We start from the raw sequence: 57,353 nt of genomic DNA on the forward strand, positions 1-57,353 counted from the left end.
TCGACCACGACGATGGCATCGTCGACCAGGATGCCGACGGCGAGCACCATGCCGAACATCGAGAGCATGTTGATGGAATAGCCGGCGAGCAGCAGCGTGGTACAGGCGCCCAGCAGCGCCACCGGCACCACGATGGTCGGAATGATGGTGTAGCGGATGTTCTGCAGGAACAGGAACATCACCACGAACACCAGCACGATGGCCTCGACCAGCGTCGACAGCACCTTCTTGATCGAGGCCTCGACCACCGGCGTGATGTTGTAGGGAATCTCGTAGCCGATATTGGCCGGGAAGAAGCGAGACAGCTCCTTCATCTTCTCTTCGACGGCGCTCGCGGTCGCCAGCGCATTGCCGGTCGGCGACATCAGCACGGACAGACCGGCAGTCGGCTTGCCGTCGAGACGGGTGTTGAACTGGTAGCTGAGGCCGCCGACCTCGATGCGCGCGACGTCGCGCAGCCGCACGGTCGAGCCGTCGGCATTGGCGCGCAGGATGATGGTGCCGAATTCATCCGGGGACGAGAGCTGGCCCTTGACCAGCACAAGCGCGGAGGTGCGCTGGGTCGAGGTCGACGGCTCGGCGCCGATGCTGCCCGAGGCGACCTGCGCGTTCTGCGCGGCAATGGCCTTGTTGACGTCGTCGGCGGTCAGGCCATAGCCGACCAGCTTTGCCGGATCGACCCAGACGCGCAGGCTGCGTTCGGTCGAATACAGCGTGGCGCGGCCGACACCGGGGATGCGGCGGATCTCGCCGAGCACGTTACGGATCATGAAGTCGCCGAGGCCAACCTCGTCCAGGCTGCCATCGGTCGAGTTCAGCGTGATGATCTGGAGCACCGCGCTGGAGGCTTCCTCGATCAGAATGCCCTGCTGGATCACCGCGCGCGGCAGCCGCGCCTCGACGCGCTTGATGCGGTTCTGCACCTCGACCGAGGCGGCGCTGGTGTCGGTGCCCGGCACGAAATTGGCGATGATCTCGACCTGGCCGAGCGAGTCGCTAGTCGATTCGAAATTGAGGATGCCGGAGGCGCCGTTGAGCTCCTCCTCGATCAGCCGCGTGACGCTGTTGTAGAGGTTCTCGGGCGAGGCGCCGGGATAGCTGGTCGAGATCGAGATCGAGGGCGGCGCGATGATCGGGTACTGCGCGATCGGCAACAGCGGAATCGAAATTGCGCCGACCAGACAGATGAACAGCGCGACGACCCAGGCGAAGATCGGCCTGTCGATGAAGAAGCTCGCCATGCTGCGTTACCCGCCGGCCTCCGCAGTCCGCCTGGCGGCGGAGGCCCCAGGTTCGGTAGTCCAGTCCTGCGGCCTGACTTCGTCACCAGGCGCGAACTTCTGGAACCCTTCGACCACGACTTTGTCGCCGGCCTTCAGGCCGTCGGTGACGAACCAGATTCCGTCCTGGGCCGAGCCGGTGCGCACCGGCTGCACCGCGATGTGGTTGTCGTCCTTGACGATGAATACCTCGCTGCCGCCGCCGCCATTGCGCTGGATAGCCTGCTGCGGCACCGCGATCGCGTCGCTATCGACGCCTTGCTCGATGCGCACGCGGACATACATGCCGGGCAGCAGTTCGTGTTTGGGATTGCGGAACTCGCCCCGCAACGTTACCTGCCCGGTATGGGCGTCAACCTTGGCGTCCGAGAACAGCAGCTTGCCGTCAAGCGAGTAGAGGGTCTTGTCGTCAAGCACCAGGTGCACTTTGGCGGCACCGGAGGCGATACGCTCGAGGTCGCCAGTCTCGAACGCTCGGCGAAGTTGATGGAGTTCGCTCACCGACTGGGTGAAGTCGGCATACACGGCATCGAGCTGCTGGACGGTGGCGAGATTGGTCTCGTTTTGCACGACGAGCGCGCCTTCTGTGACTAGCGCTGCGCCAACCACACCATCGATCGGTGCACGAACTGTAGCGTATTCCAAATTGAGGCGAGCGCGTTCCAGTTCTGCTGCCCGCTTTTGGACTTCCGCCTTTGCCTGGCGCTCCGACGCAATCGCCTTCTCATTCTGAGCCTCCGACGTCACGCGCTCACTTGTAAGGAGAGCGACCCTCCGCGCCTGCTGGCTGACTTGCATCAATGCAGCTTGCGCCTTGGTGAGCGCAGCCTCGTTGGCCATCACCTCGACCTCGAACGGACGCGGATCGATGCGGTACAGCGGATCGCCGGCCTTCACCTCGCTGCCCTGTCGGAATAGGCGCGCGACCACGATTCCGGAGACGCGGGGGCGGACCTCCGCCACTCGGAGGGGAGCAATTCGGCCGGGCAACTCTCGGACAACGGGTCGAGCCTGAGGCTTCACCACAAGAGTGCTAACCTCACCGGGGAGCGGTTGTTGCAGAGACGCGGCCTTCGGCTGGTCGCATCCGCCAAGCAACAGGCCAGCTGCCGCAAGCAAACAACCGACGTGAGCCGCTCGCGTAATAGTCGATTTCATCAGTTCTCTACCCCATTCACACAACGTTTTCGCTCTGCCAAGGTCGTCTGGCGCAATCAAGTTCAGCCCGTTGAACATACGCCTTAATGACGTCGACTCTTCCAGCGGAAGCATTCGATGCGAGTACCGCCGATAAATAGCGCTGGTACGCCGCCCCGATTACAAGGTGGCGATGACAGGATAGCTTTATCGAACTTAATCAATCCCACTCCCTCCTCTCTCTTGGAATACCCTCAATCAAAGCCGCTTGATCATCGGCACACTCGCGTACTCAGCCGCCAAGCTTGCGAAATGCCACTCCATAGGTGAAGGGTAAGTCATTCAGAACGTAGTGTGTTGCTTTAACTCAGACCAAGCGACGATTGGCCGGCTGAGCGTCAGGAAGCACGGATTGCGCGTATCCCTGAAGCATCTCCAACGTCAGGGTATCGGATCTGAGGGTAACAGGCCCTGCCGTTTCGATTAGCAACGCCCTGCCCAGAATCTCAAAGGCACGCCCGGCGGCGCGACGCGCATTCCGGGAATACAGGCCACGCCGACAACCCATTCTGCCCAGCGAACGCGCAGTGATTGAGCTACGCTGGCACCTATGAAGTACATGTCGCATCATGCTGTAGGAACTGCCCAAGACCTGGCGTTTGGCGGCCGGAATTCTCCCACAATTCGTGAGCAACGAATTGGCGGGCGAGCTCTGCCACTCCTGCGACAGATCGCTAAGGTAGCTACACCGGTGCGGGAGCCGTCGCGATGATAGTCGATGGAGAGCCAGAGCAGCGTCCCCCAAATGTGCCATTCTCCGTCCCCCAAAACAGCAGCTTGTAAACCGCGAAGCCAAATCACTCGTACTTAAGCAGGAAGTGGCTGATTTGGCAGTCAGGCTGACCCTGCCTCCGTCAGGAAAACCCTCACAGCGCGTTCAAATGAGCGATAGACTGCTGTCTCTTCTGGCCCCGCTGGCGCTTTTTACTCGGATCAGCACGCGTTCGAGCCGCCGCTTGGCTCGACTGCCGCAGCGGAGAACCTGCGTCGCGCGGGATATCGGAGCAGTAGCGTCCTTGCCACCAAAGGCCTGGAGCGGCTCGGGCGCAGCGCGGCGGGTCACCGCTAACCCGAGCACTGCCCGTTCCTTGGACATATGCCAGGGGATGCGTTCGATCAGCCCCTGAGAAACGATTTCTAGATCAGGCACTGCCTCCGCAGCCGCTTGGTGCCTTCAATCCGCACTACAAGCAGGAGCGCCCTGCCGGTAGTTCCTCTTGGGCGACGACGCGCTTGGAACACCACTATCAGTGTGCAACCAGCGGACACGCCGAGTCGGACAACTTTCCGAATGCTTCTTCGCCCGACATAGTGTGAACCAGTTTGTAATAGTCCCAAGGTTGTTTGGACTCATCGGGTTTCTTGACCTGCATGATATACATCTCATGCTCCATCAGGCCGTCGGCACGGATCTTGCCGTTGCTGGTGAACATGTCGTCGATCTTCATCTTCTTGAGCTCCGCCATGACCTTCTCTGAATTGGTGGAGCCGGCAGCCTTGATCGCGTTGAGGTAGCTCATGGTCGCCGAATAGTAGCCCGCCTGATTCATGGTGGGCTCGCGCTTCGTCTTCTCATAGTAGCGTTTGGCGAAAGCGCGGGTCTTCTCGTTGAGATCCCAATACCAGCCGGTGGTGAGATACAGGCCCTGTGCGGTCTTGAGGCCGAGGCTGTGAATGTCGCTGATGAAGGCGAGCAATGCGGCCGGCTTCATTGTCCTCGCGATGCCGAACTCGTCGGCAGCCTTGATCGAGTTAGTGAAGTCGTTGCCGGCATTGGCCAGTCCAAGCACCTGCGCACCTGCGTTTTGCGCCTGGAGCAGATAGCTCGAGAAGTCCGACGTGGAGAGCGGAACGCGCACGGCGCCGATCACCTTGCCGCCATTGGCCTCGACCACCTTCGAGGCGGATTCCTGCAACTGGGTGCCGAAGGCGTAGTCGGCGGTGAGGAAGAACCAGCTTTCACCGCCCTGCTTCACCATGGTCTTGGCGGTACCGTTGCCGAGAGCCGTCGTGTCGTAGACGTAGTGCACCGTATAGGGTGTGCAGTCCTTGCCGGTCAGCGATGCGCCGGCTGCGCCGATAGCGATGAACGGAATTTTCTTCTCCTTGGCGACATTGTTCATCGCCAGGCTGACTCCCGTGTTCGATCCGCCGAGAATCATCGTAACGCCGTCGCGATCGGCCCATTCGCGGAACTTTTGCGCTCCAACGTCGGGCTTGTTCTGGTGATCGGACACCATGAACTCGATCTTGTTCCCGAGCACGCTGCCGCCAAAATCCTCGATCGCCATCTTGGCCGCCTCGACGCCGCCGGGACCGATCACGTCGGCATACAGGCCGGACATGTCGTCGATATCGCCGATCACGACCTTGTTTTCGGCCGCGTGTGCAGTCGTCACCGCCATTGACGCCGCCAGCAACAGTTGAACCGTTCTTACCGCAATGTATTTCATTTGACGTGTTCCTCCTTTTCGATTTCAGCGCGAAGTCGTCAAGACTTCGCGTCGTCACGTCGCGCTCGGTGAAATCAACTAGACGCCGAGATAGCGCTGGAGCAGCTCCGGTTGTGCCTTGAGCTCCCGAGCTGGCCCGTCGTGCACGATGTGTCCGTTGTTGATGATGTAGATCCGGCTCGCCAGCGCCAGCGTCGCCGCCAAATTCTGCTCGACCAGCACGATGGTCTGGCCGGCGGCGGCGAGCTCGCGGCAGGCCTTGACGAGATCGTGGACGATGACGGGCGCGAGCCCCTCGAACGGCTCGTCCAGCAGCACGATCTTGGGATCGCGCACCAGCGCCCGCGCGATAGCGAGCATCTGCTGTTCGCCGCCCGACAGCTCGGTGCCGCGGTTGCTACGCCGCTCCTTCAGTCGCGGAAACATCTCGTAGATACGGTCGAGAGGCCAGCGTTTGGGCGCCGTGATCCCGGCGAGCAGAATATTCTCTTCCACCGACAGGCTGCCGAAAATGCGGCGCTCCTCGTGCACGAGCTGCATGCCGGCCTGCGCGATTCTGTGGCTCTTTCGGCCGGCGATATCGATGCCGTCGAACTTCACGCTGCCGCTACGCGGCGTCACGACACCCATCAGGCTCTTCAGCGTCGTGCTCTTGCCGGCGCCGTTGCGGCCGAGCAGCGCCACCACCTCGTGACGCTCGACGTGCATGGCGACGTCGAACAGGATGTGGGAGTCCCCGTAATAGCTGTTCAGGCCGTTGACCTCGATCAGGCTCATGCCGCGATTTCTCCGTGCACCCCGCCGAGATAGGCTTCCTGGACGGCGGCGTTCGCCTTGATTTCCTCCGGCGTGCCGGAGACCAGCACCCGGCCTTCCTGAAGCACGGTGACGCGCTCGACCAGCTCGAACAGCGAATCCATGTCGTGGTCGATGATGATCATGGTACGGCCGCGCGCGATCGACTTGAGCAGCTTGACGGTCTCGACACGCTCTCGCGGGCTCATGCCGGCGAGCGGCTCGTCAAGCAGCAGCAGGCGCGGCGACGTGGCGAGCGCAAGCCCGATTTCCAGCCTGCGCTTCTCGCCATACGCAAGCTCGGACACCGGCGTGTCGGCACGACGGGTCAGGTTCACCAAAGCGAGCGTGTGCGCCACCTGCTCCGTCAGGCCCTTGACGCCGGCGAGCGTGCGGAACAGGTCGAGCCGGAATTTTCCCCGCAGCTCTGCGAGTGCGGCGATCGTCAGGTTCTCCCGCACCGTCAGCCCGGTGAAGAGCTGGTTGACCTGATAGCTTTTGGTCAGTCCGAGCTGGCAAACCTCGGTGACCTTCAATCCCGTGATGTCGCGCCCCTCGAACACGATCTGACCAGAGCTCGGCGCGATCTCGCAGGTCAGCATCTTGAAGAAGGTCGACTTGCCGGCACCATTGGGGCCGATGATGCCGCGCAATTCGCCCTGGTTGACGCTGAAATCGATGTCGCTGTTGGCGATGAGCCCGCCATAGCGCTTGGTGAGGCCGGTGGCTTTGAGGATCGGCCCGGAATAGACGGGGTGCGCGACCTCCTTCGCCTGCATCGGCGCGGGCGGGAGATGCTGCGCGGCCTCGCCGTCAGCGGCCTCTTGCCCCTCTTCCGCTTCCCTCCGCTTCCGCCCGTCCGAGACAAGGCGATATAGATCGGCAAGACCGCCGATGATGCCGCCGCGCAGGAAGCAGACCAGCAGCACGAACACGACGCCGAGCACGAGCTTCCAGGCCGCTCCCAGGCCGAGCGCAGACTGCAGGAAATCCTGCAGGAACAGCCACACGGTTGCGCCGACCAGCGGTCCGAACAACGTGCCCCTGCCGCCGATGGCCGTCTGCATCACGAGCTGGCCCGAGGTGTCGAAGGTGAAGGCGTCGGGCGGCATGAAGGCCTGGAGCACGCCGAGCAGGCCGCCGGCGAAACCGGCGTAAGCCGCCGCGATCACGAAGGCCGTCAGCTTGTAGCCGTGAATGTTGTGCCCGACCGCGGTGGCGCGTAGCGGATTGTCCCGGATCGCGCTGAAAATAGCGCCGACCGGCGAGCGCACGATCCTGAGCGCGATGATGACGCCGACGAAGTAGCAAAGCGCGATGAACTGGTAGAGCGACCAGCCATTGGTGAAGTGGAGCGTGGTGAAGCCGAGATTGAAGCTCGGCGTCGGCACCCCCGGCAGCCCGTTCTCGCCGCCGGTGAAATCCGACAAAGGATTGAACTCGACGAAGAAGAAGACCTGCGCGATCGCCACGGTGATCATGGCGAAATAGATGCCAGTCCGGCGCAGCGCAATCAGGCCGACGAGGTATCCGGTCGCCGCGGCCGCGATCATGCCGATGATCAGCGCACCCAGCACGTTGCCGAAGCCGGCGCGCGTCAGGAGGTAGGCGGCGACGAAGCCGCCGGTGCCGTAGAAGGCGGATTGGCCGAACGACAATAGCCCGGTGAAGCCGAACAGGATGTCGAAGCCGAGGCCGAACAGGCCCCAGACCAGGATCCGGTTGACGGTGTTGGGCGCGAAGCCGAGATGGGGCAGCACGAAGGGAGCCACGATCAGGCCGACGGCCGTCAGTGTCTCGATCAGGAACGGGCGTTGCTTGAACATGGGAAAATCGCTTACTCGCGGCCCTGTACGCCGAGCAAGCCATGCGGTCGCACCACGAGCACGAGCGTCATGACCGCAAACAGCATCACATAGGCGTAGCCGGGGTTGAACATGGAGGTGACGCTGATGATCTCGCCGGCGATCAGACCGCCGAGGATCGCGCCCGGAAACGAGCCGACGCCGCCGATCACCACCACCACGAAGGTCTGGACCAGGATGTCGTCTCCGATGCCCGGCGTCAGCGACACCACCGGCGCGTTGACGATGCCGGCAAAGCCGGCGGCCATCGCGCCGATGCCGAACACCACCATGAAGACGCGATAGACGTTGATGCCGAGCGAATCCACCATCACCGAATCCTCGATGCCGGCCCGCACGATCAGGCCGAGCCGGGTCCGGTAAAGGATGATGAACAGCGCGCCGAGGGCGATCGCGACGATGCCGACCACGGCGAGGCGGTAGGTCGGATAGAACATGAAGCCGAGGTTGGTGATGCCCTGGAATAGCGCCGGCGGCGGCACCAGCTGCGACTGGCTCGAGAAGATCAGGCGCACGAGCTCGACGAAGCAGATGCCGAGCCCGAAGGTCACGAGCAGTTGATCCTCGTGCGGGCGATCATAGAAGTGGCGGATAATGACGCGTTCCATGACAACGCCGAGCAGCATCACGAACAGCGAGCCTGCGATCACGGCGAGGATGAACGATTCTGTGTACTGGTAAGCCACGAAACCGGCATAGCCGCCGATCATGAACATCGCGCCGTGCGCGAGGTTCAGCACGCCGAGCGTGCCGTAGATGATGGTCAGGCCGGAGCTGATCAGCGCGAGCAAGGCACCCAATGCGAGCCCGTTGAAAAGCTGTGAAACGAGGTTAGGCCAACTTATCATGCGACAATCGCTGTTGTGGCGCGCGAGGGTGCGCGTCAGAAAAAGGTGACGCCGCGGGACCGGAGTGCAGTCCGCGGCGTCACAGGGGTTTGCGAGATCTCAGCTGTAGTCGCCGAGATGGCAGCCGAAGGCGTCGGGCTTCTGCATCAGGCCTTCGCCCGGGACGATCTCGACGACGTCGTACCAGTCTTCCTTGTTCTTCATGTCCTTCTGCTGCTTGCCCTTGACGATGATCACCGGGCGAACGCACTGATGATCCTCGGGGCGGTAATGCACGTCGCCGACCAGCGACGGGATTGTTTCGCCCTTCTCGTAGGCCTTGATCACGTCGGGCGGACTGAAGCTGCCGGCCTGCTCGCACATGTGCGCCCAATGCGCGAAGCTGACATAGGCGTTCTCGGCGCCCCATTCGGGCTTGTAACCGTACTTCTTCTCGAAGGCTTCGTTGAACATCTTGGCCAGCGGGAACTTGTCCTCGATCGTCCACCAATAGTCGGTGGCGGCATAGACGCCCTGCATCAGGCCGCCGGTCTCGCGCGCGATGAAAGGCACCTGGTAGGGGACGACCAGCTTCATCTTGTCGAGCACGCCGAACTGCTTTGCCTGCTGGGTCGACAGCACCGCATCATGGCCCCAGTTCACGTTGATGAGCACGTCGGCGCCAGAGTTCGCGACGTTCAGCAGGTAAGAGGAATAGTCCGGCGCGCCGAGCGGGGCGACCTGGTTGGTCACGGTGGTCCAGCCGGCCGTCGCGAGGAAATCCTGCATCGATTTGGTAACGGTGTGGCCGTAGGTGTAGTCGGGCGTCAGATACGCCGCCTTCTTGCCCTTGCCGAACTCACGTACCATCACCGGGCCGATCGCCGCAGCCGCAGTCTGGCCGTAGAAGTTTTGGCGAAAGCCGTAGCGGACGCAATCCTTGCCAGTGGTATCGTTCGATCCGGAAATGCCGCACACAAAAATTACGTGTTCGCGCTGGGCGAGTTTGTTCAGCGCCACCGCAACGGCGCTGGACGTGCCGCCGGTGATCATGATCGCCTTGTTCTCGCTGATGAAGCGCTGCTGCGCCTGGACCGCCTCGTTCGGCTTGGCCGCCGAGTCGGCGACGCCGAACTTCAGCTCCTTGCCGAGCACGCCCTTGCTGGTCTTAGGCGAGATCTTCTTGATCAGCTGGTGGCCTTCATTGATGTGCTCGATCGCGAGCTGGTAGCCCTTGAGTTCGTCTTCACCTTGCACGGCATAGGTGCCGGTGCGCGGCACCGAGATGCCGATGAAGGCGGTGGAACCCGAGACTCCCGCGGGGTAGGAGCCGATCGCTGGCTTGTCCTCGGCAAACGCGGGCATCGCCGGCAGCATCGAGCCGCCGATGAGGCCCGCGGTGGTCTGAAGCAGGCCACGGCGCGAGAGGCCGCGGCGGATGAGATTGTCAGTCATGATCGTTTCCTCCGAACATCGTTGTTGTTTGCAGGCAAAGCACGACCTGTCCGGCGGCGGCCGGCCTCGAGGGCCTGCCCGCGCCGGGCACGTCACATCCGCGTGTAGCTCTTGGGCCCAAGCATTGCTTGTGAACGCCTTCTGTCAATTTCGTCTTTGGTCGAACGCTGAAAATTATCTCGTGAAAACATATCGCATCACGATATATATTAGCCTTTGTGAGTACGAGGCTGGCGAGCTTGGCGAGAGAAATGGCGCGGCGAACGACAGTGGCGGGTACCCGGAAGCGACGGTCGTGGCCGCAAGGTGCGAAGCGGCAGGAGACGGCGTGGTCGGTGGAAGAGGTGAACGGACAGGGGGCGACACCACAGTCCAGCGATGCCCCGCGCATGCCCGACCCTCGCAATCGAACGACCGGTGAGCGGGGACCGGCAGTCGGCTCTGTTCAGGCGAAGCGTGTGCCCGGGCCGATGAAGCGGCTGAGCGTGCGTGCCCAGAACGTCCTGAAGGAGCTCGCAGTCGAGCTCAACGGCGAGCAACCGCCGAAAGGGAATTGGTCGCCGACGCGCGAATTGCTGCGGGCGCTCACGGCCGAACGTCTCGCGACGGCGCGCAATTGCGGGCCGCATACGATGCGGGAGATCGTGGACTGGGCGCAGGGCTGCGGCGTGACCATCAAGCCGGTAATCCCGCCCGGCGGTTCGCTGTCGCAGATGTGGAGCGAGCTGATCGCCAATGCCTCGGCAGGCAGCCTGACCAGCGCCGAGATCGCCGGTGCGCTGCAGCGCTCGATCAAGCGGAAGAGCGCCCGGATCCCGATCGCCTTTCAGGTCATCTTGGTGAAGATCCTACTCTCGAGCTTCGAGTAGAGCACCGGATAGCTGTGTATCCGGAGTTCCCGCTGCTTGGTGCGGGCGCTCCTGCTTGCTACTTTTGGCTAACGGCCCGCGTCGCCGGGTGGGAAGCACGGAGACGGCATGGCATGGTTCAGGTGAAGAAGGCGCAACGGGCGACTGCGGTCAGGTCTGCGCCATCCGCAGCCACCCACACGATGCATGACTCCGACTATGCTGCGCTGGCGCAGTTCCGGTACCAAATCCGGAGCTTTCTGGCCTTCAGCGAGGCAGCCGCAGCAAAGCAGGGATTGACGCCTACGCAGCATCAAGCGCTGCTTGGCATCAAGGGCTTCGTGCGCCCGGGTCCTGCGACAGTCGGTGATGTTGCGCGCTTTCTGCTGATCCGACCTCACTCGGCGGTTGAATTGATCAATCGTTTGGCCAAGCTTGGGCTAGTAAGCCGGGTTGCCGACCCGCAGGATGCCAGACGTGTGCGCCTCAAGCTGACCGGGAGAGGTGAACAGAAACTGCGGGCACTATCGCAGAGAAATCTTCAGGAGCTCCGCCGTGCCGCGAGCCCGGCGCTGGATCGCCTGCTGAGGTCGTTTCGGGAATCTGGCGGGCCGAAACCAGCGCGCTAAGCCCCAAGGAGGCCACGTCTACTCAGGCTTGCGCTATCGGCACCGGCTACGCATCAGCCTCCTGGACGATTGGTTTCCACCTCCGCGGCTGACGGATCGCATTTTCCGGCGGATTTTGAGAGCCGTCTCATGGCTCGAAAGGCGACTATCTGGTGAGCAGGCCTGAAATCAGCGCCGCGGCGCCAAGGCCCAGAAACGACAGAATGACTGGAGGGTACAGAACCAGAGCGGCTTCGAAGCGCAGGAATTTTGGATGATCGCCAGCGCGACTCGGGAGCCCAATGAAAATCAGGACGCCTGCAGCTGCGATCATGACAGCTCCGATCAGTATGTCCATTTCCGCCTTCCTTTCCACATGCCCAAGTCCACATGCCCAACGCAACAGCTCGCGGACGACAAGAGTGCCAGCGAGCTATTCGCCGTGGAAAGAGGGAACGGTACGCTTCAGTACGGTGTTTGTTGAAAAATCGGCATTTGGAGAGTTCGTTCAGATCTGCTTCACGCCATGACCGGCCTTGGTGGCCAGGCCGAGAACCCGCTCGCGGGTGCGACTTCTCGCTACGTCCACCAGCATCCCGCCTGCCCAGCGATAGACGTTATGCTCCTTGACCTGCTGTCGCATGAGCTTCATGCGCTCGGCCTGCTCCTCGATTGGCATTGTAAGTGCAAGCTCGATAGCCGATGCCATTTCGTCGGTGTCATAGGGATTGACGATGAGAGCCTCGGGTAATTCTCGTGACGCCCCGGTGAAGCTCGACAAGATAAGGACCCCAGCGTTGTCTTCTCGCGAGCTAACGAACTCCTTTGCGACGAGATTCATTCCGTCATGCAGGCTGCTGACGACGCAGGCATCGGCCGCTCTGAACAGCCGGAACACGTCTGACGGCTCGTAGTGCCGCGCGACCAAATGCATCAAGGGTTGGCGACCGCGGTGCCGCTCGTTTATTTCGGCAGCGAGCGCCTCCGCTTCAGCCTGGAGCTTCGAGTAGGCGTTGAGTTTGCTGCGCGTCGGTGCTGCGACCTGGATGAATGCAAGCCGATCTTTCCAGGCCGGATTTCGCGACAAAAGCGCGTCTACGGCCCGCATGCGATCAAGAATGCCTTTGGTGTAATCGAATCGCTCAACGCCTACGATCAGCCTCGTATCCTCCGCCAAACCGAACTGGGCGAGGATGCCAGATCGGCATTCCGTGGGAGGTGGTAGCTTTTCCAGTTCCCTTGGCGGCCATTCGATCGAGATCGGATAAGCACGTATTCTGGTCTCATGTCCTCCAAGGCTGACTGCCTGCACTTCGCGATCGATCCTGCTCTCCAGGAAGCGATCCACTCCCTCAATGAAGTTGTTGCAGTGAAATTGGGTATGAAATCCAACAATGGTGCTGCCGAGCAATCCTTCGATAATCTCCGCCTTCCATGGGCAGATGCTGAAGGTTTCCGCATTCGGCCACGGAATGTGCCAGAAGGTTATGATCGTCGCCCTGGGCAGGCGCTCACGGATCATTCTTGGAGCAAGCGCGAAGTGATAGTCCTGGACCAGCACAATGGGGTCCTCGGCGCGCGCCTCGGCAACGACTGCATCGGCAAAGCGTTGGTTGATCTGCCGATACATTTGCCAGTCGCTGGACCTGAACGTAGGGCGCACGAAAGCGATATGGCACAATGGCCAGAGCCCTTCATTGGCAAAACCGTAGTAATATCCGTCCTGTTCTTTCTCAGAGATCCAGATGCGCCGAAGCGTGTAGGCCGGGGCTGCCTCGGGGACGCGGAGCCTATCGTGGTCGTCGACGGTCTCCCGATCGGCGCTGCCGCTGCCGTGTGCGATCCAAGTGCCACCGCAGGCACGCATGATCGGCTCCAGGGCCGAGACCAATCCACTCGCCGGCCGCTGCACCACAGTCCCCGCTTCCGAAGTGTTGTGAATGTAGGGCTCCCGATTGGAAAGGACGAGAACTTCGGCCCCCGGGAGGACGCTTTGCAGCACCTCCTGAAGCGATTTCGGCGTCCAATCGATCTGGCTTGTAAACGTAACTTGTTCGGCGCTACGCAAGAGCTTGTGAATTTCTCGATCAATAGGCGAGCCACCGAGTTGGAGTGGCACTCCCTGAGCACCTCGACGGACCTCCTCGACCGCGCGTCGCAATGCCTTCATCCAGCCGCGCATCATGAGGACGGCGAAAATGATCGTGCCAACGGTCAGGACCAGAACGACGCCGGCAAGCGCGGCAAGCAGATACGCCAGCACCTGGCTGGACCTGGCCGCCGCGAAGCTGAGGTCGGTTAGAATGACGAGGTAGGAACGACCTCGGCTACTCGAGATCGGAAACGCAGCTACGAGAATTCGTCGCCCGCCGCTGGCGATGCTTGCGAAACTCTCGTTCTCGGATTTGGCCGACTTTTCGCAGGAGAAGCTCGCCGGCATCTCCGGTGTTGGCGCGAGCAACGAGCCTTCCGGATCACAAAATCCAACCGCGAGAATCTTCTTGTCGAGCGCCACTCTCTTGAAAAGGTCCGAGAGCCGGTCCCAGGCCTGGTCTTCCACATCACGACTAAGCAACGGCTGGATGGCGTTGAAGACCAGCTTGGATCTGGCTTCAACATCGCTTCGCGACCACTGCTGTACGATTCCTCCGGTAAATGGCGAGATACCGAACGCCACGACTGCGGCTACCGCCAGGCCGAAAATGCCATAGCGGAAGAACTCCTTGTACGATATCGGGGTCACTCCGGAGCTACCCCGACCGTCCGCAGGCATTTGCTCGAGCCGTCTAGCAGGCGCAGCTCTCGCGGCGCATTGGCCACTGCCGATTGCGCTAAGCGGTAGTGAGCGAACATATACCAGACCAAAGGACGGCTGCTGTTAGCTCGGATTGGCGAGCCGCTTCCCCTCCTCAAAGCCCGTACGCTCGTTGTTGCAGGTGAGACAAGTCGCACGTGCCATTTGCGTACCGTGGATTGCCAGCCGTTCATGCCGATGCGGCGTCTTTTCCTCGCAAGACAGGCAGTACGCTTGCGGAAAGACATTGAGTGCCGTTTGATTCGATTTGCTGATCATGAAAGCCCCCTGCGCAATATCCTTCGGAGGTCGCCCGCGAGCAAGCGGCTGCGGGGCAGATCGGCTGCTATTGTACAGAACTGTACCGTGTTTCGTCACGCAGCAAGCTGTGCGCGCTCTGCCGAAGATCACTCCTGTCCCACACAGCAGCCCGCCAACGTGCGGGTGAATTAGCGCGCGGCGGGAGTTGGAATCCCAGCGTTCCTCGGCTGGGGTCCGCCTCTCCTGACGGCATGACCTGTCCATCCGTCCCGGGCAAGGTCGGTGGTCGATTCCCCTGCCAGTCGTTCAAAGCGCGAAACCGGTTGTACGGTTGCACCCCGAGTAACCTTGCAAGTCAGCGCCTCTTGAATTCGCGCTTCACTTGCGCTTCTTCGGCAGTGCGTTCTTCCCGACGATCGAAAGCGCAATCAGACCGAATGTGATCAGGCGCGGGATGAAGTACACCGGCTCGCTCGCATTCGTCACTTGCACCACAGCCAGGACAAATCTTGCGACGGCGTCGATCACAAACGCAGCCGCAAAGAGCAGGAAAAAGGTGTCGCCCGTCTTACGCCAAAACTTCAGGAAATATATGCTCGCCAGGAGCGATGCGAATGCCGTCGCACCTGAAAGAACGGGATTCAAATGGTCCATCAGTCGGCCTCCCAGATCATGCCGATAAGCAGGACCGTCATGGCGAACAGGCCGATCGACAGACGCACGGCGGAAAGATCAACTTGAGGAAATACGATCTTATCGATCCAGAGAGCAGCATTTTCGAAAGTCAGACCCGCGAAGCAGACGGCGCTCCATAGGAGCAACTTCGACCTGTTACCGATATATGCCCGAATGAGCAGCCATGCACAAAAGCCGCTCGTGATCGCGCAAAGTGTGTAAATCACCGCAGCCATGACTAATCCTTTCGAATCCTGAAGGCATCTGAAAATGCCTGGATGCGGTGTGGGCTGTTGTGGATGATGTGTGTGATTGGGATCAAATGCCGCGAATACGCCAAGGCCAAGCTATCGACCACTGGCCGCAATTCGGGCCGCGGCGCAAACGCATAGATCCCCGCCTCGCCGTCGAGGAAGCCATCCTTCCTCAGGGACGCTAGAGCATCGGCCATCTCGATCTTGCCCGCGTAAAGGCGTGCAGCGAGCGACTCCACGTCGAAGCGCTCGCCGGGCCGCTTGTGGAAGAACAAAAGGGCTTCGAGCTGCGCCACAGAGCGAATGTAGCGTCGGACAAGCTCCTCTACCTCTTCCGGCAGTGCTTCATCAGACATCGTCGACCTCAGCCAGCGGCACGCAAGCTGATCGATTCAATGCAGAAATTCAAGACTGCTTTTCCTCTGCCACAAATCTAAGCCGACCGGATCAAATGCAACTGGAAAAGGCGGCGTCATCTCAGATGACACCGCCGATAAGCATGCTGGAAATAGGGACCGAAATCGGCTCAGTACTTGAATTCGGGCATCTTCTTCAGCTGATCCTTGTTGGCGTTCAGCACCACGTGATCCGGATACCAATTATCGCTTCGCTGGGCCGACGTTGATGCGCTTCCCGTCGTGCTCGTCGAACCGGCATTGCCGGTCTTTCCAGCGCCATCGTTGGACACGGTCTTCACCGGTTCTTTGGCGAATTTGAGCTGATCGAACGTTACGGCGACGTTGTGCTCGCCCATTCCAAGGAATCCTCCCACTCCGATCACCACGTTGGCAACCCGCCCGCTGGAATCCAAGATCAGATCATTGATGTCGCCGATCTTCTCGTTGCTGTTGTTATAGACGTTCACGCCAACGAGTTTCGATGCACGCCATTCACCTTCCTTGTGCATGGAGGCGGTCGAGGCAGCCGGCTGCACGTTGGGCGCCGCGGTCGTCGCGTTGTTCCGGGACGACTGCGCCATGACCGGCGTAGCCAGCAGCATCGCGGAGGCAAGAATGCAAAGTGATATCTTCATGACGACTGCTCCTACTTCTGTTGGATCATCGTCAACTCATCGCACGCTCGCAAGTTTCGTTTTCCTGAATGCGAATGTACGCTCCCGCACGAGACTTATCCGACCAGCTTGAGGCGGCTGCGCATCTTTTGATGAAGCATTGCACGTGTCACGGAAGGGTTGCATATGATGAACTCGACCATAGCGATAATGTCGTCCCTGGTGCGATTGCAGCAAGGGTTCTCGTAAGCGGCAAGAAGCCTTTGCGCCTCCTCCAAGGCTCCCACCAGAACTTCGGTATCGGTTCGGATCCGGACTTCTTGCGATGACATCTCCGCCTCTATTGCTTCAAGAATATCTGGACTCTGTTGGCTGCCGTACAGCCGACTTAACGGCAGTAGGGAATCGCGTTCACGAATATGCAATTCGGAGGGGCGGCACCGCACAAGGACGGTTGTGCGCCGACAGGATGATCCCCTGACAATCGCAAGACATCGCTTTCAGCCTGGCCTCGTCCATGACGACGATCCCCGCCCTGCGACATCCAATCACTCCGTCGCGCATCATACTCCCGAGAGCGACCGTAACGCCGGCGCGCCGGACCGCGAGAGCATTGGCTATGTAACTATGCGTGAAAGGTATCTCGCGAGACCCGAGCCTGTCGCTGGCAACCAGGAGCCACCGGGCGAGGCGCTGGTGCAGCGTGTGCCTGGAATTGCAGGCTGATAGCTGCGAACTGTGAATCAGGATCGCCTGAACATAGCCTAAAAGCATCTTTTCAAGCTCGACGTCCCTCTTGATCAAAGAAATCAGCTGATCGGACTGGATCCGAAGCGCTTGGCCCGGCACTCTCACGCTGCAGCGGTGCGGCGAAACGTGCATGCCCAGGACCAACGGCACGCCGACAAAATCCTTCATCCCGAGCGTATGGATCTCGACCGGCAGGCAGTCGCCCGCGCGGGTCGTGACAGAACACCCGCCGGACTCGATGAAGTAGGCATGGCGAAGAGGAGTGCCGCGATCGTAGAGAATTTGTCCTTTGTTCAGAGACACCGTCTCGCAGCTTTCGCGCAAACGGCACTGCGATGAAGCCGACAGTCGGGAGACGAGTTCGTTGCGGCTAGTCCCGCAGAAGGGCTCGTCCAAACCAAGCCGCTTCGGGTTGAATTTGTTTTCGATCAACCGCAGCGGCGATGAAGAATGTTCCATGTCAAGCCCAATTCTAGACCGCTACAATGATTGCCTGTACGATGGGATGGATCGAGCGATCCTGGGAGTCAGGGTGACCGATAGAACTGTCGGGAAAAACCTGACAAGAACCAGAAACATCGAGGAAGTGCCAGCACGTGGGCGTTTTGCTGTCTCATTTGATACCCACCCGCAAGGAGGCGCCCACCTCAATCTCCCGGCGCGCAGCCCGCCGCCCCTTGATCCTCGTCTTCATCGCGGCAGCGATGCCTCTTGCGCTTTTTGCGGGTTGGGTCGTTTTCCTGAACGCGCAGCAGCAGCGCAGGGGCTCTCAGGCTGCCGCCGTGGAGACGCTCGATAGCGTCGTCAACCGGCTTGCCTCCGAGATCAGTCTCCAGCTCGAGATCGCCGAAACCGTCGCGGCTTCCGCAACACTCGACAAGCCGGACCTCGACGCGTTCTATCGCGAAGCGACGCGTGTCAACGAAGCACGTCCTCTTTGGCAGACGATTCAGCTCGTCGATCCTGACGGGAATCAGGTGCTTGATGTCAGCCGTCCGCTCGGAGATGGGATGCGCGCCACCGCCGACCGAGAGAACTTCGAACAGATCCTGAAAACGAGAAAGCCGGCGATCGGCGGTATTGGGCCGCGTGGTCCCATCACCGGCAAACGCGTGGTGGCCGTCAGGGCCCCCGTTGAGCGCGATGGACAATTGAAGTTTGTACTCACGGTGGCCCTGGTGCCCGATGCAATAAGCCAGATTTTGAAGAGCGCAGGAGCCCCGGCCGGCTGGGTGGGTTTCGTGGTCGATGCCAAGGGGAACATCGTCGCCCGCACCTTCGGTGAACAATCCGAACTCGGACAATCTGCCAGCGCTACGGTCCGCCAGGCGATAGCCTCAGCGCCAGAAGGAAGCTACGTCAAAACCACGCCTGCCGGCGAACAAGTCGACTCGATCTACAAAGTCATCCCTGGAACCAGCGGATGGTCGGTCCATTTCGGAATACCGACGCAGGAACTGAATGGTCCCGTCCAGCGCTCAGCCATTTTCCTTGCCGGGGGTGGGGTATTGAGCTTCGTCTTGGCTCTGACTTTGGCCTGGTACACCATACGCGACATTTCGCTTCGCCGGCGCGAGCAAGAGGCGCAGGCAGCATTGGCACTCAGCGCAAGTGAAGAGCGACGGAGGCTGACGATCGATGCCGCAGATCTCGGCGTGTTCAGCTGTGATTTTGCGAGCAGAGAAGCGATCGTGTCGCCCCGCGCCCGGGAGATGCTCCGGATAGACGGTTCGCGCTCCGAAGGAGATACGATCCTTCCGATGGATCGGATACTGAGCTGTATTGATCCCGCCGACCAGCGGAACTTTGAGGCTTCCTTGCTGAGTTGCCGTTCGGGAAACGTGGCGATTGCAGATTTCCGGACCGCTCCCCCTCACAGCCGGTGGCTGCGGGCCAGCGGACGGCTGTCTCGCATCGATGATAAGAACTTGGACGTCGTGTATGGCGTCATTCTGGATATCGACGAGACCAAGCGAGCCGAGCTGGAGCGACAGCAACTGCTTCGACGTCTTTCCGAAGCGGAAGAAAATGAGCGCCGTAGAATCGCAAGAGAGCTTCACGATCAGATCGGCCAGACGGTCACAGGTCTCCTTCTCGGTCTGAAGAACCTGGAGCCGCTTCTGGGCACGAGCCCGAAACGCAAGCTCGGATTGGAGAGGCTCAATTGGCTGCAAGGACTCGCGAGAGGGATTGGGCGCGATATCCATCAAATCGCCTCTGACCTGCGCCCGACTGCCCTTGACGACCTGGGCCTTTACAAGGCGCTGGAGGCATTCTGCGCGGAGATCCGGCGCCGGTTCGGGATCAGCGTTGATTTTCAGCCTCTGGGAAGAAGAGATCGTCTCGGCCAGGACGTCGAGATCGCGGTTTACCGCGCCGTCCAGGAGGCCGTGAACAACGTGGTCAAACACGCGCAAGCTCGAAACGTCAGCGTGGTCATCGACCGACGCACAGCTGAGCTTAGGATCGTCGTCGAAGACGACGGGAACGGCTTCGACTTTCAGGAATTCTCGCAGGGTGAGAGCCGCCACGCAAAATTGGGCCTGTCCGTCATCGAGGAGCGCCTCACGCTGCTCGGTGGATCTTTGGCGATTGAATCTGAACCCGGCCACGGCACCTCTCTTTTCATGAGAATACCGGTGCCAATAGAGGAGATGGGCTATGTGCCCGATCCGGATCACGTTGACTGACGATCATCCGCTTGTTCTGGCCGGAATGAAGGCGTTGCTTCAGGACGTGCATGACATTGAAATCGTCGGGGAAGCAACGGATGGACAGGCTGCCCTAGACATCATTCGCCAGGCCACACCGGACATTGCCATCCTGGACATTTCACTTCCCGGTATCAGTGGCCTCGAAGTTGCTCGCACCCTGGCGACGCAGCTTCCTCAAGTTCGTCTTCTGGCGCTGACCGTGCACGAGGATCACGCCTACGTTCAGCCGATGCTGCAAGCGGGAGCTCGCGGCTATCTGCTGAAGCGCTCTGCGGCCGACGAACTCGAGCGCGCAGTTCGCGCGATCGCTGGAGGTGGTTTGTATCTGGATCCAGCAATAGCGGAGAAAGCACTTCCATCCGCGCAGGGCGCCCACTCGTCTTCCGGCGCTTCCACAGCCGGCGAGCTGACACCGCGCGAGAGTGAGGTTCTCAGATTCATCGCACAAGGCTTCAGCAACAAGGAAATTGCCAATCAGCTAAGCATCAGCATCAAGACCGTCGAAACTTACAAGGCCAGGGCGGTCGAAAAGCTCGGACTGTTCACGCGTGCCGACATCGTGCGCTACGGCGTGGCCCTTGGCTGGTTGAGCCATTCGGGAAAGAGTGCGGATTAAGTTTGAGCGGGAAGTAGGTGGGCCAAACGGCCCTGCGTGGCATGAGGACGTCAGGATTATCCCGACAAGCCCCGCTCATCTCCTGACTGCCCGATGGGACGCCGTCCATTATCTTCCATGAAGCGGACGAGAGAACCAACGCGAATCGCCGGCCGGAACACCGTTCTTTCCGGCTTCTGCATTCCGCACGTATTGGACGGATCATGGTTGTTTGGAGGCATACATGAGAAATGTACTTTTCCGAGGACGTCCCGGTCGCCAGCTCTTTGCACAGTATGAGAAACTGCCCGGGCTCGCCACTCGGACAAGCTCGCGGCTAGATGCCCGCACGGCGAGAACCGCGGGCATTTGCCTCGCTTGCATCTACCTCACCTGTCTCCTGTTCTCGGCATACGCGATTGCTTGACGGCAATAGGCGTGTGGCAACCGACATCGAGGAATGACGGGGTCGGATTCATCGTCCCGATCCTTTGCAGGAACTCGTTTGATCATGGATACAGTCGTGGTGCTCCTGATCCTCGGTATGTTGTTCACGGCTCTTTGTGTCGCGGCGCTGGAGATCGCGGCACGTCGATTTTCCCGGACTCTTGAGCGTCAGCTTCCGATGTAAAGTGCGGCGCACCCATCTCACTGCGCGAAGATTGCTCTTATGCAAGGTGAGGGCCGCCTCGATCGACGGCCCTCCAAGTTTGCGCTTATCGGCAGACACGCACGTGCTTGACGATACGCCGACCATGATAGCCGCGAGTGACTATGGTTCGCACGGTGCAGACCCTCCGATGATGATGATAGTGATAGCCAGCCTGCATCGTCTCGGATGTTGCCGCGGCGCCGACCGGTGGCGCCATCATCGCATTGGCAGGAACCAAGAACTGAGTGCCCGCAAGCAAAGCAGCGGCCGCAAATCCATAGGCGATTTTCTTCATAGCTTTTCCTTGTCGTACGCCCCCTCCGCACTTCTATGTCGGTCCAATGAATGCGGAGTGAACGACGATACTGACAATCGTCGTCGCGATCTTTCGCCGCAGATGCAGAAAATGGATAGCTGCTCCCGCCGCTGCGAGGTGCTTGGATCGAGGCTTATCCCAATCCGCTTAGATGTCCCGCAGGAACTGCCGAAGTTGCTTTTTGCTTATTCACGTCTCAAAAGTCGCTATCTCGAACGCACTACCCTCACCGGCTAGAGCGAACAGCGGCCTTAACGGGAGGGAGTGAACAGGCACTCTCGCCAGAGCACAAGGGAGCCTGCCGTGCTTTCGCTGATGGATATCGCTGCCGTTCTGCTTACATTGTCTGCCGTCTTCGGCTGGCTCAATCACAAGTTCCTGCCGCTCTCCCGCAGCGTAGGTCTTCTTTTGATGAGTGTCCTGACGTCGCTGCTGATGATCGGTCTGGATGCAGCGGTTCCGACAGTTCATCTGCTAAACCAGCTTGCCGACGGACTCCGACAGATCGACTTTACCGAAGTCGTCGTCAACGGAATGCTTGCATTTCTGCTGTTCGCCGGCGCGTTGCACGTAGATCTGGACACACTCAGAAGCCGCGCCATTCCGGTATTTATTCTGGCCGTTCTCGGCACCTCGATCTCAACCGTCCTCATAGGCCTGATGTTCTGGTTCATCTGCGGCCTTGTGAACCTACCGGTATCGTTGGCTTGGGCATTCGTGTTCGGCGCATTGATCAGCCCGACTGACCCCGTTGCTGTCCTGAGTACGCTTCGCAACACCAAAGTGCCGAAAGAGCTGCAGATCGAGACGGAAGGCGAGGCATTGTTCAACGACGGCGTCGGGATTGTTCTGTTCACGATCATGCTTCGCTTTGCGAGCACCGGAGACGGCGCTCAGGTGTCGGCTGCCGATGTCGCTGAGTTACTTGTTCGCGAAGCTGGTGGCGGAATAGTGCTGGGCTTGTTGACTGGCTATGTTGCGTATCGCGCGATGCGGCTCATCGACGACTACGCCATAGAGGTACTGATCTCCCTCGCGCTCGTCACCGGAACATACGCACTTGCGTTACATCTGCACGTCAGCGGGCCGCTCTCCATGGTCGCCGCAGGCCTCCTCATCGGCGACCGAGGACCGCGATATGCGATGAGCGAGCGGACACAAGGATATCTCTTCGCGCTCTGGACCCTCATCGACGAAATCCTCAATTCCGTCCTTTTTCTGCTTATCGGGCTCGAGACCTTGATACTGCGCTTTGATCTTCGCAGCCTTGGCCTGGCAGCAGCGTCAATTCCAATCGTTCTCTTCGCCCGGTTTGTCTCCGTTTCAGTCCAACCGTTTTTGTTCGGATGGACTCAGCTGCTTTCCCTGCGCAACGCGCCCTTTCTCACCTGGGCGGGCGTTCGAGGCGGGATTTCAGTTGCACTCGCCCTATCAATCCCGGATAGCCCGGCCAAGGCCGCCATGCTCGCCTCAACCTATGCGGTCGTCCTGTTCAGCATCATCATTCAAGGCTCGACTCTAGGCTGGGTGGCAAAGCGGACTGTCGGACAATAGGTCTCGTCTCCAATGACCCTTCAAGCGCAGGCGACAAGCGCCTCATTTTTGAACGGATCAATCCTCATAGCTGTCGATGACGGCATCGGCGATCACGCGTTTGGTGAGGACGCCAACGATATCGTTCACGCGCGGGCGCGAGGCAGAGCGGACAACAATTGCCGCCCCGGCCCGATGGCGCTTCAACCTGGCAAACACCAAGCTCAAAAGGTCCTGATCGCGGCAAATGACCATTCGCCGCTCGACGAATTGCTCGACCATGAGAGCTGGGTTCGATTGCGACTCCGCCCATAAGCCGGAACGTGGTGGGATCAGCCCGACAATCCGGCCTTCGCGCTCAACCACGATAGGAAGTGCATCATCCATATCTTCCGCAGCCATAGCCTGTTTTAGTGTCGTTCCTACTCCGGCGACGATAAAGCGCCTCTCCATGATGTCCTGGGCCTGCTTCACCAGATAGAGGTTGATATGCCGCTCCTTCGGAATGCGGTGCCCGCGGTGGCGCAGCTTGATCGTGTAGATCGTCTCGTTGACGAGTGCACGCCTGACGCCTGCAGCCAACGCCACCGCAACGATCACCGGAACGATGATTGCGTAATCGCGGGTCATCTCGAAGACCATCACGATCGCCGTCATGACGCCGCCCGTACCTGCACCGACGATGGCCGCCATTCCAATGATCGCGGCCGAAGATGGCGTTAGCCCTGAATGAGGCAGGATTGGATTGGTTGCAGCGGCAAAGGCGGCCCCCAGCGTGGCGCCAAGGTAAAGCGATGGCGAGAAGATCCCGCCCGACGCCCCGCAGCCGAGGCTGACCGTCGTTGCCAACAGCTTCAGCACGAACAGCAGCGCCAGTAACCCCGCCGCCGTCATCTTGTGGTCCAGTATCTCCTGAATGACGGAGTAGCCGACGCCGTCGACGTAGGAGTGGCCAAAGGCATGGGTGAGCACCACCATCATCAGGCCGATTGACGACATGCCGATGATATTTTGAACATACTCGTTGCCAGACAGCTTCGGAAACCCGTCTTCCATGAAGACGAGCAGACGGATAAACGCCCAGGCTGCCGCTCCAGACAGCAAGCCAAGCAGGAGAAATGCGAGAGCTTCCTGCGCATTGAAGGATGCGACCATGCTGAATTGCACATCCGGAACCGAAAAGGCCGGGTCCGGACCGATCAGGATGCGCCCGATCGTCGTCGCAGCCCCCGTGGCCACGACGACTGGGAGGAATGTCCGGTTTGAAACTTCCGGCAGAAGAATTTCCAGAGCAAACAGCACGCCGCCCAGCGGAGTATTGAAGGTTGCGGCAATGCCCGCGCCCGCGCCCGCGGACAGCAGCGTGATCCTCTGCCGGGTCGAGAGCCCGATGAATTGAGCAAAGGCTGAGCCAAGGGCTGAGCCTATCTGAATGATAGGGCCTTCGCGCCCGACGGCGGCGCCGCTTCCGATCGATATTGCGGACGCCAGCGCCTTTATCAAAGCTACCGAACCCCGAATTTTGCCGCGCTTGTAGAATATGGCGTCCATCACTTCGGGTACGCCATGTCCCTTTGCTTCTGGAGCGAACCGCCGGACGAGAAAAACGACGATGAGGCCGCCGATCACAGGCGCAAGAAGAACAAAGTCGCCGAAAGGACTGGGTCCCTCACTGACGTTTGCGTCGTAAACGACGCTCAGCCTGCCATTGTAAGACAAATTGTGCACGAGGCCGATCAGCGCGCGAAAGCCGACGGCGCCAAGTCCGGTCATGACGCCAATCACCAAGGCGAGCGCGCAAAGCACGAGAAGGCTGACCTTCCGCTCTTCAGCAAACGGCTTGATGCTGCTGCCGATCAGGGCTTTTCGCGTGCCGTAAGTCAGGACCGAGGGCATTTGACCACTATTGCGCACAGACACCGATATGAACTCTGGTTCCGAAAGCCGGTTCCTGCCGAGAGGCATGGCGACAATCCGCGCCCATCGAGCCTCCACGTCACCGCCATTGGACGCCCTTGTTGGTTGCCCGTCGATTCATGGTGCCCGCCCAACGGTAGTCAGGAAGCTCCAGTTCGTCGGCGATGTCCCGCCCAATTGCGAGCCTCGCCAGCCCCGATATCGAGAAGCTTCTGACCACGACGTTGCGGAAGAGCATTCCCACACGCGTTCTCGGCGCCAGGGCTCCGGCAAAGCGCTCCGCACCCCGCTGTTTCCGGCCTATATAGCTCTTCAGCCGCGCCTCGTATCCCGCAAACGCCTCCAAATATCGTCCACCGGACAGGGCGAGTTCACCGACCAAGACATAAGCTGAAATCATCGCCAGCGCCGATCCCTGCCCTGCCAGGAGCGAGACGCAGAAAGCGGCATCACCAATGAGCGCCACCCGACCTCGTGACCAGTTCGGCATCCTGATCTGACTGACGGTGTCGAAATAGAGTTCACCGGCGCGCTCCAGTTCGGCGAGCATCTGATCGCACTCCCAGCCGTCTCCGCCATAGATTTCCCGAAGGAGCGCCTTTTGCGAGGCCGGCGTTTCCGGCAAAACTGACTGGTGCTCGGCAAACACCAAGAGAAACAATGTACGATCGTCACGCAGCGTGAAGCGGCCTACCATGCGGCCCGGCTGACCGTAGATCAGATACACATCCTCGTCGCGCGGTCGATAGCCGTGAGTTTCGAAGGCGGCCACGGTATACCCCAGACGCCGCTCGAATTGAGCCTGTGGTCCAAAGACCAGATTGCGCACGGCTGAATGCAGGCCGTCTGCCCCGACGAGAAGGTCGAACCTGCGCCTGCCGCCGTGCTTCAGTTGGACTTCGACGCAATCTGGTTTCTCTTCGACGAGAATGATCTCGTCTCCGAAAATGGCTTCGACGCCGCTGGCCCGTTCGAACAGCATGCGCGAGAGGTCACTGCGCTGAAGAGTAACGTATCGTCCATTCGTCAACTCGGAGAAGACGTCGGTACCGAAGCCGGCCAGCCGACGGCCAGCTTCATCTACGATCCGAAACTCTCGGGCGTAGTAGCCGTCGCGATTGATCTCCGGCATCAATCCCATCCGTTCAGCGATGGTGTAGCCGAGCCCCCAAAAATCGATGACATAGCCTCCGCTCCGTAGAGCGGAGGCACGCTCGAGGAGCGTCGGCTGGAACCCGGCTGCTTTCAACCAATAGGCAAGCGTGGGTCCGGCAATTCCAACCCCGGAGATTAGAACGCTGTACATGCCATCTCCTCAGAAACGAACGACGATCAGCAACACGATGCCCGACTCGCTCTGGTGCTTCGGCGGTCTTCGGACGAGAATTAGTCGCTTGCGTACAAGAACGTTTGAGGCCGCAACAGAGTATTACATACATCGCGACGCGATCGCCGCGATGATGTTCCGAGTAGTCTCGCCTGCGCAACTTCAATGTCGAGCTTCGGAATCTGGACTGTTCCGACAAAGGAGACGAATTGGAAGACAAATTGACTGTTCATGTGAGGCATATCGAGCGCACCCTTCGTGTAAGCGCAATCGCTCTATTTCTCGCGCTCTCGGTCTGGCTGCTTCGCGACATACTGTTGCTCTTGTTCAGCGCCGTGGTCATCGCTTGCGTTTTGCGGGGCGCCAGCAACGCGGTCCGTCGGGTCACGCGCCTCGGGCCATACACGTCTTTGATTTCCGTCATTCTTGTGACAGGGCTCGCACTCGGTGCGCTGCTGTGGTGGCGCGGCAGCGCCATTTTCATCCAGGCCGACGAGATCAGCCAGCAACTGAGAACCCAACTGGCACGGATCTGGAGCGAACTGCAAAACAGCTCGTGGGGTTCGATTTTGGCTCAACAGTTGCAGATCGCCGGAAAGTCTCTGCGCACTGGCCTGACAGGCTACGTCACCGGCGTCGTTGGCTCCGTTCTCGGCATAGGTGGCACTCTCGTCGTGACGGCGGCGACAGCGATATTCCTCGCTGCGTCGCCCCAATTGTATCTCGAAGGCTCGCTTCGTTTGCTTCCAATGGCCTGGCGACCTCGCGGCCGAGAAGTTGCCGGAGAGCTCGGCGCTACGCTTAGGCTCTGGTTTCTTGGTCAACTCGTCGACATGCTGATAGTTGGTCTGCTCCTCGGACTGGGCCTTCTCCTCATCGGTTCGCCCTTGCCACTATCACTGGCCCTGCTGGCGGCCCTTCTGAACTTCGTGCCATACATCGGGGCACTTGCAGGCGCAGTGCCGGCGATCCTCGTGGCTCTGGCACAGTCTCCTGCTCTTGCCGCTTGGGTCGCTCTCTTGTTTTTGACGATCCAGCTGTTGGAGGGAAATGTCATCGCACCATGGATTCAGAAACGAACTGTCTCGCTGCCACCCGCACTGACGATACTTTCCCAAACGATCCTTGGCACTCTCTTTGGTTTGATCGGACTGATCGTTGCCACGCCCTTGATCGCCGTTCTGCTCGTTGCTGTCCGCATGATCTATGTCGAAGGCTTCCTGGAGCGCGAGAGTAAACAGGCTGCCTAGTTCAGGAACACTGCTGAAAAGGTGCGGAGGCCACGGAGTTGGTACGGTGTCGTACACTCGCGTGTCTGACCGGCAATCGGCGCGACATAGTGTCCCGAACCCTTGACCCGAGAAACCAAGATTGCAGGCTGATGTTGAGACCGCATTCTGAAATTACAGGAGCCACAGATGCGGAGACTCACACTTGCCCTTTCTCTCACCGGCCTGATCGCAATTTCTCCTGTCAGCAGTAGCCAGGCTGCGCCTCTGACACCGCTCTCGGCAGCCGCGAGCTCCACGCAGCACACGTCGGCAGTGCAGGATAATCTGACGCAGGTTCGATGGCGTGGCGGTTGGGGAATCGGCGCCGGCCTGCTGGCAGGAGCCTTGATCGGCTCAGCCTTTGCGACCCCGTATTATGAGGAATATCCGCCGTACTATGGCTACAGATACCCCTACGGCTACGGTGGGTACTATCCGGCTTACTCCTATACACCTTACTGGGGCGGTTATGGTTGGAGACCGCGGCCATACGCCTGGGGCCCGCGCCCCTGGCGCTATAGCTATGGCTGGTCCGCGCCGAGGCCATGGGGATATACGGTCCGGCGCGCGCAACCTTGGCGTCATAGCTACGGATGGGCGCCGCGGCACTATCGGCACCACCATCACGGCGTGATCCGTGCGCACCATCGGTGGTGACGCGCTCCGGGTTTAGCAAGGTGCCCGGCGCATTCAGTCATCGGAGAACTGCGCCGGGCAACAGGCACTCTGTTGGGAAGCCACTGTATGACTGGATTTGGTCCGAGTTGGCAAGCGCTCATCCACGCCGCAGTGGCCGCTGTGCTCTCGTATTTCGTGCTCATCATTCTGATCCGCGCCTTCGGTCAGCGCGCGCTGGCAAAATGGAACGCCTTCGGCTTCATGGTCACGATCGCGCTCGGCTCTGCGATGGCAACGGGCATCTTATCCGCACGCGTTTCAATCCTGCAAAGTACTCTGGCATTTGCTCTTCTCCTGGGCTTGCAGCTGATGTTCGCCACCATCTACACTCGCTGGCCTCGCGTTCGCGGCATATTTAACCCTCCACCCGAGCTTATCTTTCGTCACGGCAAATTCATCGCTTCAAGAATGAAGAGACACCGGATTGCGGAGCAGGACGTCCGCGCCGCGGTCCGCTCGCGGGGGATCGACCGCATTGAAGATGTTGATGCGGTCGTACTCGAATCCAATGGTTCTCTGAGTGTCCTTAAATCGGTTCACCCGGGAGCTTCGGCACTGCTAGACGTCACCGACGATGGACGGTCCTCATAATGGGAAATCCGCGTCACCACTGTCGCAGTTCAATGGGCCGGACCAGAACCGTTGGAAAGGGTAAAGGCCACCAGGAGTCCGGAAACGACCAGTACTCCCGTGAATTTGCGATCGCCCTCGACGGCTTCGGGGATCATCGTATTGACGACCATCGTCAGCAGTGCGCCCGCTGCAACCGCATCGACCGTCCCCACAATTCTCGGCGGCGCGCCGCCCAGAAACGCAGCGCCAGCCGCTGATGCCAACCCCGAAAGCACCGCAATAGCGCTCCACAATCCGAATATATATCCGGCCGACCTTCCGGCAGATCGCATCCCAAGGGCGCTGGACAGCCCTTCGGGAAAATTCGACCGAAAAATCGCGGAGAGCATGGCGATGCTGACGCCTTGGCCGCTGAGTAGTCCGAGGCCGAGGACAACACTTTCGGGAATTCCGTCAAGTAATGAACCGATCGCTATTGCGAGGCCACCTCCCTCGCCCGCGTTTCTCTGCTCGTTGCCGGAACGTTTGCGGCAATGGCCGCCCTGCTGTGATACGATCCAGTCGGCGACAGCGTACGAGACCGATCCAGCGAGCGCGCCGCCCACAATTGGCCAAATACCGCCCTCGTGCAAGCCATCCTCCAGCAGATCGTAGGCCACGGCCGATATGAGGACTCCGCAACCGAACGACATGATTCCGGCGGCAACAGTTCGGGGCATCTTCAGCAGAAAGGCCACCGCAGCACCTGCGATCAGGGACGAGGCTCCCAACAGTCCCCATAAGCCGGCGGTGAGCGCTAGGGACATCGAAGAATCGAGCCTCTCGCGTTGGCGGAGCCACCACTGGACGTCCCCCGACCGTCGACCGCTCGCCGGCCTGTTCGGCGCCACTCCGAACGCAACGCCACCTGAACAGCCGTGTTCCTAAGCAGACCTGGCTGAAGCGCACCTAAGAAGCAGGCGGGGCGCCGAGACGAGCATCGGCCGAGATCCGCAAGGTTGGCATTCCCACAACGTCATAAGTTGCGGACGCCACGGAGATTCCCTCTTCATCCAGGCCAGATAAGATGTCCCGGCTGATTGCGTCTTTCAGCTCGCGAACACCGTGCACGGGAGCAAGAAAGCGAAGCGTCAGCTCAAGCCAATTGTCCGTCAAGCGCCAGTAAACGCGGGGCTCGAAGTCCGACATTGCGTGTCCGTAGACGCGCTTCATCTCGTCCGAGAACTCTTCGGCCCTCGACCTAAAACCATCGGTATGTGCCCGCGCGGCATCGACCAGCAACTGCTCCACCTTTGCTCGGTCATCCTGGTATCGCACCGGCAGTTTGATCTCATCCCAAATGAACGGGAATTCCCGGGTGTAGTTGTAGACCGGCTCGTCGAACACCTTGCTGTTCGACACAGTCACGATGCGTCCGGTATATTGCCGGCTTCTAATCCACATTGCAGGCGAATCCGATTGGACGGGTGGCGGTTGCCCCATTTCAAGAATGGTAGTCTGCATGAAGCTCAGCGCGATCACGTCTCCGCGAACGCCTCCCATGACGATGCGATCGCCAAGGTTGAATGTTCGCCCCCTTAGGATAACGAAGTATCCCGCCGTTGCCGTGATGACCTTCTGCAAAGCGAAAGCGAGCCCTGCCGACAGAAGGCCAGCGGCGGTCCCGAGCCGCGCTGGATCATCAAACCAGATCGAGAGCACACCGAAAACGAGGACCACAGCAAGCAGCAGATTGATCGCCTGCCGTACCCAAAACAGGACCCTGTGCCGATTGACCAGTCCTTGCCCGAGCGCGATGACCTTACGCAGCCCCCACCCGAGCGCGAGCACGCACCCTACCAGACCTATCGTCAGGAGCAGCTTATGTGCGTTTTCGGGCGTCGCGCCGATCAGAGGGACACCGAAAAGCTTGAAACTGGGTGCGGTTGAGGGCTCCACCTCTGCTCTCATGCTGAAATTCGAGGCGCTGTGACGACGCTCCGGAAGGTCTCGGGTTCCTCGGGAGCTTGTCGGCCACAATCCGCAGCTGGAGAATTCAGAAAGGCAGGGACGAACGAGCGAGGCTCATCCTTAGTTACATGCGTTCTTTAATGCCCGCCTCTACGAGCCACCAATTCACTGGATAACTCGTGAAAAATCCCGCGATCATCGCAATCTGCATCATGAACCAAAACTCCGGCATCGACGGCTCGAGCCTTACCCCGAATAGATTCCTGAAGATCGCGAACTGGGCGATTGCCATAAAGCCGTACATACCGATCTGCCAGGCAGTCAGGGAGAGAGTGTCTGCCTTCACAGCCTGGACGATACCTGCGCCGGGTGACAAGTCGCGCATCGGTTTGATCGTGAAGTACTGAAATGCGACGCCGAGCACGAACGCGAACAGGTAATCCACAACCCAGATCGCGAAGATCTTCTCTGAAAAAATTCTTTTCCATCCGGCCCAGATCGCAATCACCGGGAACGCAAGCGCAAGGCTTTCAGCGATGATGTCCCCGAGAGTACATCCGGCTCCGCAGTGCATGGCACCTTTTGCCACCATGACAGGGAACGGAGTGCCCTTCTTGCTATCGGAGTGCTCATTTGTGTCAGTCGAAACACGTGCTGCAAGCCGCCCGAATTGGTAGTACATCCACAAGGTCAGTACGGTGCCGAACAGACCGTTGACTGGCCAGACGATGTTCATGATCCACATGCGCTGTGGATGGCGGATCAGGTCGATGGCGATTACAACCGCGCAGACAAGTCCGACGGCCAGACTAGCCAGCGCCACATCTCTAAGCCAAACTGGAATCATGGCTCCTCCGTTGCTCGGAGACGAAAACGTTCTGAAGATCGCTTTCGTTCAATTCGACTCGTGGAGTTGGCCAGGATCAAGAGCTTTATCAGGCGAGCTCTCTGCACAAGTCGTTTTCCACGTTCAATTCTCACCCGGCAGGCGGCGGCCGATCTGCCGATCATACTCGCGCTGTATCAATCCAGAGCACGAACAAGCCGAGTGCTCCAGCTGAACCCGGTCAGCCAGAGTTATCGCGGCCCGGCTGTTGCGGATGATGCCGGCCTGTTCGAGCGCTTCGAGACACTCGCTGACGCTTGCTCGACGAATCCCGAGCAATTGAGCCAAGACCGCATGAGTGATCGGCAGCTCGCTGGACCCCATCGCGTTCGCCGCAACGAGAAGCCACCGGGCAAGCCGCTGCTTGACGGAATGGAGCGAATTGCAGGCTCCCGCCTGTGAAGTCTGAAACAGGACAAGATTGATGTAAGAGAGGATCACTCCGCGGAGCACCCCAAGATCGTCGAGCGCGGCGAGAAAGGCCCGCGCCGGAATTCGCAGGGCGGTTCCGCCCACCTGAACGACCCGACGGTGCGGCGGCATCGGATCCTCAGGCGCCAATACGCAGGGCGCGCCGATCATTCCCTCCGAGCCGACCAGCCAAGCCTCTACAAAGCGCCCAGCCTCGACCTTGGCTGAGACGGATACGAGGCCGCTGCCAAGAAAGTAGACGTATTCCATCGGCAAACGCCAATGATGGAGGACCTGACGTGGCTTAAGCTCGACATCCGTCCCCATCGACTGAAGCACTGCCAGCTCGGTCTCTGGAATGCAACGCAACAGCTTGTTACGTGTCAGCAAGGGCCGAGCTGTGCCTTTAAGCTCAATCGAGCCCAAATCCGGGCCTGTCGCCTGGCCATCCTGCATGCAATGCTCCCCTAGTCCGGGGACCAGTTTGAAACCGTCCGCCACCCTTGATAGAGTACGCGCTCCAGCCCGCAGCGGTTCCCTTTTCTTGCATGCTACTATTTTCCGTGTGCCCCGCTCCTGTCTGAGGCGCTTTCTTCCAAGCGAAGGGCAGCCCGCACCAAAGCCAAATGGCTCAATCCTTGGGGGAAGTTACCAGCAAGGCGTCGATCACGAACGTTGAACTCCTCGGCTAAAAGCCCCAGTTCATTTCGCGCGTGCAACAGGTGCTCGAAGGTCCTCTCCGCTTCAGCCCGCCTCCCCTGCATGAGCTGGCATTCCGCGAGCCACCCGCTGCACGCAAGGAAAGCACCTTGACGGGTCGCCCCTGACGACCTGCGGTGAACGTAGCCTGCATGCACGAGGTCGCGCTCGATCGCTGCGATGGTGTTGCGGATGCGTTCGTCGGCAACGGGCAAAAAGCCCAGCAGAGGAAGGTTCAGAAGGCTGGCGTCAACCCCATCAGCTCCATAGTACTCTACGAAGGTTTCACGCTTGCGGTCGAAAGCTTTTTGGCAAATTTCGCGATGCATCCGGTGGCGCAACGCCGCCATCTGCTGGAGAAACTGGCGATCGGCTGCCCGATGCAAATCAGCGCAACTGACGAAACGATCCACCGCAGCCCAGGCTGAGACCTTGGAATAGGTGTAGTGACGCGAATCCCCCCTCAGCTCCCATAAACCGTGGTCAGGTTGATCCCATACGCGCGCAACGTGATCGACGACAGCTGTGATGACCTCGCTTTCCCGCTCCGTAGGCGCAATCCCGGCATTGGCTCCGGCCGCTATGGAGTTCAAGAGTTCGCCGTAGACATCAAGCTGACGCTGGGAAGCGGCCGCGTTTCCGATCCGCACGGGTCCAACGCCCGCATATCCGGGCAACCAGGACGCGGTCCATTCCTCTAACCGGCGCGAGCCGTCGACCCGGTACATGATCCGGATCTTCTCCGGTTCGGCACCGGCGGCCCTGAGAAGCCAGTCCCGGAACGCCTTGGCTTCGTCACGATAGCCAGCCTCCAGCAGAGCGGTGACTGTAAACGTCGCATCGCGCAGCCAGCAGTAACGGTAGTCCCAATTCAGGTGCGAACCCTGCGATTCCGGAAGCGAGGTGGTGGGAGCGGCGATGATGCCGCCTGAGGCTCGGAAGATCATCGCCTTGAGCGTCAAGAGCGAACGCCTGACAGCTTCAGGCCACTGTGTCTCGACTTCGAACTTCGCAATCCAACCGCGCCAATAGTCTTCCGTCGCATGCAGCGCGGCGCTCGCCGCAAGCGGCGGAGGCGGCAGCGCTGTGGCGCTGCCGTAGCGAAGGCAGAAGGCGACCTGCTCGCCTTCGCGTACTTCCACTTCACCAACGATGCACGATCCTTGGCGCGAAAGCTTCGCGGGGGAATGCAGCACCACGAGATCCGGTCCCACGAACGCAACCGCCCGGTCCTGGGCGACTTCCAGCGCAGGCCTCAAGGAGCCATAGTCGAAGCGCAGATCCAACTCGCTGCGCACCTCGACTCGTCCCGCGAGCCCGAGCACGATCCGAATCACGGCGCAGGCGCCATCGTGAATCGGCATGAAGTCGATCAGCCGGACGCGGCCGGTCGGCACCTCAAAATCGGTCTCCAGAACGAGCGTGTCGGCGCGATAGCGGCGGCTGCAGGAAGCGCTGCTGCCGGCTGGCGCGAGCTTCCAATAGCCGTTTGATCTCATGCCGAGCAAAGCCGCAAAACATGCGTCCGAGTCGAAACGTGGCCAACACAGCCAATCAATTGAACCGTTGCGGTGAAGCAGGGCGGCGGTCTGGCCGTCCCCGATCATCCCATAATCTTCAAGAGGTTTTGGCTCCGCCACCCGTGCTCACCTCGATCGCGGGTTGCGTAGACGGTGCGGCTCGATCCTCGTCTGTCTGCGTTGAGACGCGCTGGCTTGAGCGGCCAGCGCGACTGCGACGACCCCGATCAATACCGCAACAGGCCCAAGCCGTAGCAGGCTGGCAGGCGCGACGAAGGCGTGATCGACCGCTTCCGAGTCGAAGCTGCCTCGGGTGCGATGAGGGCCGTGCAGCGGCTTATCGAGATTGTCCGGCCGTCTTTCATCGATGGCGCGATCGGTCTGTTGGCCGGCGATACACGTTCGGGCGAGATAGCGATCCAGCAAACCAGGTGCGAGCATATTGCCGAAAATGACCTTGAGCGTACTGATACCAATCCAGTACTCCCTGGCAGGCCTTTGCACGGCCTTGTAGACCGCATTCGCGATCACCTCGGGCTCCACGACGGGGGCGACCGGCCGGGGCGAATGGGGCGTATGCGCTCGTGCCCAATCGAATTGCGGCGTGTTCACCGCCGGCAGCTGAAGCATGGACAGATTGATCCTGCTCCGCTCGTGAATGAGCTCGCTTCGTAGCGAATCCGTGAAGCCGCGGATGGCGTGCTTGGCGCCGCAATAGGCGGATTGCAGCGGGATGCCGCGATAGGCCAACGCCGATCCGATTTGGATGATGGTTCCCCGGTTGGCCGGCCGCATATGACGGAGAGCAGCCATCGTGCCGTGCACGAACCCGAGATAGGTTACCTCGGTGACGCGACGGAATTCATCGGGGGTCATGCGCCAAACCGGCGAGAACACCGTCACCATCGCATCATTGACCCACACGTCGATCCGACCGAACGCCGCGGCAATGCGATCAGCAGCGGCGAACATGGCAGCGGCATCTGCCACGTCGAGCGGCATGGCGATGGCTCGTCCACCCAGATCCTCGACCTCTCGCCTCACCTCCTCGAGAGCTTCGGGATCCCGCGCGACGAGACCCATCGCGCATCCTGCGCGCGCGAAACGGTGAGCCGTCGCCCTTCCGACGCCGGCGGATGCCCCGGTGATCACGACAACAAGAGGCGATGGTGCAGGCTTCTCGGGCACGCTCCTACTCCGTGGACTGGGTGCTCTGCTTTTCATGGATGCGCAGCCGGGTAGGCGATGGTCGACAGCAGCGCCATCGCCGGCTGGCGTGAGTCCAGCCTGGTGTGCTGGACGATAACCGGAGCGCTTGCTTCGATCAAAGACGCGTAGCTGGTGTCGCGCGGAACTGGTGCAGGGTCGCTCAGATCGTTGAAGCGCAGGTGAAGGGTGCGGCGAGCCGGCACTTTCACACGGTACGGGCCGACCGGCTCCCTGTTCTCGAAAAACAGCGTGATCTCGACCTGCACCTCGCGATCTCCGGCGTTCAGGAAGCAGGCCGCCTCGTGAGAGACAAGGTCGTGAGCATCGCTAACGCTGTCGCTGGGGATGTAACCTTCGGGGATCGCCCATACCGTCGAACCGAGATTTGTCATCGTCATTGCTCCAGTTTGATCAGCGCCAGCCCGGTGTCGGGATCGTGCATCTTGTGGAGATGCGCCGGGCTTTCGATGACGATCATTTCAAGCGTTGGGCGCACCACGCCCGAGCCCAAGTGCCCTGCCAGCGCTGTGCCATCGCGCCGGCCAACGACCAGATGAATGTGAACGGAAGGATCGCCTGAAGGCGCAAGCGCGACATCCCCGACGAGTGATGCAACCTCGACCTGTTCATCGACCCGGTTTTCCAGGTAGGCATTCTTCTCCCAATCGAAATATTTCAGCGTGAGACTGCTGAATGCCCCAATACCGGTGATTTGAGCTGCAGCAAGCTGCTGCGCTGCTGCGAAGGAACGGATGCTCGCCATCGCCTCATCACCGGTGTCCAGGACAACAGCATAGGTTCGCTGAGCATCGTTGTTGAGAAGCTTGTGCTGCATCGGTCCTCTCTCCCATGCCTGGTGGCTAAAACCCAATCTCTCCCAGCCGAGCCAGCGAACGGATCCGGTCCGCCGTGCGGCATGCGATCGCCTGAATCGTGAGCGACGGATTCGCGCCGCCAACGGTCGGGAATACCGAGCCGTCACATATCCATAGATTGGGAATGTCCCAGCTGCGGCAATCCGCGTTGACCACGCTGTTGTCCGGGCGACCGCCCATTCGCGCTGTTCCGTTAAGGTGACAGGTATCGTCGTGCTGGACCCAAATGTCCTTGGCGCTGGCCGCGGTCAGGGCCCGGCTCATGAAGCCGATCGAATGATCGATGAGGCGCTTGTCGTTGTCGCCCCAGGAGTACGTGACGCGGGGAATTCTGATCCCGTATTGGTCGACCTCGTCGGCGAGCGTGACCCGATTTTTCTCCTGAGGCAGCATTTCACCGACGATCTTCAGGCCAACCACGTGGTTGTAGCGCTTCATTTCTTCGATCAGCCGGGCTCCCCAAAGTCCATGCGCGCTGGCCTGCGTGTTGGCCCAGAGTTGCGGCAGAGGGCCTTGACTCATGTAGGAGTAGCCGCCGAAGAAGTCCTTGCCTTCGTCCGTATAATTCCAGTGCTCGGTGATCGCGAGGGAGGGAGGTCCCTTGTATGAGCGAACCTCCTCGTCCATGACGCCCCAGACCGCCTGGTTCGCCTGAGCCATCAGATTCTTGCCGAGGAGGCCGGAACTGTTGGCCAGTCCCTCCGGAAACTTATCGGTTGCAGAATTCAGCAACAGCCGGGGCGTCTCGATCGCATAACCGGCCACCACCACATTCCGTGCCTTCTGGAAGTGCCACTTGTCATGACGATGATAGTGCACCCCAACGGCGAGCCCGTTCTCGTCGGTCTCGATCCGACCCACCATCGCCAAGTCCCTGATTTCGGCACCTGCCGAGAGGGCGCGGGGAATCCAGGTCACGAGTGCGCTCTGCTTCGCGTTGGTCGAACAGCCCGCGACACAGAAGCCGCGATAGACGCAGGGATGCGCCAGCCCGCGCGGAGCAGAAAGGGTGGCGAGCGGCGTTTCCGTCCACGCGATGCCCATGGCCTCGCAGCCGCGGGCCAGCGCGCGGGCTGCAGCATTGAGCGGATGGGCGCGGTAGGGGTAGCGCGGGCGCGGCGGTCCCCATGGATAATTGATCGGTCCGGATATTTTGAGGGCCTGCTCGACCTCCGTGTAGTAAGCCCACATCTCGCGCCAATCGATCGGCCAATCCGCACCGTAGCCGAGCTTGGTTCGAGCTTTGAACCATTCCGGGCGGAAGCGGAGCGACACCATGGCAAAATGCACCGTCGAACCGCCAACGGCCTTTCCGCTGTTGTTGCTCCCGAGCTGCAGCGGGTTGTCCCCGTCGACGATGCGATCGTCGGTCCAATAGAGCTTGGTTTGCTCGGATTCGTCGGAGGCGAAGTCCTCCAGAGGACGGAAGTAAGGGCCCGCGTCGAGTGCGACGACCGAGAAGCCGTATTCGGCCAGCTTGCAGGTCAGCGTTCCTCCACCCGCGCCCGTCCCCACGATGACGAAATCCACCGCTTCGTTGTTGGCGTATTCCCTCATGCTGACCCAGCGGCCCGGCCGGAAAACGTCGGGCGCGCGACCGTTGAGGGCACGGGGACTGTGCCGAGGATCATCGGACATGGCGATTGATCCTCAGAGCGGTAACCTCATCTCCGGGCTTGGCTTCGGCGGCCTCCCAGGGGTCGCGATCGTCGAAATCGAGACGCACATAGCCGCGCGGACTGGCCGGTCCGCCCCAGCCGATCTCATTCCAGGCGGCCGGGTGCGAGTAATATGCCAGAACCAGATCGTGGAGCAGGCGGTGCTTGAAGAACACGCCAGGCGGCATGCCGGCCCATTCGGGCCCATGCAATTCACCGGCCTCGCAGCGTTGCAGCAATGCGTCTTGATCAGGCCCGGCGATCTCGGCGAACCGCAAGCTGTGAAGACTTCGCGCCTCGGCATTGAGAGCATTGAGCCCAACTCGCCACGCCTCACCATCTCGCGGCATACCTGCTGGGCGATAGCCGTCCAGGACGCCATCTTGCAGCTTCCTATCAAGGAGTGCCGCAACCGGAATACGCGAAGGCAAGCGGGCCTGCGGAACTATTCGGTTCGCCATCGCCGTGACGGATTCGAATTCATCCGCCGTGAAAAAACGCGGCTCGTTCGCGACCGCAAGCCGATGCGAGATGACGTCCCGCGTCTTGTCATTCCAAGACGGACTGTTCCACTTCGCAAGGACGTCATAGCCGGGGTAAACATTCCCTGGGCCGCGCTGAGAGGTCCTGTCAGCCATCGGACGACTCTTTCATGAGCTCGAGCGCGGCAAGCCCGGCCAGCGCAAGTCCGGCGAAGCTTGGTGGGGCGGGCAGCGGCGGACCATTGAGAATGTTCTGGGTCCAGTTGCGCCAGCCACCCATGTTTCGTGAGATCCCATAGGCGTGCAAGCCGACACCAGCGAATCCCATTACGACGAGCAGCCGCATCCACCACCTGGTGGCGCGGTACGCGCTCTTTCCGCTCCCGGCGGCGGTGGCGCCGAGCAACCCGGCGCCGATTGGAGGAAGGGTGACCGGAATGGCCATGAGTGGGTTGTGAAAGGCACCGCGAAAGTGCAGCAGACCCGCCTCCCCGCTCGTGCCCAGCAGGCCGAGCGCTGCGACCGTCGCAACGGTCTTGCCGGCCGGAAGGCTGAGCACGCGGGGACGGCGCCGCGGCCCATTGGCGCGCAGCCGCTCCGAGCAGAAGCCCAGCAGGCCTGACAGCAGAATAGCCATGGGGGCCCCCAGCGGGGCGCCATAGAAGAGGTTCTGCCAGCTGAACCCGCCCACCTTCTTGGTGACGTTGTAGATGTGAAAGCCCGTGCCAAGCAGGCCTGTTCCAGCTGCCAGTAGGTAGGAGGTGTCGCGCGCGTTGTGAGCGACGGGGCGCTTGTCGGCCGTGCCATGCAGGCTGATTGCCAAAGTCAGGCCCGCGACGACGATCGGCGTCAGCATGGCTTTGTTCTTGAAAGAGCCGCGGTAGTGCTCCACGGCACTGTCGGCAAGGACCGATGCCGCGAGCGTGCCCGCTGCCCGATTTAGTCGTCGCGCCGCCAACACGTTGTCGTACTCGCGGCGGTCAGGACGTGACAGCGAACGGCCCGCAGGCAATGAACGCCCCTGTGCGAGCGTGCTCCTCTCCTCCGCCACTCTGTTTGGGGTGAGGCCGTGGGCTCTTTGTATTCTCGCGTGCTCAGACCGCATAACGTGCAGCATCCGCTTCCTTGAAGATCAAACCATTGCCCCGCCGGGTCAGGTCGGGCTCGACCGCGCCATTGCGCGCCAACGGAGCACCATCGAACAACAGGTGCTCGATGCGAACATGATCGTGAAACCATTCGAGGTGGCGAAGCCGGGGCACCGCGCAAGCTGCATGCAAATGCAACGCAGGCGCGCAGTGGCCAGAGAGGTCGACGTGGTACGCGTCGCAAATCGCGGCGGCCTGCAGAAACCCGGTGACGCCGCCGCAACGTGTGAGGTCCGCCTGCTGCACGTCGACCGCGGACGCTTCCAGCATCGTCCGCACATAGTCCGTCGTATAAGCATATTCTCCGGCAGCGACGTCCATACCTGCGGGCGCGCGCTCGCGGATCGCCCTGAGCCCTCGCAGATCGTCCGACGATACCGGCTCCTCGAACCACGTCACGCCCTGGCTTGCGAAAACGCCAGCAAGCTGCAGCGCTTGCTTAACGCCGTAGGCACCGTTTGCATCAACGAAAAGCTCCGCCCGCTCGCCGATCGCGCACCTCGCAATCTCGACGCGGTGAGGATCGAGCTCCGGTTCCGAGCCAACTTTCATTTTGACAAATCTACAGCCCTGCTCCATGACCCAGCCCGACAGCTGGCGACTGAGTTCATCGTCGGAATAGGAGGTGAACCCGCCGCTCCCATAGATCGGGACGGTCATCCGGTAGCTTCCCAGCAACTGAACCAGCGGCACTTGCATAAGGCGCGCCTTTAGATCGTAGAGCGCCGTATCCACGGCTGAGATCGCCGTTGCCGCAAGACCTTCGCGGCCCAGATTGCGCACCGACCGCTGCATGGCCAGCCACGCCGCCTGGGGTGCAAAGGCATCCTTGCCCTGGACCGTGCCAGCGAGCTTGCCCGCGACCAGCCCGACCGCACTTCGATCGGTGTAAGTGTAGCCGACCCCCGATTTGCCGCCGCCGAAGGCTTCCACAAGCACGAGAGTGGTGGAGCTCCAGCTGATCGTGCCGTCCGCCTCAGGCCGATCGGTCGGGACCTCGAACGCCCGCGCCTGCAACCTTTCGATCGGCACCTCTGGCATCATCCCTTCCCCGGCATCACGCTCGTCAGCAGCTCCTTGGCGCTGTTCTTCAGCACGCTTCCAAGCTCGGGCTCGGAAGGAATCATGCTGACGAAGTTCTTGGCATCCTTGAGGGTGATGTGCGGAGGAAGCGGCGGCACGTTCGGGTCGGTATACGCTTCGAGGACCACAGGACAGTCCGCGGACAGCGCCTCATCCCAAGCAGCACCCACACGGTCCGGATTGTCGACAAAGATGCCCTTCAGGCCAATAAGCTCCGCATATCGGTGGTAGGGGAAATCCGGAATGCTCTGGGTCGATAGCGTCTTGCCCGAGCCGAGCTGAATCCGCTCCTCCCATGTGACCTGATTGAGATCGCGGTTGTTCAGAACCAGCACGATCAGTCGAGGGTTTGACCACGTTTTCCAGTATTTGGAGATGGTGATCAAAACGTTGAGGCCGTTCATCTGCATGGCACCATCCCCCATGCACGCGATCACGGTGCGGTCCGGGTAAGCCATCTTTGCCGCGACAGCGTAAGGTGTTCCCGCGCCCAAAGAAGCCAGACCACCGGACAGCGAGGCTTTCATACCGCGCCGCATCTTCAGATCGCGCGCGTACCAGTTGGCGACAGAGCCGGAATCCGCGGTGATGATCGCATTCTCCGGCAAACGCGGCGACAGCTCCCAAAATACGCGCTGTGGATTGAGAGGCTCTGCTGAATCCATTGCCCGCCGTTCGAGGGTCTGCCACCATTCCCGCACCCCCTCTTCGATCTCTTGCCGCCACGCTGAATCCTGCTTCTGCTGCAGAAGGGGCAGCAGCGCCTGCAAGGTCGCCGAGCTGTCCCCGACGATATTGACCTCCATGGGATAGCGAAGACTCAAACGTGCGCCATCGATGTCGATCTGGACGCCTCGCGCAGAGCCTGGCTTCGGCAGGAACTCGCTATACGGGAACGCCGAGCCGACCATCAGAAAGGTGTCGCAGTTCTTCATGAGGTCCCAGCTCGGCTTGGTGCCGAGCAAGCCGATCGAACCCGTGACAAAGGGCAGGTCGTCCGGCACGGCGGCCTTGCCGAGTAGCGCCTTGGCCACTCCGGCCTGAAGGCGCTCGGCGACTGCAATCACTTCATCGGTCGCAGTCAGAGCACCCGCTCCGACCAACATGGCGACTTTGCTGCCCTTGTTCAGCACCTCCGCCGCCGCGCGTAGCGGAGCTTCATCGGGACGTTTCGCGGGATCGGCGTAACCGGTCCCGGTATGTGTTGCCCCATGCGCCAGCGGCGGATCCCGGTAGTCCAGTTCCTGCACGTCCTTAGGAAGGATCACGCAAGTGACGGCGCGCTTGTTGTGGGCAATGCGCACGGCCCGATCAATGAGGTGGCGCACCTGCTCGGGTACGCTTGCCTGTCCGACGTATTCTGCCACGTCCTGAAACAGGACCTGCAGATCGACTTCCTGCTGGTAGCTCGCCCCGATCGCGCTCCTCGCCTGCTGGCCGACGAGAGCGACCACAGGTACATGATCCATCTTGGCGTCGTACAGACCATTGAGGAGATGTATCGCGCCGGGCCCCGAGGTCGCGTAACAAAGCCCGACCTGCCCTGTAAACTTGGCATGAGCAGAAGCCATGAAGGCGGCCATCTCCTCGTGCCGGACCTGCACGTATTCCATCTTGTCTTTCGCGCCTTCCAGAGCGACGTCCAATCCTCCGACCCCGTCCCCAGGATAGCCAAACACCCTGCTCAAACCCCACTTGGAGAGCCGGTGCCAAACAAATTCGCTGACGTTCATTGGATTTCTCGCTTTCGCGCAGCAGACGTAGCTAAAACCCTTCTGCTACTGGCCGGTTCTCGCGGATCTCTGTACGCTCGCGTACGTCTCCGAGCCTTCATTGGCTCACCATCCCGCGCCAGCAGACGAACATCGCTGGCCCGCTATGGACCAGTGGCGATGTTCGTCTAAAGATGGAGGACTACTTCGAAGCCGCGTTGTTGTTCGAAGAGCTGGACCCGGTCGTGCCCTGAGAGTTGGTTGTGGAGCCCGAGCCGGTCGTGGCCGTGTTCATGGCTTCGAACACGGACATCCCATGTGGACCGATCGTCATCACCATCGGATTGCCGTCCTTCGTCTTGGCCTGGACGACGAAGGATTCGGCAACGATCTTGATGTCGGTGAAACCTGCCTTCTTCAGATCATCCTGGATTTTCTGCACCACCGTGTTCTGGCCCGAGTTGGCGGCAGATGGAGAGGATGTCGCGGAATTGGTGCCACCTTGCGCGAATGCAGGACTAGAAGCCGCCGCTGTAAGCAAGACGGCCGCCAAAAGCGTGTTCTTCATTGCTGTCTCCTTTGGTTTTGATGAACACAGCTACAGCGCTGGCCAGCCCCAGACGTTCCGACTGGAGCCCTTTCGGTCACCCGAAGTCAGTACGAGAGCGAACAGACGCGCGGACCAGGATTCCCCAAGGCTCTCCGGTGAATTTGCAGGAAGTAATTCAGGAGCGGACGGGCACGGCTTTTGAAACCAAGTCTCCTTCTCCAAACGCCAGTCGGCTGGCGTGGCTGAATATCTCGTAGCCATCGTCACGCGCGACCGCGACGAGCGTGACGCCGGCCCTCTCAGCGGTCTCGATCGCCAGCGAAGTCGGCGCCGATACGGCGACGAGGAGCGGCGCGCCCATTCTTGCGGTCTTTTGCACCAGCTCGACGGAGACCCGACTGGTGATAAGTACAGCTCCCTGTGACGTCTCCAGGCCGGCCCTAGCGACCGCTCCCGCGAGTTTGTCCAAGGCGTTATGGCGGCCGACATCTTCCTTTATCAATCGAATGGCACTGCCGTCCCAAAACGCCGCAGCGTGCATCGCCCCTGTCGCCTGGTTGTGATGCTGGAGCGGGCGCAGGGCGCGCATCGCTGTCAGGATGTCGAAGGGGCGAAATCCACCCTGGCTGACGATGCGCGGCGGCGGCGGGTAAGCTTGCTCCAGGCTTTCAATTCCGCATAGGCCGCAGCCGACCGGCCCGACCATGGCTCTTCGCCTGGTGGCAAGGCGATCACAATGGGAGTCGTCGAGCCAGATCCGCAACTCGCAACCGAGCTCGAGCTCGACGACGTCAACGCTGATGATGTCGTTGCAACGTTCGACAATGCCCTCGTTTAAGCTGAAGCCGACACCGAAATCTAGGAGGTCGGCGGGCGAGGCCATCATCACCGCATAAGTCGAGCCGTTGTAAGTGAGCGCGATCGGCCGCTCCTCTGCCACTCTGCGCCAGGACGGGATTGGTCGGCTGCCTCGCCACACCAGCTCCGGCTTGTCCAGTGTGCAGCGATCATCCATGTCCTGCTCCCGATTTGCGTCTGGCAACCACTTCCGGCGAGCCGGGTTCCAGCTCTGGATTTCTTTGTACGGCAGCGCGCAAACTATCCTCCGCGCGGAGAGACAGAGGCTCACTTCCGTCCATGATGTTGAGCAAACTGCAGTTTTCCCTCGACCGCAGCTGTGTTTCCTCTGATCTCAAAAACTCTGACCGAGGAACCCGCCTCACCAACATACGTTGCCGAGGCACAGGCTGGCCGGTTCCCGAAGAGAAGCAAGATCATGACGCGAGCACGCAAAGCTGGTGACGAGACCGCCGAGAAGACGGTGGAATACGACGGTCCAGCTGGCGGATGGGGGTCGCTCGAAGGAATAGTCCGAATCTTCGGCAAGGAGTGGGACTCGCCGGGGGCCTTGAATACGCTCCGTCGCCAGAACAAGCCTAAAGGCTTCATGTGCGTTTCCTGCTCGTGGGCCAAGCCGGCCGACTATCACGCCTTCGAGTTCTGCGAGAATGGCGCCAAGGCTACTCTTTGGGAGCTGACCACGCGTCGATGTAAGCCGGATTTCTTCGACAAGCATACGTTGACTGAGCTTCGCTCCTGGAACGACTACGATCTCGAACAGCAGGGACGGCTGACCGAGCCGCTGCGCTATGACAGCGCGACTGACCGTTACGTGCCATGTAGCTGGGAGGACGCATTCCAAGCAATCGGCGCGCAGCTGAAGGCGCTCGATCCGAAATCCGTAGTTTTCTATTCGTCCGGGCGGGCCAGCCTCGAGACATCGTACCTATACGCGCTGTTCGCGCGGGTCTATGGCAACAACAATCTGCCTGACAGTTCCAACATGTGCCACGAGACGACGTCCGTCGCGCTCAAGAAGCTGATCGGCGCGGGCGTAGGCACTGTGGTCTTCGACGATCTCAGCAACTGTGACGCGATGTTCTTTTTGGGTCAGAATACCGGGTCGAACAGTCCGCGCTTTCTGCATCCCTTGCAGGACGCCGCCAGGCGCGGAGTCCAGATCATCACCTTCAATCCAGTCCGCGAGAAAGGCCTCGAAACTTTCGTCAATCCACAGAATCCGACGGAGATGCTGACCGGCAAGGCGACTCAGATCAGCAGTCAGTATCACCAGGTGAAGGCCGGCGGCGACATTGCCGTCATCATGGGAATTTGCAAGCACGTCTTCGCCGCGGACGACGCAGCCAAACAGCAGGGCAAGAGAGTTCTCGACGCCCCCTTCATCGAACAGCACACCCACGGCTTCGAAGCGTTCGAGGCCAAGGTCCGGGCAACGGACTGGAGCGAGATCGAGACCGCATCCGGTCTTAGCCGGTCGGCCATCGAAGGCGCAGCTCAGGTCTATGTCGAGGCTGATCGCGTGATCGGGATCTACGGCATGGGCCTGACCCAGCACGTGCACGGTTTCGACAACGTGGCGATGCTGGTGAACATGCTGCTCCTGAAGGGCAACATCGGACGAGATGGCACCGGCATCTCGCCCGTGCGTGGACACTCGAACGTCCAGGGCCAGCGCACCGTCGGCATCTCCGAGAAGCCTGAATTGGTCCCTCTCGACAAATACGCCCAGCAGTTCGGATTCGAGCCGCCACGCGACAAGGGCATGAACACCGTTGAGACCTGCGAAGGCGTCCTCGCCGGCAAGGTCAAGGCGTTCATCGGGCTCGGCGGTAATTTCGTACGTGCCATTCCCGAGCGATCGAAGATGGAAGAAGCTTGGCGCGGACTGGAGCTGACGGTCCAGATTGCCACTAAGCTCAACCGCAGTCACCTCGTGCAGGGCAAGGCCGCCTATCTGTTGCCGTGCCTCGGCCGCACCGAAGAGGACATCCAGGCAAGCGGGCAGCAAGCCGTCAGCATGGAGGATACTTTCAGCTGCATCCAGGGCTCGATCGGGTTACGCAAGCCTGCGAGCGAGCACCTGAAATCGGAAGTGGCCATCGTCGCAGGTCTCGCCACGGCGACCTTGCCCACGAACCCGAAGCTGAAATGGGACGAATGGGTCGGCAACTACGATCTCATTCGCAACGAGATCGCGGAGACCTACCCGGACCAATTCCACGCTTTCAATGAACGGATGTTCACGCCCGGCGGGTTTTATCGCGGCAACTCCGCGCGCGAGCGGATCTGGAAGACGGAAACCGGCAAGGCGGAATTTACTGCCCCGGAGACTCTCAGCTCCACCGGCTTCGCGGACGCCCCCGGCCGATTCCGGCTGCTTACGATGCGCAGCAATGACCAGTTCAATACCACGATCTACGGCTACAGCGATCGCCTGCGGGGGATCGAGGGCACACGGGATGTGCTGCTGATGAACCCCGAAGAGATTGCACGCGCCGGACTCCAGGATGGCCAGATGGTCTATCTCGTCAGCGACGCAGAAGACGGCATCGCGCGTGAGGTTGGGCCGCTCAAAGTGACGCCCTTCAAGCTGCCGGATGGATGCCTTGGAGCCTACTATCCGGAAATGAATCCCCTGATCCCGCTGTCGCACCACGACATCCATTCGAAGACGCCGGCCGCAAAGTCGGTGCCGGTCCGAATCCGCGCGTGACCAAGGCGTGCGGCAGGGGGTCGATGAATGCAGCTTTTTCGTCCCGGCGCGAACACGATTGCGACGGTGGTGATCGCAGCGATTGGAGCGATGCCGGTGCTTGCGGTGGGACTGTCCTATGAGGTGATGCGATCCCCTTACGTCACCAACCAGAACGTCACGCTGAACCAGCCGGTGCCGTTCAGTCACGAGCATCACGTTTCCGGTCTCGGCCTGGACTGCCGGTATTGCCACACCTCGGTGGAGAAGGCGCGCTTCGCCGGCATCCCGCCGACCGAGACCTGCATGACCTGCCATTCGCAGATATGGACCAACGCGCAGATGCTCGCGCCGGTGCGCGAAAGTCTTGCCAAGAACCAGCCAATGGCCTGGGAGCGCGTGCACCGCCTCCCCGGCTACGTCTATTTTGATCATTCGGTCCATGTCGCAAAAGGGGTTGGGTGCACCACCTGTCACGGCGACGTGGGAGGGATGCGGCTGATGCGCCAGGCCGCGCCGCTGACGATGCAATGGTGTCTCGATTGTCACCGCGCTCCTGAACGTTACCTGCGTCCACGCGAAGCGGTTTTCGATCCAACCTGGCAGACCCCGAAGAACCAGGCCGAGGTCGGGCCCAAGCTTGCCGCACGCTATCACATCAACACGGGTCATTTGACGGACTGCACGATATGCCACCGCTGAAGGAATTGCCGACGCGGCCAAATCCTGCCGGGCGCAGCAAGCTCAATCGCCGTCAGGCGCTCAGCTTGCTGGCGACCGGCATGGCGGGTGGGCTCGCGGCTTGCAGCAAACCCGACGAGCAGATCCTGCCCTATGTCAGGATGCCAGAGCGCATCGTTCCCGGGGAACCGCTGAAATTTGCAACGACACTTCCGTTGGCGGGGATCGGTCGCGGCGTGGTCGTGACTTCGATTGACGGCAGGCCGATCAAGGTGGAAGGCAACCCGCGTCATCCGGGCAGCCTGGGTGCCACGGACGTTTTCGCTGAGGCAGCCGTTCTTTCGCTGTACGATCCCGACCGCTCGCGCACGATCCTGCACAACGGCGCGATTGCGCCGCGCGAAGCGTTGAACCGAGCGCTGGTCACCGAACTCTCCGAGACCCGAAGCAGCCAGGGTAAAGGCCTGCGCTTGTTGACCGGGCGAACCACCTCCCCGACTCTGCTGCGCCAGATCGATGGCCTGCTTCAGGCGTTTCCGGCCGCTTCGTGGCACGCGTACGATCCGACGGACGACGATAACGCGCATGAAGGTGGGCAGCTCGCTTATGGCCAGCCTGTGCGCAGTATTGCCGATTTCGCAAAGGCCCGGGTGATCGTCGCGCTCGATGCCGATCCGCTCGGGCATGGCCCCGATCAGATCCGGATTGGCCGCGGTTATGCAATCGGCCGCGGCGAGCCGAAGGCTTTCTCGCGTCTCTATTGTCTTGAGAGCGCACTCACGCTCACCGGAGCAAAGGCGGACGAACGTCTGGCGCTTCGTCCCGAGGCGATCGAGCGGTTCGCGGCGAGCTTGGCGCGGCAGCTCGGCGCCGCGACCGGTGCAACCGAACTTCCAGAACGCGAGCGTCTGCTGCTTCGGAAGATCACGGCCGACTTGAACTCACACAAGGGCGAGGCGCTCGTCATCGCGGGCCCGGCAATGTCCAGGGAACTCCACGCATTGGTGCATTGGATCAATGCTCAACTCAATGCGCCCGTTCGGCTCATCGATCCCATTGATCGCACGCCATCCGGCAAGCAGGCGGGAACGCTTGAACAGCTCGCCGGCGATCTCGATGCCGGCCGCGTGCGTCAGCTCGTCATGATCGGCATCAATCCCGCTTATGACGCACCATCCGATTTGCACTTCGGGGCCCGCGCACAGAAAGCGGCCTTTCGCCTTCATATGGGCGAGTACGCGGACGAAACCGCGGCTATCGCCAACTGGCATGTCCCGCAAAGACATCGTCTCGAAACGTGGTCGGATCTGCGGGCTGGTGACGGGACGGCCAGCATCATACAGCCTCTGATCAACCCGCTCTACGAGAGCTTCAGCGAGCACGAGCTTCTCGCCTGGCTGAGCGGCGCAGAAGATGCGGGCGCTTACGAATTGGTGCGGCAGACCTGGCCGACCGCGGCCGCTGCGGATTTCGAGGCATGGTGGCAGCGCGTGCTGCACGACGGGATCATTGCAGGAAGCGCCGCCACTGCTGTTTCCCTCCCTGCTCCGCTCCTGCCGCCACTCGCGGATCCCGAACCTCACGACAAGCGCGACGACGAGATCAGCCTGGTTCTGCGCCCTGATCCTTGCCTCTGGGATGGCTCATACGCCAACAACGCTTGGCTCCAGGAGTGTCCGAAACCGCTCAGCAAGCAGGTCTGGGGCAATGCGCTCGCGCTGCATCCGGATGAGGCAACCCGCCTCGGTCTCACGTCTGGCGACGTCGTCACAGTCGCCGCGAACGGCCGATCGATCGAGCTACCCGTTCTGACTGAACCCGGGATGGCCATGGGCGTCGGCGCGCTCACGCTCGGCGGGGGGCGGCAGAAGGCCGGCGCGATCGGCAATGGCGTCGGTGCCAACGCCTATACACTCCGGACATCCAGGAACCGATGGCACCTTCCGCAGGTCTCGATCCAGCCGACTGGGCGCCGCGAGCCGGTCCTTTCGACTCAGAACATCGTCCGGTCGCCGGAAGACGTGCGCGAACTCTATCCGCTGTATCGGCTCGGCCAGCCGCTGCCAGGGCCAGTCCACCCGGATCCACCCAGCCTGATGCCGCCCAGCGTGAAGCCCGGCGAGGGGCATGCCTGGGCGATGGTGATCGATACCTCGGTCTGCATCGGCTGCAATGCCTGCGTGGTCTCCTGCCAAGCCGAGAACAACGTTCCTGTGGTCGGTCCCGAGCAGGTTGCGATGGGGCGCGACATGCACTGGATGCGTGTCGATGGCTATGATCATGGCTCGGCGGACAGTCCGCAGATCGGCTTTCAGCCGGTGCCCTGCATGCATTGCGAGCACGCCCCGTGCGAGCCCGTCTGTCCTGTCGCCGCATCCGTTCACGACAGTGAAGGCCTCAACGCGCAGGTCTATAATCGCTGCATCGGCACCCGCTTCTGCGAGGCGAACTGCCCTTACAAGGTTCGTCGCTTCAACTTCTTCGGTTATGCCGACGGCGAGGAATACGGCAATCTTGGCGCAGAATCCTATCGCGGCCAGAAGAACCCGGAGGTGACCGTACGCGCCCGCGGTGTCATGGAAAAATGCACCTATTGTGTCCAGCGCATCAGCGGCGCACGTCGCGCCGCGGAACGTGAGGACCGGCCGCTCGGTCCAGACGAGGTGCAGACAGCCTGCCAGAACGCGTGCCCGACCCGCGCCATCAGCTTCGGAGACCTGAACCAGGCCGACGCGGAGATCAACCACAGGAAGGCCGACCCGCGCCACTATGCCCTGCTCGGCCACCTCGGCACGCGGCCGCGCACCACCTATCTTGCCGATGTGCGCAATCCCGCACCTTCGGAGCCGGAGGGGCGGACATGAGCGAAGTTCTCCGTCCCCAGCATCACCCGGCGCATCGATGGATCTCGGCCGCGCGGGCGAGCGACGCCGCAGTTACCCAGGCGGTGGCTGATCCGCTCTTCACCGGGTTCGGCAAAAGATGGTGGCTGGCCCTGCTGATCACCCTGCCGTTCGTGCTCTGGCTGTTCGTTGCAATCGCGTGGCTGTTCTACCAGGGCATCGGCATCTGGGGCATCAACTCCACCATCGTCTGGGGAGTCGCGATCGCCAACTACGTCTGGTGGATCGGAATCGGCAATGCCGGCACATTGATCTCGGCGATGCTGCTGCTCACCCGGCAAAGATGGCGCGCCTCGATCAATCGCTTCGCGGAAGCCATGACGCTGTTTGCGGTTGCGATCGCCGGGCTGATGCCCATCGTTCACCTCGGTCGACCAATCTACGCCTATTGGCTCGCGCCATATCCGAACACCATGGCGCTTTGGCCGCAATGGCGCAGTGCCCTGGTGTGGGATTTCTGGGCCATCGTGAGCTACCTGCTGTTCTCCATTCTGTTCTGGTATGTCAGCCTGATCCCCGACCTTGCGACCATGCGCGACCGCACGCCCCGCCGTGCCGGCCAACTGCTCTACGGCGCATTTGCGCTGGGATGGCGCGGCTCGTCCCGCGAGTGGTCGCGGCTGCAGACACTGCATACCACGATGGCGGCCCTCGGCGTGCCTCTGGTCTGCTCGGTGCACTCGATCGTCGGTCTCGACTTCGCGGCGAGCCTGATGCCCGGTTGGCAGGAGAGCATCTTCCCACCCTACTTCGTCGTCGGCGCGATGTACTCCGGATTCGCGATGGTCGTGGTGCTGGCGGCGGCGATCCGCTGGGGGCTCGGCCTCCAGGCGATTATCACCCGCCGCCATTTCGAGGTGATGGCCCGCATCCTGCTGATGGCCTCCATCGTCATGTTCTATTCCTATGCGACGGAGTGGTTCATGGGCTGGTACGGCGGTGAGCATGCCGACCGTGAGGTGGTTCGCTTCGAGTTCACTGGAACCTACGCGCCGCTGTACTGGGCCTTGCTGGCCTGCAACTGCCTGATCCCGCAGTTGCTATGGTGGCCCGTCCCGCGACGGTCGCTGTTCATTCTGATTCCTGTTGCTATCGCGATCAACATAGGCATGTGGCTCGAGCGCATCCTCATCGTCTGGAACACGCTTTCGCATGGTTACATGCCGTCTTTGTGGCGGACGTTTCACTTCACGTTCTGGGACTGGAGCTTTCTTGTCGCGCCCCTCGGCCTTTTCGCCTTTCTGTTTTTGATCTTCATGAGGCTGGTCCCGAGCATATCAATGTTCGACGTGCGCGAGCTCGCCCATCAGGAGGCCGCGGCATGACGGCCAAGCTCGTGGCGGAATTCCTCGACGGCGAAGCGCTGAAGGCGGCGCTAGAGCGCGTGCGTACGGCAGGACACGCCGCACTCGAAGCGTTCGCGCCGTATCCGATCGAAGGGCTCGCCGAACAACTTGGGCAGGGCCGATCCGCAATTCGCGGTGTGATGCTTGCCGGCGGCCTCGGAACTGCAGCATTCGCCTTCGCATTGCAATGGTACAGCGCCGTGATCGACTATCCCATCAACAGCGGCGGCCGGCCACTGAACTCCTGGCAGGTGTTCCTGCTGGTGCCGTTTGAGGTCGGTGTCCTCGCGGCGGCGCTCGCCGGCGTCATCACCTTTTTTTGGTCGTGCCGCCTGCCTCGTCTGCACGATGCAATGTTCGAGATTCCGGGGTTCGAACGCGTAACGCAGGATCGCTACTTCCTGCTGGCCGCTGCTGACGGCGACCCGAACGAGCTGAGGACGGTCCTCCGCGACGCCGGCGCCGTCGCGGTCACGGAGCTGCGCACGCCATGACCGCCCGCGCTCTGCCATGGCTGCTGTTGCTGTCATCGGCGCTCGCCGGCTGCGGCGATCATTCCATGTCTCAGCAGAATCGCTACGGCACGTTCTCGAAGGCTGCGCTGTTCAAGGATGGCACCGAAGCCCAGGCCTTACCGCAAGCGGTCGTCGCACAGGGCGATCTCGACCGTTTGCAGCAGATCACCAAGCCGCCCGCGGTCGACATGGCGCTGCTGGCCCGCGGCCACGAGCGCTACGATATCTATTGCTCTCCGTGTCACGGGTTCTCCGGCCACGGCGATGGCATGATCGTGCGACGTGGCTTTCCTGCTCCGCCCTCCTACCATTCCGCCCGCCTCCGCTCGGCCGATGCTCAACACTTCTTCGACGTGATCACCCATGGCTACGGCGCGATGTATTCCTACGCCGCGCGCGTCGAGCCGCGCGACCGCTGGGCCATCATCGCCTACATCCGCGCGCTGCAGCAGTCGCAACACGCCGACGTCGCGGACGTCCCGGAGCTGAGGAGCAAGCTGCCGTGACCGCCGTGCTCCGCCGCCCTGCCCTGAGAGCAACCGGGACGCCGCGAATTGCAGCGGGCCTCGTGGTGATCTTACTCGCTTCTGGCCTCGTGCTCGCGGCCGGGCGACTCGGCCCCTATCCGAGCCTGCTCCAGGGCTGGCTCTTGGGATTTGCGATCTGGAGCTGCGCCCCCATCGGCAGCATGACGCTGCTGCTGATTCATCGCTTGACCGGCGGCCGCTGGGGCTTTGCGGCCGGACCGGTGCTGCGACCCCTCGCAGTCATGGTGCCCCTCGTCGCCATCGCCTTCATCCCCGTTCTCGCCGGACTGACTGACATCTACCCCTGGGCCGCAGATGCCAGCCAGATCAAGCCCGACATTGCCCGCTGGTACCTCGGCCAGCCGTGGTTTGTCCTGCGTGCCGTGATCGCATTGATCGGATGGTCCGTGCTCGGAGTGACTTTCGGTCTTGGACTAGGTGGACGGCTACTGGCCGCGCTCGGACTTGCGTTCTTCGGGTTTACCATCAGCATGGTTGCGGTCGATTGGTTCCTCTCCGTCGAACCGCATTACGTTTCCACCGCCTTCGCCTCCATGATTGCAATACAGCAGCTGCTCGCCGCGCTGGCCGTTGTCGCCGTGCTTGCAACGTCGAACGTCGATGGCAAAGCGCTGAGCGATATCGGCAGCCTTTTGATCGCAACGCTGCTGGGCGTCGTCTACCTCGAATACATGACATATGTGGTGGCCTGGTACGGCGATCTACCTCACAAGGCCGAGTGGTTCCTGAGGCGCAGCACGGACGCATGGACGAACATTCTGCTCGTGGCATTCGTCACCGGAGCCGTGCTTCCATTTGCGATGCTGCTGTTGGAGGGCGTGCGCGGCAGCCCTGCAGGCTTGCGCATCGTCGGCCTGTTGCTGTGCGTCGGCACCGTCATGCACTTCGCCTGGCTGCTGGTGCCGGCATTTTCCGCGCAAGTTCATGTTGCACTCACGGCTCTCGGCGCCCTCCTCATCTTGACCGTTGCTTCGGTCCTCTTTGGGCAGGGCACCGCATCCGCAGAGGTGCGTCATGCCGAATGAGGAGATGGGCAGCCGCGCGCTTCCGCAACCGGCCGGCGTCCACAACCGTGCCGTTCTCGTCGTCGTGGGTAGCTTCCTGCTCTTCGTGGGTGCCGCGATTGCGGGAATGCTACTATTCCTGAATACGCAAGCGCCGGGCGCATTCACGCCGCGCGCAGAGCGCCGGTTTCGCTCGCCCGAGCTCCAGACCTCTCCGGAGGCCGACCTGACCCGGTTCGAGGCCGCGCAGCGTGCCAGGCTCACCGCTTATGCCTGGGTCGATCGCGACCACAACATCGCCAGCATCCCGATCGACGAGGCGATGCAGCTCGTCTCTGGACGCGGCCAGCACGCCTACGATGCCTTCGAGGCCGCGCGCGCCTCGACGCCCGGTGCAAGTGGAGGCAATCCATGAGGCTGGCCATCGTCGTCTTGGCGCTTGCGCTCTGGCCGGGGCTCGCGCATGCCGGTTTGACCGAGGAGCAGATCGGGCGCGTCGGGTTCGATCCTCCTCAGGGCGCCCGCGTTCCGTTATCCCTGCAGTTTAGGGCCGTCGGCGGTGACACCGTCACCCTGCGCGATGCGATCGACGGACGTCCGACCCTGCTCCTTCCAGCGGACTTCACCTGCAAGCAGATTTGCGGGCCTGCGCTGACGATCGCAAGCTCGGCGCTGCAGCAGACCGGGTTTATCGCAGGACGCGATTACAGCCTCGTCGTTGTCGGCATCGATCCGCGCGACACCATTGACGACGCCCGCCGCTTTACCCAGGGACAGATCGGGGGCGCGGGAACATCGGTCCTGACAGGATCGAAGGAGACCGTTGCCGCGCTGCTCGGTGCAATCGGCTACCATACCGAAGCCGACGACAAGCATGACGCGGTTGCGCATCCGGCAGCCTTCGTCACGCTCGCGCCCGACGGACGGGTCGTCCGCGCGCTTTCCAGCCTCGCGCTGCAGCCCGGTGACCTTCGCCTCGCTCTGTTGGATGCCGGTGACGGGCGGATCGGTGGACTCTCCGGGCGCATCGCGCTGCTCTGCTACGGATTTGACGCGGTGCACGGCATCTACACCCACAGGATCACAACGGTCCTGCAGATTTTCGGAGCATCCACGGTTGCCATCATGGCCGCCCTCGTCGGGCTGATGCTGGTCCGCAGCAGGCGTCGGGGAGCCTCGGCATGAATTCGTTATTCAGGCTGCCGGAAGCGAGCACACACGCCGTCACGGTTGATCACATCTTCTATCTTCTGCTCTTCCTTTCCGGCGCGACCGTGGTCCTCGTTTTCGGGCTCATCCTGCTGTTTGCCGTCCGATATCGGCGCGGATCTCGCGCCAAGCGCGGCCCGATGCCTGAGATTCTCAGCCGCGAGTTCGAAATCGGTTGGACGGTCGCGACGTTGCTGACGTTCGCCTTCCTATTCTGGTGGGCATCTTCCGCTGACCTCAGCAGCCTTGCCGCGCCCACGGGCGCACTTGAAATCCACGTCATCGCCAAGCAGTGGATGTGGAAGACGCAACATCCGAACGGCGCGCGTGAGATCAATGCCCTTCACGTGCCGCTGGACAAGCCCGTCCATCTCCTGATGAGCTCGCAGGACGTGATCCATTCCTTCTTCGTCCCGGCGTTTCGGGTCAAGAAGGACGTGCTGCCTGGCCGCGACACCGACATCTGGTTTCAGGCGAGCAAAACCGGCACCTTTCCACTGCTCTGCGCTGAGTATTGCGGCACGAACCATTCCATGATGCGCGGCAGGATCGTGGTCATGCGGCAAGATGACTATGCCAAATGGCTGGTCCAGCAGCCGGAGGGCGACGATCTTGCCCATGAGGGCGCCAGGCTGTTCGTGTCGCAAGGATGCTCCGGCTGCCACGCCGTCTCCTCGAACGTCCACGCGCCGCGCCTGACGGGTCTCTACGGCCGCGCGGTGCAGCTGGCGGATGGACGCACCGTTTCCGCGGACGATGCCTACATCCGCGGTTCGATGCTGCAGCCGAACCGCGACGTCGTGGCCGGCTTTGAGCCGATCATGCCGAGCTTCAAAGGGCTGCTCGACGACGGAGAGATCCAGAGCCTGACCGCCTATATCCGCTCGCTCAGGGAGGAGCAGCAAAATGACTGACACCCTGCTCGCCGGAGAGCTGCCGCTGCCGCCACGCCCCGATTATCTGCGCCACGGCTCGACGATCTCGTCCTGGCTTGCCACGACAGACCACAAGCGCATTGCAATCCTTTACGCGATCACCATCACGTTCTTCTTTTTTCTGGGAGGCGCCGCAATCACCGCCGTTCGGCTCGAGCTGTTCCAGCCGAACGGATGGCTGTTGACGTCGGACACTTACAACAAGCTGTTCTCGTTCCACGGGATCATCATGGTCTGGTTCTTCCTGGTGCCGTCGATCCCGAATACGTTCGGCAATTTCCTGCTGCCGCTGATGATCGGCGCGCCCGATGTCGCGTTTCCGCGCCTCAATCTCTTCAGCTGGTATTTGACCGTCGCTGCCGGCGCTTTCACCGTTTATGCCCTCGTCGCCGGAGGTGTCGACACCGGCTGGACGTTCTATACGCCTTATTCGTCGATGTTCTCCAACAGCCACGTCTTCGCGGCTGCTGCCGGCGTGTTCGTAGTTGGCTTTGCCAGCATCGCCACGGGAGTGAACTTCATCGCGACCACTCACATGCTTCGTGCTCCCGGCATGACCTGGTTCCGGCTGCCTCTGTTTGTCTGGGCGATTTACGCGACGTCGCTGATCATGGTGCTTGCCACGCCGGTGCTCGCCATCTCGCTCCTGCTCGTGATCGCGGAGCGCGTGCTGGGCTTGCCGATCTTCGATCCGGCTCGCGGCGGCGATCCGATCCTGTTCCAGCACCTGTTCTGGTTCTACTCGCATCCGGCGGTTTACATCATGGTCCTGCCGGCGATGGGCGTCGTGTCCGAAATCATCCCATGCTTCGCGAGGCGGCGAATTTTCGGATACGACTTCATGGTCTATGCCATGCTTGCGATTGCGGGCGTCGGGTTCTTCGTCTGGGGCCACCACATGTTCGTCTCCGGACAGTCGGCCCTGGCCAGCCTCGTGTTCTCCTTCCTGTCCTTCATCATCGCCGTGCCGTCGGCAATCAAGGTTTTCAACTGGACCGCTTCGCTGTATCGCGGTCAGATCAGCTTCGAATCGCCGATGCTGTATGCGCTTGGCTTCGTCGGTCTGTTTACGACCGGCGGGCTCTCCGGGCTGTTCCTCGCCTCGATCCCGGTGGACATCCATGTCACCGACACCTACTTCGTCGTCGCTCACTTCCACTACATCATGGTGGGCGGCTCCGTATCCGCCTTCTTCGCCGGGCTTCACTTCTGGTGGCCCAAGGTCACGGGCAAGCTCTATCCGGAGAGCTGGGCAAAGTTCGCGGCCATCCTGATGTATGCCGGCTTCAATATGACGTTCCTGCCGCAATTCTTTGCCGGGTACCTCGGCATGCCGCGCCGCTATCATACCTATCCAGCGGAGTTTCAGATCTACAATGTCATGTCGTCTGCCGGAGCAGCGGTCCTCGCCATCGCCTACTTGTTGCCTCTGGGATATCTCACCTGGTCCCTGTTCTACGGCGGAAAAGCCGCGAAGAACCCTTGGGACGCGACAGGCCTGGAGTGGACCACGGGTTCTCCGCCTCCTCCGAAGAATTTTGACAGGCAGCCCCGCGTGGATCGCGGGCCCTATGACTACCACGCCGAAGGCATGTCGGCTGGAACTGATCCCCCCGAAATGCAAAACGCAAGAGAAACGCGATGAGCGACCAAAGCGCACTGCTGAGAGAACCCTGGTCGGATTTCGGCCGGCAGCGCGAGGCAGGCAAGTTCGGAATCTGGGTTTTCCTCGCCAGCGAGACGCTGTTCTTCGGGGCGCTGATGCTGACTTACACGGTTTGTCGAATCGAGCATCCACAGGCGTTCGCTGCAGCCGGGCGGGAGAC

Annotated in this window: 53 protein-coding genes (1 of these 53 running past the window's edge); 20 read left to right on the forward strand and 33 right to left on the reverse strand. The window is 61.1% G+C overall.

Features of this window, described 5'->3' with window-relative positions:
- From AC0L20_RS23170 to AC0L20_RS23200, 7 genes are all read right to left on the reverse strand, one after another.
- Positions 1–1,241, reverse strand: a 1,241-nt coding sequence (locus AC0L20_RS23170) for an efflux RND transporter permease subunit (RefSeq protein ID WP_473292491.1), incomplete at its 3' end; no start/stop codon positions are given.
- Between the two features lie 6 nt (positions 1,242–1,247).
- Positions 1,248–2,438, reverse strand: a complete 1,191-nt coding sequence (locus AC0L20_RS23175) for an efflux RND transporter periplasmic adaptor subunit (protein WP_473292846.1) — start codon at positions 2,436–2,438, stop codon at positions 1,248–1,250.
- 1,286 nt (positions 2,439–3,724) lie between these two features.
- The gene (locus tag AC0L20_RS23180; RefSeq protein ID WP_473292493.1) at positions 3,725–4,930 is read right to left on the reverse strand and encodes an ABC transporter substrate-binding protein; all 1,206 of its coding nucleotides are present in this window, start codon (positions 4,928–4,930) and stop codon (positions 3,725–3,727) included.
- 78 nt (positions 4,931–5,008) lie between these two features.
- Positions 5,009–5,707, reverse strand: coding sequence for an ABC transporter ATP-binding protein (locus AC0L20_RS23185; protein ID WP_007607511.1), 699 nt, complete (start codon positions 5,705–5,707; stop codon positions 5,009–5,011).
- A complete protein-coding gene (locus tag AC0L20_RS23190) occupies positions 5,704–7,551 on the reverse strand; it encodes a branched-chain amino acid ABC transporter ATP-binding protein/permease (protein ID WP_473292495.1) in 1,848 nt (615 codons plus the stop codon). Before AC0L20_RS23190 ends, AC0L20_RS23185 begins: the two co-directional genes overlap by 4 nt.
- A gap of 11 nt (positions 7,552–7,562) precedes the next feature.
- The gene (locus AC0L20_RS23195; RefSeq protein WP_007607509.1) at positions 7,563–8,438 is read right to left on the reverse strand and encodes a branched-chain amino acid ABC transporter permease; all 876 of its coding nucleotides are present in this window, start codon (positions 8,436–8,438) and stop codon (positions 7,563–7,565) included.
- A 99-nt stretch (positions 8,439–8,537) separates the two neighbouring features.
- Positions 8,538–9,872, reverse strand: a complete 1,335-nt coding sequence (locus tag AC0L20_RS23200; protein ID WP_473292498.1) for a substrate-binding protein — start codon at positions 9,870–9,872, stop codon at positions 8,538–8,540.
- Positions 9,873–10,330: 458 nt separating this feature from the next.
- Here AC0L20_RS23200 and AC0L20_RS23205 point away from each other — a divergent pair, with 458 nt between their 5' ends.
- Positions 10,331–10,741: a hypothetical protein gene (locus tag AC0L20_RS23205; protein ID WP_473292501.1), complete on the forward strand. Its 411-nt coding sequence runs from the start codon at positions 10,331–10,333 to the stop codon at positions 10,739–10,741.
- A gap of 113 nt (positions 10,742–10,854) precedes the next feature.
- Entirely contained in the window at positions 10,855–11,349 is a 495-nt protein-coding gene (locus tag AC0L20_RS23210; protein WP_473247721.1) for a MarR family winged helix-turn-helix transcriptional regulator, read from the forward strand.
- 145 nt (positions 11,350–11,494) lie between these two features.
- Here AC0L20_RS23210 and AC0L20_RS23215 read toward each other — a convergent pair whose 3' ends face one another.
- The 8 genes from AC0L20_RS23215 to AC0L20_RS23250 form a co-directional block, all read right to left on the reverse strand.
- Positions 11,495–11,686 carry a hypothetical protein gene (locus AC0L20_RS23215; protein WP_007607498.1) on the reverse strand — a complete coding sequence of 64 codons (192 nt, stop codon included), beginning with the start codon at positions 11,684–11,686 and terminating at the stop codon, positions 11,495–11,497.
- A gap of 150 nt (positions 11,687–11,836) precedes the next feature.
- Positions 11,837–14,101, reverse strand: coding sequence for an alpha,alpha-trehalose-phosphate synthase (UDP-forming) (locus tag AC0L20_RS23220; RefSeq protein WP_473292503.1), 2,265 nt, complete (start codon positions 14,099–14,101; stop codon positions 11,837–11,839).
- Between the two features lie 105 nt (positions 14,102–14,206).
- Positions 14,207–14,401 carry a hypothetical protein gene (locus tag AC0L20_RS23225; RefSeq protein WP_007607496.1) on the reverse strand — a complete coding sequence of 65 codons (195 nt, stop codon included), beginning with the start codon at positions 14,399–14,401 and terminating at the stop codon, positions 14,207–14,209.
- A 360-nt stretch (positions 14,402–14,761) separates the two neighbouring features.
- Complete coding sequence (locus tag AC0L20_RS23230) at positions 14,762–15,037, reverse strand: DUF5985 family protein (RefSeq protein WP_007607495.1); 276 nt, start codon at positions 15,035–15,037, stop codon at positions 14,762–14,764.
- Complete coding sequence (locus AC0L20_RS23235; protein ID WP_007607494.1) at positions 15,037–15,294, reverse strand: DUF5985 family protein; 258 nt, start codon at positions 15,292–15,294, stop codon at positions 15,037–15,039. Before AC0L20_RS23235 ends, AC0L20_RS23230 begins: the two co-directional genes overlap by 1 nt.
- A 2-nt stretch (positions 15,295–15,296) precedes the next feature.
- Complete coding sequence (locus tag AC0L20_RS23240) at positions 15,297–15,668, reverse strand: SMC-Scp complex subunit ScpB (RefSeq protein ID WP_007607493.1); 372 nt, start codon at positions 15,666–15,668, stop codon at positions 15,297–15,299.
- A gap of 170 nt (positions 15,669–15,838) precedes the next feature.
- Positions 15,839–16,312, reverse strand: coding sequence for a PRC-barrel domain-containing protein (locus AC0L20_RS23245; protein ID WP_473292507.1), 474 nt, complete (start codon positions 16,310–16,312; stop codon positions 15,839–15,841).
- Positions 16,313–16,735: 423 nt separating this feature from the next.
- Positions 16,736–17,533, reverse strand: coding sequence for a Crp/Fnr family transcriptional regulator (locus AC0L20_RS23250; protein ID WP_473292510.1), 798 nt, complete (start codon positions 17,531–17,533; stop codon positions 16,736–16,738).
- A gap of 137 nt (positions 17,534–17,670) precedes the next feature.
- On the opposite strand from AC0L20_RS23250, the gene AC0L20_RS23255 reads away from it, so the two are divergent.
- The gene (locus tag AC0L20_RS23255; RefSeq protein ID WP_473292515.1) at positions 17,671–19,764 is read left to right on the forward strand and encodes a sensor histidine kinase; all 2,094 of its coding nucleotides are present in this window, start codon (positions 17,671–17,673) and stop codon (positions 19,762–19,764) included.
- Positions 19,736–20,404, forward strand: coding sequence for a response regulator (locus AC0L20_RS23260; protein ID WP_473292519.1), 669 nt, complete (start codon positions 19,736–19,738; stop codon positions 20,402–20,404). Before AC0L20_RS23255 ends, AC0L20_RS23260 begins: the two co-directional genes overlap by 29 nt.
- Before the next feature lie 695 nt (positions 20,405–21,099).
- On the opposite strand, the gene AC0L20_RS23265 is transcribed toward AC0L20_RS23260, so the two are convergent.
- The gene (locus AC0L20_RS23265; RefSeq protein WP_354056816.1) at positions 21,100–21,330 is read right to left on the reverse strand and encodes a hypothetical protein; all 231 of its coding nucleotides are present in this window, start codon (positions 21,328–21,330) and stop codon (positions 21,100–21,102) included.
- A gap of 57 nt (positions 21,331–21,387) precedes the next feature.
- Here AC0L20_RS23265 and AC0L20_RS23270 point away from each other — a divergent pair, with 57 nt between their 5' ends.
- Positions 21,388–21,588, forward strand: a complete 201-nt coding sequence (locus AC0L20_RS23270; protein WP_473292523.1) for a hypothetical protein — start codon at positions 21,388–21,390, stop codon at positions 21,586–21,588.
- Positions 21,589–21,654: 66 nt separating this feature from the next.
- Positions 21,655–22,905: a cation:proton antiporter gene (locus AC0L20_RS23275; protein ID WP_473292527.1), complete on the forward strand. Its 1,251-nt coding sequence runs from the start codon at positions 21,655–21,657 to the stop codon at positions 22,903–22,905.
- A gap of 57 nt (positions 22,906–22,962) precedes the next feature.
- Here the strand turns inward: AC0L20_RS23275 and AC0L20_RS23280 are convergent, their stop codons facing one another.
- Positions 22,963–24,849, reverse strand: a complete 1,887-nt coding sequence (locus tag AC0L20_RS23280) for a chloride channel protein (protein WP_473292532.1) — start codon at positions 24,847–24,849, stop codon at positions 22,963–22,965.
- Positions 24,850–24,880: 31 nt separating this feature from the next.
- Positions 24,881–26,107, reverse strand: a complete 1,227-nt coding sequence (locus tag AC0L20_RS23285; RefSeq protein WP_473292535.1) for an FAD-binding domain — start codon at positions 26,105–26,107, stop codon at positions 24,881–24,883.
- 230 nt (positions 26,108–26,337) lie between these two features.
- Between AC0L20_RS23285 and AC0L20_RS23290 the strand changes: the two genes are divergently transcribed.
- Together AC0L20_RS23290 and AC0L20_RS23295 are read left to right on the forward strand one after the other, a co-directional pair.
- A complete protein-coding gene (locus tag AC0L20_RS23290) occupies positions 26,338–27,378 on the forward strand; it encodes an AI-2E family transporter (protein ID WP_473292538.1) in 1,041 nt (346 codons plus the stop codon).
- A 765-nt stretch (positions 27,379–28,143) separates the two neighbouring features.
- Positions 28,144–28,668: a DUF421 domain-containing protein gene (locus AC0L20_RS23295; RefSeq protein WP_473292541.1), complete on the forward strand. Its 525-nt coding sequence runs from the start codon at positions 28,144–28,146 to the stop codon at positions 28,666–28,668.
- A 29-nt stretch (positions 28,669–28,697) separates the two neighbouring features.
- Here AC0L20_RS23295 and AC0L20_RS23300 read toward each other — a convergent pair whose 3' ends face one another.
- The 15 genes from AC0L20_RS23300 to fdhD all read right to left on the reverse strand — a co-directional run bounded on the left by AC0L20_RS23300 (position 28,698) and on the right by fdhD (position 43,848).
- Complete coding sequence (locus AC0L20_RS23300; RefSeq protein ID WP_473292543.1) at positions 28,698–29,456, reverse strand: ZIP family metal transporter; 759 nt, start codon at positions 29,454–29,456, stop codon at positions 28,698–28,700.
- A gap of 142 nt (positions 29,457–29,598) precedes the next feature.
- Entirely contained in the window at positions 29,599–30,600 is a 1,002-nt protein-coding gene (locus AC0L20_RS23305) for a mechanosensitive ion channel family protein (protein ID WP_473292546.1), read from the reverse strand.
- Positions 30,601–30,724: 124 nt separating this feature from the next.
- Positions 30,725–31,447, reverse strand: a complete 723-nt coding sequence (locus AC0L20_RS23310) for a DUF4396 domain-containing protein (RefSeq protein ID WP_473292548.1) — start codon at positions 31,445–31,447, stop codon at positions 30,725–30,727.
- A gap of 123 nt (positions 31,448–31,570) precedes the next feature.
- The gene (locus AC0L20_RS23315; RefSeq protein WP_473292550.1) at positions 31,571–32,353 is read right to left on the reverse strand and encodes a Crp/Fnr family transcriptional regulator; all 783 of its coding nucleotides are present in this window, start codon (positions 32,351–32,353) and stop codon (positions 31,571–31,573) included.
- A 98-nt stretch (positions 32,354–32,451) separates the two neighbouring features.
- Positions 32,452–34,236, reverse strand: coding sequence for a glycoside hydrolase family 15 protein (locus AC0L20_RS23320; RefSeq protein ID WP_473292552.1), 1,785 nt, complete (start codon positions 34,234–34,236; stop codon positions 32,452–32,454).
- 6 nt (positions 34,237–34,242) lie between these two features.
- Positions 34,243–35,304 carry an SDR family oxidoreductase gene (locus AC0L20_RS23325; protein ID WP_473292556.1) on the reverse strand — a complete coding sequence of 354 codons (1,062 nt, stop codon included), beginning with the start codon at positions 35,302–35,304 and terminating at the stop codon, positions 34,243–34,245.
- A gap of 32 nt (positions 35,305–35,336) precedes the next feature.
- On the reverse strand, positions 35,337–35,717 hold the full coding sequence (locus AC0L20_RS23330; RefSeq protein WP_473292558.1) for a sensory rhodopsin transducer: 381 nt from the start codon (positions 35,715–35,717) through the stop codon (positions 35,337–35,339).
- Positions 35,718–35,719: 2 nt separating this feature from the next.
- Positions 35,720–36,160, reverse strand: coding sequence for a PPC domain-containing DNA-binding protein (locus AC0L20_RS23335; RefSeq protein ID WP_473292560.1), 441 nt, complete (start codon positions 36,158–36,160; stop codon positions 35,720–35,722).
- 25 nt (positions 36,161–36,185) lie between these two features.
- Positions 36,186–37,838 (reverse strand): GMC family oxidoreductase, encoded by a 1,653-nt coding sequence (locus AC0L20_RS23340; RefSeq protein ID WP_473292563.1) that lies wholly within the window; start codon positions 37,836–37,838, stop codon positions 36,186–36,188.
- The gene (locus tag AC0L20_RS23345; RefSeq protein ID WP_473292566.1) at positions 37,828–38,496 is read right to left on the reverse strand and encodes a gluconate 2-dehydrogenase subunit 3 family protein; all 669 of its coding nucleotides are present in this window, start codon (positions 38,494–38,496) and stop codon (positions 37,828–37,830) included. Before AC0L20_RS23345 ends, AC0L20_RS23340 begins: the two co-directional genes overlap by 11 nt.
- A complete protein-coding gene (locus AC0L20_RS23350; RefSeq protein ID WP_473292569.1) occupies positions 38,489–39,352 on the reverse strand; it encodes a hypothetical protein in 864 nt (287 codons plus the stop codon). Before AC0L20_RS23350 ends, AC0L20_RS23345 begins: the two co-directional genes overlap by 8 nt.
- Before the next feature lie 82 nt (positions 39,353–39,434).
- On the reverse strand, positions 39,435–40,532 hold the full coding sequence (locus AC0L20_RS23355; protein WP_473292572.1) for an enolase C-terminal domain-like protein: 1,098 nt from the start codon (positions 40,530–40,532) through the stop codon (positions 39,435–39,437).
- A complete protein-coding gene (locus AC0L20_RS23360; protein WP_473292577.1) occupies positions 40,529–42,304 on the reverse strand; it encodes a thiamine pyrophosphate-requiring protein in 1,776 nt (591 codons plus the stop codon). The genes AC0L20_RS23355 and AC0L20_RS23360 overlap by 4 nt, the downstream gene beginning before the upstream one ends.
- Before the next feature lie 181 nt (positions 42,305–42,485).
- Complete coding sequence (locus AC0L20_RS23365; protein ID WP_354161764.1) at positions 42,486–42,851, reverse strand: hypothetical protein; 366 nt, start codon at positions 42,849–42,851, stop codon at positions 42,486–42,488.
- Positions 42,852–43,008: 157 nt separating this feature from the next.
- On the reverse strand, positions 43,009–43,848 hold the full coding sequence (gene fdhD / locus AC0L20_RS23370) for a formate dehydrogenase accessory sulfurtransferase FdhD (RefSeq protein WP_473292583.1): 840 nt from the start codon (positions 43,846–43,848) through the stop codon (positions 43,009–43,011).
- Between the two features lie 261 nt (positions 43,849–44,109).
- Between fdhD and AC0L20_RS23375 the strand changes: the two genes are divergently transcribed.
- The 12 genes in view from AC0L20_RS23375 to AC0L20_RS23430 are tightly spaced (at most 27 nt apart) and all read left to right on the forward strand, a layout consistent with a single transcriptional unit that may run on beyond the window.
- A complete protein-coding gene (locus AC0L20_RS23375) occupies positions 44,110–46,407 on the forward strand; it encodes an FdhF/YdeP family oxidoreductase (protein WP_473292586.1) in 2,298 nt (765 codons plus the stop codon).
- Positions 46,408–46,434: 27 nt separating this feature from the next.
- Positions 46,435–47,088, forward strand: a complete 654-nt coding sequence (locus tag AC0L20_RS23380; protein WP_473292589.1) for a cytochrome c3 family protein — start codon at positions 46,435–46,437, stop codon at positions 47,086–47,088.
- Positions 47,076–49,931: a 4Fe-4S dicluster domain-containing protein gene (locus AC0L20_RS23385; protein WP_473292592.1), complete on the forward strand. Its 2,856-nt coding sequence runs from the start codon at positions 47,076–47,078 to the stop codon at positions 49,929–49,931. Before AC0L20_RS23380 ends, AC0L20_RS23385 begins: the two co-directional genes overlap by 13 nt.
- A complete protein-coding gene (gene nrfD, locus AC0L20_RS23390; RefSeq protein ID WP_473292595.1) occupies positions 49,928–51,295 on the forward strand; it encodes an NrfD/PsrC family molybdoenzyme membrane anchor subunit in 1,368 nt (455 codons plus the stop codon). The genes AC0L20_RS23385 and nrfD overlap by 4 nt, the downstream gene beginning before the upstream one ends.
- Entirely contained in the window at positions 51,292–51,810 is a 519-nt protein-coding gene (locus tag AC0L20_RS23395; protein ID WP_473292597.1) for a DUF3341 domain-containing protein, read from the forward strand. The genes nrfD and AC0L20_RS23395 overlap by 4 nt, the downstream gene beginning before the upstream one ends.
- Entirely contained in the window at positions 51,807–52,337 is a 531-nt protein-coding gene (locus tag AC0L20_RS23400; RefSeq protein WP_473292600.1) for a c-type cytochrome, read from the forward strand. The genes AC0L20_RS23395 and AC0L20_RS23400 overlap by 4 nt, the downstream gene beginning before the upstream one ends.
- Positions 52,334–53,404 carry a hypothetical protein gene (locus tag AC0L20_RS23405; protein ID WP_473292602.1) on the forward strand — a complete coding sequence of 357 codons (1,071 nt, stop codon included), beginning with the start codon at positions 52,334–52,336 and terminating at the stop codon, positions 53,402–53,404. Before AC0L20_RS23400 ends, AC0L20_RS23405 begins: the two co-directional genes overlap by 4 nt.
- A complete protein-coding gene (locus tag AC0L20_RS23410) occupies positions 53,394–53,798 on the forward strand; it encodes a hypothetical protein (protein ID WP_473292604.1) in 405 nt (134 codons plus the stop codon). The genes AC0L20_RS23405 and AC0L20_RS23410 overlap by 11 nt, the downstream gene beginning before the upstream one ends.
- Entirely contained in the window at positions 53,795–54,568 is a 774-nt protein-coding gene (locus tag AC0L20_RS23415) for an SCO family protein (RefSeq protein WP_473292606.1), read from the forward strand. The genes AC0L20_RS23410 and AC0L20_RS23415 overlap by 4 nt, the downstream gene beginning before the upstream one ends.
- Positions 54,565–55,506 carry a cytochrome c oxidase subunit II gene (gene coxB / locus AC0L20_RS23420; RefSeq protein WP_473292608.1) on the forward strand — a complete coding sequence of 314 codons (942 nt, stop codon included), beginning with the start codon at positions 54,565–54,567 and terminating at the stop codon, positions 55,504–55,506. The genes AC0L20_RS23415 and coxB overlap by 4 nt, the downstream gene beginning before the upstream one ends.
- A complete protein-coding gene (locus tag AC0L20_RS23425) occupies positions 55,499–57,172 on the forward strand; it encodes a cytochrome c oxidase subunit I (protein ID WP_473292611.1) in 1,674 nt (557 codons plus the stop codon). Before coxB ends, AC0L20_RS23425 begins: the two co-directional genes overlap by 8 nt.
- Positions 57,169–57,353, forward strand: the 5' end (the start) of a protein-coding gene (locus tag AC0L20_RS23430) for a cytochrome c oxidase subunit 3 family protein (protein ID WP_473292613.1). Its footprint extends 460 nt past the window's final position; the window shows 185 of its 645 coding nt (coding positions 1–185); its start codon is at positions 57,169–57,171; its stop codon lies off the right edge, out of view. The genes AC0L20_RS23425 and AC0L20_RS23430 overlap by 4 nt, the downstream gene beginning before the upstream one ends.

It is taken from the genome of Bradyrhizobium sp. Kon58, from assembly GCF_055807455.1.

What these genes read in the sequence shown, in the direction of transcription:
- AC0L20_RS23175 (WP_473292846.1), bottom strand. Translation starts at nt 2,438, where the DNA reads ATGAAATCGACTATTACGCGAGCGGCTCACGTCGGTTGTTTGCTTGCG.
- AC0L20_RS23180 (WP_473292493.1), bottom strand. Translation starts at nt 4,930, where the DNA reads ATGAAATACATTGCGGTAAGAACGGTTCAACTGTTGCTGGCGGCGTCA.
- AC0L20_RS23185 (WP_007607511.1), bottom strand. Translation starts at nt 5,707, where the DNA reads ATGAGCCTGATCGAGGTCAACGGCCTGAACAGCTATTACGGGGACTCC.
- AC0L20_RS23190 (WP_473292495.1), bottom strand. Translation starts at nt 7,551, where the DNA reads ATGTTCAAGCAACGCCCGTTCCTGATCGAGACACTGACGGCCGTCGGC.
- AC0L20_RS23195 (WP_007607509.1), bottom strand. Translation starts at nt 8,438, where the DNA reads ATGATAAGTTGGCCTAACCTCGTTTCACAGCTTTTCAACGGGCTCGCA.
- AC0L20_RS23200 (WP_473292498.1), bottom strand. Translation starts at nt 9,872, where the DNA reads ATGACTGACAATCTCATCCGCCGCGGCCTCTCGCGCCGTGGCCTGCTT.
- AC0L20_RS23210 (WP_473247721.1), top strand. Translation starts at nt 10,855, where the DNA reads ATGGTTCAGGTGAAGAAGGCGCAACGGGCGACTGCGGTCAGGTCTGCG.
- AC0L20_RS23215 (WP_007607498.1), bottom strand. Translation starts at nt 11,686, where the DNA reads ATGGACATACTGATCGGAGCTGTCATGATCGCAGCTGCAGGCGTCCTG.
- AC0L20_RS23220 (WP_473292503.1), bottom strand. Translation starts at nt 14,101, where the DNA reads ATGCCTGCGGACGGTCGGGGTAGCTCCGGAGTGACCCCGATATCGTAC.
- AC0L20_RS23225 (WP_007607496.1), bottom strand. Translation starts at nt 14,401, where the DNA reads ATGATCAGCAAATCGAATCAAACGGCACTCAATGTCTTTCCGCAAGCG.
- AC0L20_RS23230 (WP_007607495.1), bottom strand. Translation starts at nt 15,037, where the DNA reads ATGGACCATTTGAATCCCGTTCTTTCAGGTGCGACGGCATTCGCATCG.
- AC0L20_RS23235 (WP_007607494.1), bottom strand. Translation starts at nt 15,294, where the DNA reads ATGGCTGCGGTGATTTACACACTTTGCGCGATCACGAGCGGCTTTTGT.
- AC0L20_RS23240 (WP_007607493.1), bottom strand. Translation starts at nt 15,668, where the DNA reads ATGTCTGATGAAGCACTGCCGGAAGAGGTAGAGGAGCTTGTCCGACGC.
- AC0L20_RS23245 (WP_473292507.1), bottom strand. Translation starts at nt 16,312, where the DNA reads ATGCTGCTGGCTACGCCGGTCATGGCGCAGTCGTCCCGGAACAACGCG.
- AC0L20_RS23250 (WP_473292510.1), bottom strand. Translation starts at nt 17,533, where the DNA reads ATGGAACATTCTTCATCGCCGCTGCGGTTGATCGAAAACAAATTCAAC.
- AC0L20_RS23260 (WP_473292519.1), top strand. Translation starts at nt 19,736, where the DNA reads ATGTGCCCGATCCGGATCACGTTGACTGACGATCATCCGCTTGTTCTG.
- AC0L20_RS23265 (WP_354056816.1), bottom strand. Translation starts at nt 21,330, where the DNA reads ATGAAGAAAATCGCCTATGGATTTGCGGCCGCTGCTTTGCTTGCGGGC.
- AC0L20_RS23280 (WP_473292532.1), bottom strand. Translation starts at nt 24,849, where the DNA reads ATGCCTCTCGGCAGGAACCGGCTTTCGGAACCAGAGTTCATATCGGTG.
- AC0L20_RS23285 (WP_473292535.1), bottom strand. Translation starts at nt 26,107, where the DNA reads ATGTACAGCGTTCTAATCTCCGGGGTTGGAATTGCCGGACCCACGCTT.
- AC0L20_RS23295 (WP_473292541.1), top strand. Translation starts at nt 28,144, where the DNA reads ATGACTGGATTTGGTCCGAGTTGGCAAGCGCTCATCCACGCCGCAGTG.
- AC0L20_RS23300 (WP_473292543.1), bottom strand. Translation starts at nt 29,456, where the DNA reads ATGTCCCTAGCGCTCACCGCCGGCTTATGGGGACTGTTGGGAGCCTCG.
- AC0L20_RS23305 (WP_473292546.1), bottom strand. Translation starts at nt 30,600, where the DNA reads ATGAGAGCAGAGGTGGAGCCCTCAACCGCACCCAGTTTCAAGCTTTTC.
- AC0L20_RS23310 (WP_473292548.1), bottom strand. Translation starts at nt 31,447, where the DNA reads ATGATTCCAGTTTGGCTTAGAGATGTGGCGCTGGCTAGTCTGGCCGTC.
- AC0L20_RS23315 (WP_473292550.1), bottom strand. Translation starts at nt 32,353, where the DNA reads ATGCAGGATGGCCAGGCGACAGGCCCGGATTTGGGCTCGATTGAGCTT.
- AC0L20_RS23330 (WP_473292558.1), bottom strand. Translation starts at nt 35,717, where the DNA reads ATGACAAATCTCGGTTCGACGGTATGGGCGATCCCCGAAGGTTACATC.
- AC0L20_RS23335 (WP_473292560.1), bottom strand. Translation starts at nt 36,160, where the DNA reads ATGCAGCACAAGCTTCTCAACAACGATGCTCAGCGAACCTATGCTGTT.
- AC0L20_RS23340 (WP_473292563.1), bottom strand. Translation starts at nt 37,838, where the DNA reads ATGTCCGATGATCCTCGGCACAGTCCCCGTGCCCTCAACGGTCGCGCG.
- AC0L20_RS23345 (WP_473292566.1), bottom strand. Translation starts at nt 38,496, where the DNA reads ATGGCTGACAGGACCTCTCAGCGCGGCCCAGGGAATGTTTACCCCGGC.
- AC0L20_RS23355 (WP_473292572.1), bottom strand. Translation starts at nt 40,532, where the DNA reads ATGATGCCAGAGGTGCCGATCGAAAGGTTGCAGGCGCGGGCGTTCGAG.
- AC0L20_RS23360 (WP_473292577.1), bottom strand. Translation starts at nt 42,304, where the DNA reads ATGAACGTCAGCGAATTTGTTTGGCACCGGCTCTCCAAGTGGGGTTTG.
- AC0L20_RS23365 (WP_354161764.1), bottom strand. Translation starts at nt 42,851, where the DNA reads ATGAAGAACACGCTTTTGGCGGCCGTCTTGCTTACAGCGGCGGCTTCT.
- fdhD (WP_473292583.1), bottom strand. Translation starts at nt 43,848, where the DNA reads ATGGATGATCGCTGCACACTGGACAAGCCGGAGCTGGTGTGGCGAGGC.
- AC0L20_RS23375 (WP_473292586.1), top strand. Translation starts at nt 44,110, where the DNA reads ATGACGCGAGCACGCAAAGCTGGTGACGAGACCGCCGAGAAGACGGTG.
- AC0L20_RS23380 (WP_473292589.1), top strand. Translation starts at nt 46,435, where the DNA reads ATGCAGCTTTTTCGTCCCGGCGCGAACACGATTGCGACGGTGGTGATC.
- AC0L20_RS23385 (WP_473292592.1), top strand. Translation starts at nt 47,076, where the DNA reads ATGCCACCGCTGAAGGAATTGCCGACGCGGCCAAATCCTGCCGGGCGC.
- nrfD (WP_473292595.1), top strand. Translation starts at nt 49,928, where the DNA reads ATGAGCGAAGTTCTCCGTCCCCAGCATCACCCGGCGCATCGATGGATC.
- AC0L20_RS23395 (WP_473292597.1), top strand. Translation starts at nt 51,292, where the DNA reads ATGACGGCCAAGCTCGTGGCGGAATTCCTCGACGGCGAAGCGCTGAAG.
- AC0L20_RS23400 (WP_473292600.1), top strand. Translation starts at nt 51,807, where the DNA reads ATGACCGCCCGCGCTCTGCCATGGCTGCTGTTGCTGTCATCGGCGCTC.
- AC0L20_RS23410 (WP_473292604.1), top strand. Translation starts at nt 53,394, where the DNA reads ATGCCGAATGAGGAGATGGGCAGCCGCGCGCTTCCGCAACCGGCCGGC.
- AC0L20_RS23415 (WP_473292606.1), top strand. Translation starts at nt 53,795, where the DNA reads ATGAGGCTGGCCATCGTCGTCTTGGCGCTTGCGCTCTGGCCGGGGCTC.
- coxB (WP_473292608.1), top strand. Translation starts at nt 54,565, where the DNA reads ATGAATTCGTTATTCAGGCTGCCGGAAGCGAGCACACACGCCGTCACG.
- AC0L20_RS23425 (WP_473292611.1), top strand. Translation starts at nt 55,499, where the DNA reads ATGACTGACACCCTGCTCGCCGGAGAGCTGCCGCTGCCGCCACGCCCC.